General features: G+C 68.2%; 39 protein-coding genes. 11 read left to right on the forward strand and 28 right to left on the reverse strand.

Annotated features, from left to right (window positions below; translation table 11 throughout):
• Nucleotides 1-235: 235 nt before the first annotated feature.
• From murU to AC1DCJ_RS18305, 4 genes are all read right to left on the reverse strand, one after another.
• The gene (murU, locus tag AC1DCJ_RS18290; protein ID WP_478071612.1) at nucleotides 236-949 is read right to left on the reverse strand and encodes an N-acetylmuramate alpha-1-phosphate uridylyltransferase MurU; all 714 of its coding nucleotides are present in this window, start codon (nucleotides 947-949) and stop codon (nucleotides 236-238) included.
• Nucleotides 946-1,971 (reverse strand): aminoglycoside phosphotransferase family protein, encoded by a 1,026-nt coding sequence (locus AC1DCJ_RS18295; protein ID WP_478071613.1) that lies wholly within the window; start codon nucleotides 1,969-1,971, stop codon nucleotides 946-948. The genes murU and AC1DCJ_RS18295 overlap by 4 nt, the downstream gene beginning before the upstream one ends.
• A 59-nt stretch (nucleotides 1,972-2,030) precedes the next feature.
• Entirely contained in the window at nucleotides 2,031-2,306 is a 276-nt protein-coding gene (locus AC1DCJ_RS18300; protein WP_038689937.1) for a GlsB/YeaQ/YmgE family stress response membrane protein, read from the reverse strand.
• Between the two features lie 70 nt (nucleotides 2,307-2,376).
• Entirely contained in the window at nucleotides 2,377-3,870 is a 1,494-nt protein-coding gene (locus tag AC1DCJ_RS18305; protein WP_478071614.1) for a M20 family metallopeptidase, read from the reverse strand.
• A gap of 199 nt (nucleotides 3,871-4,069) precedes the next feature.
• Here AC1DCJ_RS18305 and AC1DCJ_RS18310 point away from each other — a divergent pair, with 199 nt between their 5' ends.
• From AC1DCJ_RS18310 to AC1DCJ_RS18325, 4 genes are all read left to right on the forward strand, one after another.
• Nucleotides 4,070-4,399, forward strand: a complete 330-nt coding sequence (locus AC1DCJ_RS18310; RefSeq protein ID WP_236546177.1) for a ComEA family DNA-binding protein — start codon at nucleotides 4,070-4,072, stop codon at nucleotides 4,397-4,399.
• Between the two features lie 436 nt (nucleotides 4,400-4,835).
• Nucleotides 4,836-5,903, forward strand: coding sequence for a L,D-transpeptidase (locus tag AC1DCJ_RS18315; protein WP_448135410.1), 1,068 nt, complete (start codon nucleotides 4,836-4,838; stop codon nucleotides 5,901-5,903).
• Between the two features lie 26 nt (nucleotides 5,904-5,929).
• Nucleotides 5,930-6,643, forward strand: coding sequence for a murein L,D-transpeptidase catalytic domain family protein (locus tag AC1DCJ_RS18320; RefSeq protein WP_313424096.1), 714 nt, complete (start codon nucleotides 5,930-5,932; stop codon nucleotides 6,641-6,643).
• A 14-nt stretch (nucleotides 6,644-6,657) separates the two neighbouring features.
• Complete coding sequence (locus tag AC1DCJ_RS18325) at nucleotides 6,658-7,257, forward strand: HutD/Ves family protein (protein WP_478071615.1); 600 nt, start codon at nucleotides 6,658-6,660, stop codon at nucleotides 7,255-7,257.
• Nucleotides 7,258-8,078: 821 nt separating this feature from the next.
• Here the strand turns inward: AC1DCJ_RS18325 and AC1DCJ_RS18330 are convergent.
• The 18 genes from AC1DCJ_RS18330 to AC1DCJ_RS18415 form a co-directional block, all read right to left on the reverse strand.
• Nucleotides 8,079-9,686 carry a sulfite reductase subunit alpha gene (locus tag AC1DCJ_RS18330; RefSeq protein WP_478071616.1) on the reverse strand — a complete coding sequence of 536 codons (1,608 nt, stop codon included), beginning with the start codon at nucleotides 9,684-9,686 and terminating at the stop codon, nucleotides 8,079-8,081.
• Nucleotides 9,683-10,663, reverse strand: a complete 981-nt coding sequence (locus AC1DCJ_RS18335; protein ID WP_478071630.1) for an FAD:protein FMN transferase — start codon at nucleotides 10,661-10,663, stop codon at nucleotides 9,683-9,685. Before AC1DCJ_RS18335 ends, AC1DCJ_RS18330 begins: the two co-directional genes overlap by 4 nt.
• Before the next feature lie 112 nt (nucleotides 10,664-10,775).
• Nucleotides 10,776-11,582, reverse strand: a complete 807-nt coding sequence (locus AC1DCJ_RS18340) for a DUF4198 domain-containing protein (RefSeq protein ID WP_141057324.1) — start codon at nucleotides 11,580-11,582, stop codon at nucleotides 10,776-10,778.
• Nucleotides 11,583-11,706: 124 nt separating this feature from the next.
• Nucleotides 11,707-12,225, reverse strand: a complete 519-nt coding sequence (locus AC1DCJ_RS18345) for a DUF2271 domain-containing protein (RefSeq protein ID WP_313246410.1) — start codon at nucleotides 12,223-12,225, stop codon at nucleotides 11,707-11,709.
• Between the two features lie 21 nt (nucleotides 12,226-12,246).
• Nucleotides 12,247-12,882, reverse strand: a complete 636-nt coding sequence (locus tag AC1DCJ_RS18350) for a PepSY-associated TM helix domain-containing protein (RefSeq protein WP_102100640.1) — start codon at nucleotides 12,880-12,882, stop codon at nucleotides 12,247-12,249.
• Between the two features lie 565 nt (nucleotides 12,883-13,447).
• Entirely contained in the window at nucleotides 13,448-15,880 is a 2,433-nt protein-coding gene (locus AC1DCJ_RS18355) for a TonB-dependent receptor domain-containing protein (protein WP_478071617.1), read from the reverse strand.
• Between the two features lie 151 nt (nucleotides 15,881-16,031).
• Nucleotides 16,032-16,463 carry a hypothetical protein gene (locus tag AC1DCJ_RS18360; RefSeq protein WP_478071618.1) on the reverse strand — a complete coding sequence of 144 codons (432 nt, stop codon included), beginning with the start codon at nucleotides 16,461-16,463 and terminating at the stop codon, nucleotides 16,032-16,034.
• A 141-nt stretch (nucleotides 16,464-16,604) separates the two neighbouring features.
• Nucleotides 16,605-17,291, reverse strand: a complete 687-nt coding sequence (locus tag AC1DCJ_RS18365; protein ID WP_313246405.1) for a Fe2+-dependent dioxygenase — start codon at nucleotides 17,289-17,291, stop codon at nucleotides 16,605-16,607.
• Between the two features lie 49 nt (nucleotides 17,292-17,340).
• A complete protein-coding gene (locus AC1DCJ_RS18370) occupies nucleotides 17,341-19,662 on the reverse strand; it encodes a catecholate siderophore receptor Fiu (RefSeq protein WP_478071619.1) in 2,322 nt (773 codons plus the stop codon).
• 167 nt (nucleotides 19,663-19,829) lie between these two features.
• Entirely contained in the window at nucleotides 19,830-20,222 is a 393-nt protein-coding gene (locus AC1DCJ_RS18375) for a hypothetical protein (protein ID WP_478071620.1), read from the reverse strand.
• Nucleotides 20,223-20,301: 79 nt separating this feature from the next.
• Nucleotides 20,302-20,634 carry a non-heme iron oxygenase ferredoxin subunit gene (locus AC1DCJ_RS18380; protein WP_141057317.1) on the reverse strand — a complete coding sequence of 111 codons (333 nt, stop codon included), beginning with the start codon at nucleotides 20,632-20,634 and terminating at the stop codon, nucleotides 20,302-20,304.
• The gene (locus AC1DCJ_RS18385) at nucleotides 20,631-21,167 is read right to left on the reverse strand and encodes a GNAT family N-acetyltransferase (protein WP_478071621.1); all 537 of its coding nucleotides are present in this window, start codon (nucleotides 21,165-21,167) and stop codon (nucleotides 20,631-20,633) included. The genes AC1DCJ_RS18380 and AC1DCJ_RS18385 overlap by 4 nt, the downstream gene beginning before the upstream one ends.
• A 63-nt stretch (nucleotides 21,168-21,230) precedes the next feature.
• A complete protein-coding gene (locus AC1DCJ_RS18390; protein ID WP_478071622.1) occupies nucleotides 21,231-21,992 on the reverse strand; it encodes an energy transducer TonB in 762 nt (253 codons plus the stop codon).
• A 167-nt stretch (nucleotides 21,993-22,159) separates the two neighbouring features.
• A complete protein-coding gene (locus tag AC1DCJ_RS18395) occupies nucleotides 22,160-23,416 on the reverse strand; it encodes a cysteine desulfurase (protein WP_137188815.1) in 1,257 nt (418 codons plus the stop codon).
• Nucleotides 23,413-24,675, reverse strand: a complete 1,263-nt coding sequence (sufD, locus tag AC1DCJ_RS18400; RefSeq protein WP_478071623.1) for a Fe-S cluster assembly protein SufD — start codon at nucleotides 24,673-24,675, stop codon at nucleotides 23,413-23,415. Before sufD ends, AC1DCJ_RS18395 begins: the two co-directional genes overlap by 4 nt.
• Nucleotides 24,675-25,439, reverse strand: coding sequence for a Fe-S cluster assembly ATPase SufC (gene sufC / locus AC1DCJ_RS18405; protein WP_159495992.1), 765 nt, complete (start codon nucleotides 25,437-25,439; stop codon nucleotides 24,675-24,677). Before sufC ends, sufD begins: the two co-directional genes overlap by 1 nt.
• A gap of 66 nt (nucleotides 25,440-25,505) precedes the next feature.
• Nucleotides 25,506-26,981: a Fe-S cluster assembly protein SufB gene (sufB, locus tag AC1DCJ_RS18410; RefSeq protein ID WP_478071624.1), complete on the reverse strand. Its 1,476-nt coding sequence runs from the start codon at nucleotides 26,979-26,981 to the stop codon at nucleotides 25,506-25,508.
• Nucleotides 26,982-26,997: 16 nt separating this feature from the next.
• A complete protein-coding gene (locus tag AC1DCJ_RS18415; RefSeq protein WP_038689897.1) occupies nucleotides 26,998-27,450 on the reverse strand; it encodes an SUF system Fe-S cluster assembly regulator in 453 nt (150 codons plus the stop codon).
• Nucleotides 27,451-27,625: 175 nt separating this feature from the next.
• Between AC1DCJ_RS18415 and AC1DCJ_RS18420 the strand changes: the two genes are divergently transcribed.
• A complete protein-coding gene (locus AC1DCJ_RS18420; RefSeq protein ID WP_038689895.1) occupies nucleotides 27,626-28,093 on the forward strand; it encodes an SET domain-containing protein in 468 nt (155 codons plus the stop codon).
• Between the two features lie 123 nt (nucleotides 28,094-28,216).
• Nucleotides 28,217-28,759 carry a type 1 glutamine amidotransferase domain-containing protein gene (locus AC1DCJ_RS18425; protein ID WP_478071625.1) on the forward strand — a complete coding sequence of 181 codons (543 nt, stop codon included), beginning with the start codon at nucleotides 28,217-28,219 and terminating at the stop codon, nucleotides 28,757-28,759.
• A 252-nt stretch (nucleotides 28,760-29,011) separates the two neighbouring features.
• Here the strand turns inward: AC1DCJ_RS18425 and AC1DCJ_RS18430 are convergent, their stop codons facing one another.
• The 4 genes from AC1DCJ_RS18430 to AC1DCJ_RS18445 form a co-directional block, all read right to left on the reverse strand.
• Nucleotides 29,012-29,608 (reverse strand): DUF1439 domain-containing protein, encoded by a 597-nt coding sequence (locus tag AC1DCJ_RS18430; RefSeq protein ID WP_137188820.1) that lies wholly within the window; start codon nucleotides 29,606-29,608, stop codon nucleotides 29,012-29,014.
• A gap of 100 nt (nucleotides 29,609-29,708) precedes the next feature.
• Nucleotides 29,709-30,260, reverse strand: coding sequence for a hypothetical protein (locus AC1DCJ_RS18435; protein WP_478071626.1), 552 nt, complete (start codon nucleotides 30,258-30,260; stop codon nucleotides 29,709-29,711).
• Nucleotides 30,261-30,310: 50 nt separating this feature from the next.
• A complete protein-coding gene (locus tag AC1DCJ_RS18440; protein WP_137188822.1) occupies nucleotides 30,311-30,619 on the reverse strand; it encodes a DUF3861 family protein in 309 nt (102 codons plus the stop codon).
• 291 nt (nucleotides 30,620-30,910) lie between these two features.
• On the reverse strand, nucleotides 30,911-31,309 hold the full coding sequence (locus tag AC1DCJ_RS18445) for an HU family DNA-binding protein (protein WP_038689886.1): 399 nt from the start codon (nucleotides 31,307-31,309) through the stop codon (nucleotides 30,911-30,913).
• 376 nt (nucleotides 31,310-31,685) lie between these two features.
• Here AC1DCJ_RS18445 and AC1DCJ_RS18450 point away from each other — a divergent pair, with 376 nt between their 5' ends.
• Nucleotides 31,686-32,117, forward strand: coding sequence for an OsmC family protein (locus AC1DCJ_RS18450; RefSeq protein ID WP_038689884.1), 432 nt, complete (start codon nucleotides 31,686-31,688; stop codon nucleotides 32,115-32,117).
• Between the two features lie 83 nt (nucleotides 32,118-32,200).
• Here the strand turns inward: AC1DCJ_RS18450 and AC1DCJ_RS18455 are convergent, their stop codons facing one another.
• The gene (locus AC1DCJ_RS18455; protein ID WP_478071627.1) at nucleotides 32,201-33,076 is read right to left on the reverse strand and encodes a PhzF family phenazine biosynthesis protein; all 876 of its coding nucleotides are present in this window, start codon (nucleotides 33,074-33,076) and stop codon (nucleotides 32,201-32,203) included.
• Between the two features lie 179 nt (nucleotides 33,077-33,255).
• On the opposite strand from AC1DCJ_RS18455, the gene AC1DCJ_RS18460 reads away from it, so the two are divergent.
• From AC1DCJ_RS18460 to murD, 3 genes are all read left to right on the forward strand, one after another.
• On the forward strand, nucleotides 33,256-35,859 hold the full coding sequence (locus AC1DCJ_RS18460; protein WP_137188825.1) for a bifunctional aspartate kinase/diaminopimelate decarboxylase: 2,604 nt from the start codon (nucleotides 33,256-33,258) through the stop codon (nucleotides 35,857-35,859).
• Nucleotides 35,860-35,929: 70 nt separating this feature from the next.
• The gene (gene murL, locus AC1DCJ_RS18465) at nucleotides 35,930-37,282 is read left to right on the forward strand and encodes a UDP-N-acetyl-alpha-D-muramoyl-L-alanyl-L-glutamate epimerase (RefSeq protein WP_478071628.1); all 1,353 of its coding nucleotides are present in this window, start codon (nucleotides 35,930-35,932) and stop codon (nucleotides 37,280-37,282) included.
• The gene (murD, locus tag AC1DCJ_RS18470) at nucleotides 37,263-38,672 is read left to right on the forward strand and encodes a UDP-N-acetylmuramoyl-L-alanine--D-glutamate ligase (protein WP_478071629.1); all 1,410 of its coding nucleotides are present in this window, start codon (nucleotides 37,263-37,265) and stop codon (nucleotides 38,670-38,672) included. The genes murL and murD overlap by 20 nt, the downstream gene beginning before the upstream one ends.
• Before the next feature lie 205 nt (nucleotides 38,673-38,877).
• Here murD and AC1DCJ_RS18475 read toward each other — a convergent pair whose 3' ends face one another.
• Nucleotides 38,878-39,477 (reverse strand): SMI1/KNR4 family protein, encoded by a 600-nt coding sequence (locus AC1DCJ_RS18475; protein ID WP_137188828.1) that lies wholly within the window; start codon nucleotides 39,475-39,477, stop codon nucleotides 38,878-38,880.
• A gap of 178 nt (nucleotides 39,478-39,655) precedes the next feature.
• On the opposite strand from AC1DCJ_RS18475, the gene AC1DCJ_RS18480 reads away from it, so the two are divergent.
• Nucleotides 39,656-40,456 carry a dienelactone hydrolase family protein gene (locus tag AC1DCJ_RS18480; protein ID WP_314403729.1) on the forward strand — a complete coding sequence of 267 codons (801 nt, stop codon included), beginning with the start codon at nucleotides 39,656-39,658 and terminating at the stop codon, nucleotides 40,454-40,456.
• The last annotated feature ends 489 nt before the right edge of the window (nucleotides 40,457-40,945 follow it).

The following is a 40,945-nucleotide window of genomic DNA, read 5'->3' on the forward strand; positions in this document are numbered from 1 at the left end:
ATCGACTGCCGATATGCCCGCACCGTTCTTTGGTGGCATGACATTGGATCAACGGCGGCTTCGGCTGCAGGTCATGCGTTCGCCGCGCCGTTCCCGGTCATCGGCGGTCGTTTGGGAACCGACCCTACCGGCCGGTCGTTCGCCGCATTGTCGTGCCAGGATTGCATCTCTTCGCGGTATTGGCCGTGCCGGGACCGCATCCAGGTGACATGGACGGCGCCTGGTGCTCGCGGCGCTACCCGTGCGGGGATTGCAACTGGGCGTCCAGCTGCGCCAGACGCTCCGGCGTGCCGACGTCGGTCCAGCGCCCGCGGTGGTGCTGCCCGCTCACGCGGCCCTCGGCCATGGCATGGCGCAGCAGCGGGGCCAGGCCGAACTGCGGCGGTTGGGCCGCCGCGCCGGCGGTGGCGCCGATCACCGCGCGCCAGCGGTCAAGGATGGCCGGGCGGTACACGCCGATGCCGGCGTAGGTCAGGCGTGCGGCGTCGCCATCGTCATCAACGCGGCCATCGGGATGCAGGATGAAATCGCCGCGCGGATGCTGGACCGGGTTGTCGACCAGCACCAAGTGCGCATCGCCCGCCGGTGTTTGCGGCAGCGTGCTGAAATCCAGGTCGGTCCAGACATCGCCGTTGACCACCAGGAACGGCGCATCGCCGAGCAGCGGCAAGGCGTTGAGGATGCCGCCGCCGGTTTCCAGCGGCATCGGGCCTTCCTCGATGAGGTGCAGGCGCAGGCCCCAGCGCGTGCCGTCGCCCAAGGCGGGGGCGAACTGCCCGCCCAGCCACGAGGTGTTGACCACCACCTCACGGACGCCCGCAGCGGCCAGCTTTTCCAGATGCCAGGCAATCAGCGGCTTGCCGCCGGCCAGCAGCAGCGGCTTGGGCGTGTGCAGGGTCAGCGGGCGCATGCGCTCGCCTTTACCGGCCGAGAAGATCAGTGCCTTCATGGGCGCGCCAACACCGGGCTGGCCAGCTGCGCCATCGCCGGTTTGATGCGCCGCTGCAGCAGGTCGTCCAGCGCGGCCAGTTCGGGATGGCGCGGCAGCACTTCGTCCAGGTAGGCGATGAAGCGCGGCGCGTCGTCGAAATAGTGGCCCTTGCCATCGCGGTCGCGCAGGCGCACGAACAGGCCAAGGATCTTCAGATGGCGCTGCACGCCCATCCAGTCGGCGTCGCGCAGGAACTGCGGCCACGGCCGCACCGGCAGGCCCGCGGCCAGCGCCTGGGCGTGGTAGCGCGCCAGCCACGCATCCACCTTGGCCAGCGGCCAGCTCAGGAACGCATCCTTGAACAGGCTCACCGGGTCGTAGGCGATCGGCCCGCGCACCAGGTCCTGGAAGTCCAGCACGGCCGGGCCGCCGTCGACCGGCATCAGGTTGCGCGGCATGAAGTCGCGGTGGGTGAGCACCTGCGGCTGGTTCAGCGCGTTGTCCATCAGCCGCCGGTGCACCAGCTGCAGCTGCTCCAGCTCGCCACAGTCCAGCTGCAGGCCCAGGTGGCGCTGCAGGAACCATTCGTCAAACAGCCCGGCGTCGCGCTGCAGCAGCGCCTCACCGAAGCTGCCCATGCCCTCGGGCACGGGAATCTGTTGCAGGCGGATCAGCTGCGCGAACGCGGCATCGAACCATGCATCGGCATTGCGGTCGTCGATGTGCCGGGCCAGCGTGGGCCCGCCCAGGTCTTCCAGCAGCAGGAAGCCCTGCTCGACATCGCGCTCGAGCACCTGCGGTACGCGCACGCCATTGGGTTCCAGCAGGTCGTGCATGCGCAGCCACGGGCGCACGTCCTCCAGCCCGGGCGGGGAGTCCATCACGATGTGGCTGCCGCGCGTGCTGGTGGCACGCCAGTAGCTGCGGAACCCGGCGTCGACCGAGGCGCGGTCGAGCGCCAGCTGCGGGTCGTTCAGCGCGGTGCTGGCCCACTGGCGGCGCAGTTCGGCACGCAGGGGATCGGAAGCAGGATCGTTCATGGACAGGTACGTCGAAGCGGCACCGGGTGGCGCCAGGGGAAGGGGAAACGTGCGCGGGCTCAGCGCTTGTCGCCGCCGCTGACCAGCCGCAGCACGGCGAGCACGGCCACCGCACCAAGGACCGCGCCGAGGAAGCCGGCCGGCTCACCGGCGGCATACCAGCCCATGTACTGGCCGAACCAGCCGGCCAGCAGTGCGCCGACGATGCCCAGCACGATGGTCAGCAGGCAGCCCATGCGGTTGTTGCCGGGCATGAAGAAGCGCCCGAGCAGGCCGACCACGAAGCCGACCAGGATGATGTAGAGCCAGCTGGTGCTGCCAAACAGTCCGTTCATGCCATCTGCGCCGTCGAAGGATGGACGCAGCCTAGCAAGGCCAGGCTGCGTCCGTCACGGCATCACGCAATCAGCAGCAGCCGTGGCCGCCGTGGCGGGTGCCGCTGTCGGCGGCCACCGGCGAACCGCTGGTCTCGCCGCGCAGGCTGGCCGCGTAGTGCTCGCTGATCACCTTGGACACGCACGCGGTGACCTTCTTGCCCATCGGAATGTGCAGGAACTCGTTGGGGCCATGCGCGTTGGAATGCGGGCCGAGCACGCCGGTGATCATGAACTGCGCGCCGGGGAACTTCTCACCCAGCATGCCCATGAACGGGATCGAGCCGCCTTCGCCCATGTACATCGCCGGCTTGCCGAAGAAAGTCTGGCTGGCATCGTCGATGGCTTGGGTCAGCCACGGCGCCATGGCCGGGGCGTTCCAGCCGCTGGAGGCCTTTTCCAGGTCCAGCTTTACTTCCGCACCGTTCGGCGGGTCGCGCAGCAGCGCTTCCTTGAGCAGCTCGCCGCAGGCCTTGCCGTCGGCGGTGGGCGGCAGGCGCAGCGACAGCTTCACCGCGGTATGCGGGCGCAGCACGTTGCCGGCCGACGCCAGCGGCGGCATGCCGTCCACGCCGGTCACCGACAACGCCGGGCGCCAGGTGCGGTTGAGCACCAGCTCGGTGAGGTCTTCGTTCATCGGCTTGAGGCCGTCGACCATCGGGAATTTCTCGAAGATCGCGGTGTCCACCACATCGGCGGCGCGCTTGGCCTGTTCCAGGCGCTCGGCCGGGATCTCGACATTCATGCCGTCGATTAGGATGCGGCCGGTGTTCTCGTCCTCGATGCGCGACAGCAGCTGGCGCAGCAGGCGGAAGCTGGACGGGATCACACCGGAGGCATCGCCGGAATGCACGCCTTCGTTGAGCACCTTCACCGAGAAGTTGCCGCCGGTCAGGCCGCGCAGCGAGGTGGTGCACCACAGCTGGTCGTAGTTGGCGCAGCCCGAATCCAGGCACACCACCAGCGACGGCTTGCCGATGCGGTCGGCCAGGTGGTCCACGTAGGCCGGCAGGTCGTAGCTGCCCGATTCTTCGCAGGCTTCGATCAGCACCACGCAGCGCGCATGCGGCAGGCCCTGTTCCTGCAGCGCCAGCACGGCGGCCAGCGAACCGAACATGGCGTAACCGTCGTCGGCGCCGCCGCGGCCGTACAGCTTGTCGCCGCGCAGCACCGGAATCCACGGGCCCAGGTCGTCGTCCCAGCCGGTCATTTCCGGCTGCTTGTCCAGGTGGCCGTACAGCAGGATGGTGTCGTCGCCGGTCTCGGCGCCGGAGGCGGGGATTTCCAGCAGCAGCAGCGGCGTGCGGCCTTCCAGGCGCACCACCTCCACCGTCAGGCCCGGGAGATTCTGGGCACGGGCCCAGGTTTCCATCAGGGTTACGGCCTGCTCCATGTACCCATTGGCCACCCAATCTGCGTCGAACATCGGCGATTTGTTGGGAATACGGATGTAATCGACCAATTGCGGGATGATTTCGCTGTCCCACTTCTCACTGACGAATTGGCCGAGTTTGGTGCTGTCCATCTGACACTCCGGATGCATTGGCAAGTCCTCACATTCTACGCCCGGAGCAGGGGTAGGGATTTCCCTACACAACGTCAGGTATTTGGCTGGCTGTGTGAAGCCGCTGTGGACGATAGGCTGTGTGTATGTGGCGAGGCACGCTGGAGCTTCCGACGGGATAGCCGGCAGGCACCGGTTCCGAGCCACAAGGAGTAGCAAGGTGGGGCCTTGGTTTTCGTGTAAGGCGCTGGTGCTGGGACTGTTGCTGATGGGGGCTGCGCAAGCATCCGACCGGATCGACATCAATACAGCAGATGCGTCGACGCTGCAGCAGGGACTGACGAACGTGGGGCCACACAAGGCCGAGGCGATCGTCGCGTACCGGCGACAACACGGCCACTTCCTTCGCGTCGAGGATTTGACGCGGGTGAAGGGGATAGGGACAGCAACGGTCGAACGGAATCGACAACGGATGACGACGGGGATCATGAAGAGTCCCGCCGCGGAACCGCCCAGGAGGGCGTTGCCGGCATCCGTACCGAGGCGCTGACCAGACAGGACAGGTCGGGGACGGGCAGGGAGCCTGTCACTGGTTGCCGCGCAGGACGCGCGGTGACACCGACATACGCAGGGACGCGGTGCGCAGGGATGCGGGCGCGGAAGGAATGGCGCGGATCCACCAGGACGGTGGCATCCAGACCCGGGAAGGGCTGTGATGGCGGAACAGAATACGGCCGAGTGCAGGGAGCATGGCCGGCACCCATACTGGGCAGGATGCACAGGGGGAAGGCGGGATGCCGACAAGGATGTGACGATTGCCCGGTACTGCGCAGGGATGCGTGGCCGGGCAATTTCTTTTTGGACGGCGTGGTGTGCTCGCGCCGCTGGCGCCACACCCTGCGCGGCGGCCGCGCCCGACCCTGCGAACACCTGTTTCATGCAGCGCGTTGGTGTAGCGTCGTCGCATCACTGGATGGAATGACCCCATGGCACCACGCCGCGCGTTGCTTACCCTGGCCTTGGCCACCCTGTTCGCCAGCGGACTCTGCTCGGCCGCGGTCGCTGCACCGCCGGCCGGCGCCGCCGCCGAAAAATCCATCGCCGCACCGCGCGGGCCCACCGATCTCAAGCCGGGCGAATTTCTCTGGCATCCGGAAATCTCGCCGGCCGGGCCGATCGTGCTGGTGGTGAGCCTGGACGAGCAGCGCGCCTATGTGTACCGCAACGGCATCGCCATCGGCCTGAGCACGATCAGCTCGGGCAAGACCGGGCATGAAACCCCGACCGGGGTGTTCACCATTCTGCAGAAGGACAAGGACCACAAGTCCAACCTCTACAACAGTGCGCCGATGCCCTACATGCAGCGGCTGACCTGGGACGGCATCGCCCTGCACGGTGGCAACCTGCCCGGGCACCCGGCCTCGCACGGCTGCGTGCGCCTGCCGCAGGCGTTCGCACAGAAGCTGTTCGGTGAAACCAAGCGCGGCGACACCGTGGTGGTGGCCGACGCCAAGAGCGCGCCGATGACGCTGGCCTACCCGGCGGTGCTGGCCCCGGTGAACAGCACCGGCAAGCCGTTGGTGGAAACCACCGATGCGCCGGCGCATTACTGGAACGACGCGGCCGCGCCGAGTGGCCAGGTGGGCATCCTGGTCAGCCTGCACGACCAGCGCCTGTACGTGCTGCGCGATGGCGTGCTGATTGGCGAGTCGCGGCTGGAGGCCAAGGCGCTGCCGGCGTTCGAGGGCACCACCCTGTTCGTGATGCAGCAGGGCTACTCGGACGTGCCCAGCCCGCTGGACGCACACCAGCGCCTGCACAAGTGGACCGCCTACCCGTTGCTGGGGCAGAGCGCCGGCAACGCCAGCCCGGACCTGCTGGCCACGCCCAGCCTGCCGATGGCGCTGCCGCCGGAATTTGCCGAGCAGCTGTACAAGGCGCTCGTGCCGGGCACCACGCTGTTGGTGACCAGCCTGCCGGCGGTACGCCCGGTGGCCGATGAACAGAACCTGCAGCCGGTGTTGGAATCGGACGCGGGTGGGTCCACCTTGTAGGGATTGGCCCTGCTGGTATGTCGTCCATGCGCGTGACCCGGATAACTCGAACTGCCCTGTGCGGGCTGGCGCTGGCCGGGTCGGCCGTGGGCGCATGCGCCGCTGCCGCGCCGGCCCCGTTGCCGCCGGCACAGCTGGCCGACATGCTGGCGCGCGCGGCGCCGGGCGCCGACCGCAAGGTGCTGCAGCTGGCGGCCAAGGCGATGACCTGCGCACTGCGGCGGCCGGAACTGGGCATCGACCCGACCCGGCTGAGCGTGATCGACTACTCGCGCCCGTCCACCGAGCAGCGCATGTGGGTGTTCGACCTGACCCGGCAGAAACTGCTGTTCGAGGAATGGGTGGCGCACGGCCGCAACAGCGGCGGCAACCAGACCGAACATTTTTCCAATCGCGATGGCAGCTTCATGTCCAGCCTGGGTGCGTTCACTGCCAAGGAAACGTACATGGGCGGCAATGGGTATTCATTGCGCCTGGAAGGGCTGGAGCCGGGCTTCAACGACAAAGCGCGCGACCGCGCCATCGTCATCCACGGCGCCCCGTACGTGAACCCGACGATGGCCCGGTTGCAGGGCCGGCTCGGCCGCAGTCTCGGCTGCCCGGCAGTACGGCTGACCGTGGCCAAGCCGCTCATCAACAGCCTGCGTGACGGCGCGATGGTGTTCGCCTACTACCCCGACAAGGACTGGCTGGCGCGCTCGCAGCTGCTGGGTCCGGACTGCGGCGGCCGCGCTGGCTGAGGCACAATGCGGGCATGTCGACCGACCCTGTCCTGAGCGCGGCCACGCGCGTGATTCCAAGTTTCGAGTACCGCCGCGAGCGCTGGCGCAATGGGCTGGGCTGGACGCGGGAAATCCTGCGCGTGCCCGACACCGATGACTGGCAGGTGCGCCTGTCGATCGCCGAGATCGAGCAGGACGCGGCGTTTTCTTCGTTCCCCGGTATCGAGCGCGAGCTGGTGTTGCTGCGCGGCGAAGGCCTGCGCCTGCGCTTCGCCGACGGGGCCGTGCAGACGCTGCTGCCGCCGCACGACCGGGTGCGTTTTGCCGGCGAAGCGGAGATCCACGGCGAGTTGGTGGACGGGCTCACCCACGACTTCAACCTGATGTGGCGCCGCGACGCGCTGGAGGCCGAACTGCTGCACCGACCGCTGGTGGGCAGCATGTTCTTCTTCACCGAACCGGCCACGGCATGGGCGATCCATTTGCTGGCCGGGCAGGCGCAGTTCGACGGCGACACCGACCTGCCGCCAATGGAAGCCGGCGACACCGCCTGGCTGGCGGCTGGCCCGCGCACGCGATACGCGTTGCGTGGCGGCGGTGAACTGCTCGCGATCCGACTGAGCCCGCGGTAGGGCCGCATCCCGATCGACCGCCGATAGCGTGTGCAGGGTTCGGTGGTGGCATGACCTGTGTCGAAGGCGGCCCCGTTGCGGGTCATGCGTTCGCCGCGGCGATCACCGTCATCGGCAGTCGTTTGGGAACCGACCCTACCGGAGGTCGTGCAAACGGTCATCGGCCGTCGAATGTGAGCCGGCGGTGGCGCGGAAGGTCATCGGCGGCTGCTTGGAGGCCGGTAGCGGCGCGAGAGGTCATCGGCCGTTCATTGGGGGCGGTGGCGGAGTGATGTCCCTTGGTAGGGTCGCATCCCGATCGACTGCCGATAGCGTGTGTAGCGTTCGGTGGTGGCATGACCTGTGTCGAAGGCGGCCCCGGTGCGGGTCATGCGTTCGCCGCGGCGATCACCGTTATGGGCAGTCGTTTGGGAACCGACCCTACCGGTGGTCCTGCAAACGGTCATCGGCCGTTGATTGTGAGCCGGCGATGGTGCGGAAGGTCATCGGCGGTCGTTTGGAGGCCGGTGGCGGCGCGAGAGGTCATCGGCCGTTTATTGGGGCCGGTAGCGGCGTGATCTGCCCTGGTAGGGTCGCATCCCGATCGACTGCCGATAGCGTGTGCAGCGTTCGGTGATGGCATGACCTGTGTCGAAGGTGGCCCCGTTGCGGGTCATGCGTTCGCCGCGGCGATCACCGTTATGGGCAGTCGTTTGGGAACCGACCCTACCGGTGGTTGTGCCAACGGTCATCGGCGGTTGATTGGGAGCCGGTGGTTGTGCGAAAGGTCATCGGCGGTCGTTTGGCAACCAACGTCACCGGCGCGCGGCGCGTCCGTGCACTCAATACACGTCGCGCCGGTAGCGGCCGGCCACGATGAGCGCTTCCTTGCCTTCGCGGCCCAACGCGCGTTCGATCACCGCGTCCACGGCCGGGGCCATGCCCTGCAGGCTGCCGCAGACCAGGATCGTGGCGCCTTCGCGTGACCACTCCCACAGCCGGTCGATGTGGGCCTGCAGGCGATCCTGCACGTAGCGGTGCTCGCCGCCGTCGCGGCTGAACACCGTATCCAGGTGTTCGATCCAACCGGCCTGCTGCCAGGCGGTCAGTTCGTCGCCAAAGTAGAAGTCGTGCGCCTGCGTGCGCTCGCCGAACAGCAGCCAGGTGCGCCGCGCGCCGGCGTCGATGCGGGCACGCAGGTGCGCGCGCAGGCCGGCGATGCCGGTGCCGTTGCCGATCAGGATCAGCGGGGCGTCCGGCGCAGGGGCATGGAAATTCGGGTTGCTGCGGAAGCGCAGGTCGATGCGGCCGCCGAGCGCGGCGTGGTCGCACAACCAGCCGCTGCCCAGGCCGGGCGTGCCGTCCGGAAGCAGTTGCCGGCGCAGCAGCAGCTGCACGTGACCTTCGCCGGGCATGCTGGCGATGGAGTATTCGCGGTGTGGCAGCGGGCGCAATGACGCGACCAACGCCGCCGCATCGTTGCCCGGTGTTTCATCGGCATCGGGCAGATGCGCGCGCGACAGGTGCGTGTGCAGGGTGTCGCCGTCGATCTGCTGCGTGCCGTCCAGCGCGGTGGCCGCCAGCCACGCATCCACCGCGGCGGGCGCATGCCGCGGGCCGATTTCCACCACGTCGCCGGCCTGCCACGCGGGCAGGACGCCGTCGGCGGGCACCAGCGATACGCGCCAGGTGCCGGCACCGGGGCTGCCCGGGTTTTCCAGCGTGCGGCTGCGCAGCTGCCAGTGCAGGTAATCGGCCGGGGTCCAGTCGGGCAGGTCGGTGGTGGTACCGCCGAGCTGGCCCAGCAGCTGCTGCCAGTGGCGCAGCGCAGCCGGGTCGGCGTTGTCCACTTCCACGGTGTCGAACAACGGGTGCGCACCGTGCTGGCGCAACCACGCATCCAGCTGGTGGCCGAACGCGCAGAAGTGCCCGTAGCTGCGGTCGCCCAGTGCCAGCACGCCGTACTGCAGCTGCGGCAGTGCCAGCGCCTGTGGCATCACCGTGCGCAGGAACGGCAGCGCGTGGTCGGGCGCATCGCCCTCGCCGGTGGTGCTGGCGATGAACAGGACCTGCGTGGCCTGCTGCAGCGTGCTGGCGTCCACCTGGTGCAAGCCGCGCAGCCGCACCGGTATGCCCGCCGCGCGCAGCGCGTCGGCGCTGCGTTCGCACAGTTGCTGGGCAAAGCCGGTCTGGCTGGCCCAGACCAGCAGCAGCGGTGGCTGCCCGCCTGCCACCGCGGCATCGTCGCGCGGCCGGCCACGCCACCAGATCAGGGCGCAGAGCACGGCATAGCCGAACACGCTGGCGGCGGCGATGCGCCAGTGCGATGCCAGAGGTGCGCCCTGCCACCACGGTTCCTGCAGATGCAGGCGCAGCAGCAGCCACGCCAGCACCGCCAGCAGGGCGATCACCAGCACGTTGCCGATCGTGGCGCGCGACGGACGGCTCATGCGCGCGGCGCCTGTGGTGCATCCAGCAGCTGCGCGAAGGCCGGGCTCAGGTGTTCTTCAATGCCGTGCGCGCCGCGGCTGACAAAGCGCGCGGCCAGCGCGTGTTCGCGGGCGAAGGCCAGGCCCTGCGCAACGCCCATCACGGTCAGCGCGGTCGCCCAGCCGTCGGCGTGCATCGCATCGCGTGCGGCCACGGTGACGGCCGCAGCCGCACGCGTGACCGGCGCGCCGGTGCGCGGGTCCAGGGTGTGGCTGAACTGCGCGCCGTCCTGTTCGAAGTGGTGCCAGCGGTCGCCGGAGGTGGCCACGGCCAGGTCATCCAGTGCGAGCACCCGCGGTGACAGCGTGCTGCTGGCCTCTTCTTCGGGACCGGCTTCGACCAGTACGCGCCATGGCTGGCCATCGGGCTTGCGGCCGTAGCCGTGCAGTTCACCGCCCACTTCCACCAGCGCGGCGTGCACGCCCTGCTGGCGCAGCCAGGCGCTGACCTGGTCCACGCCGAAGCCTTTGGCGATGGCGGACAGGTCCAGTTCCACGCCACCGGGTTGCTGCAGGGTCTGGTCGGCCCAGTGCAGGCGCTGCCAACCGCAGCGGGCGCGGGTGGCGGCCAGCGTGGCGGGGTCGGGAATGCGTTGTGCGTGCGCGTGCGCACCAAACCCCCACAGCGCGACCAGCGGCCCCACGGTGGGGTCGAAGGCACCCGCGCTGCGGCGGGCGATGTCCACGGCGGCGTCCATCACGCGTGCGAACAGGTCGGGCACGCGCTGTGCGCTGCCGGGCACGGCACGGTTGAAACGGGCGATATCACTGTTGGCTTCCCAGGTGCTCATCTGCGCCACGATGGCGTCGAGCTGGGCCTGGATGCCGGCATGCAGGGGGTGCAGATCGCGCGCGCGCGCGACCACCAGCTTTACCTGCCAGGTGGTGCCCATGGTGTGGCCACCGAGGCTGGCGATGTCGAGGGGTACGTCATTCATGGGCTGGGGCAGGGTGGGCATGCGGCCCGCGCCATCATCGATCCTGGTCAAGGGCCCCCTCCACCGGGGAGGGGGCGTGCCGCCGGTGCGGCCTGAAGCGGAACTGCGCGGGTTACTGCGGCAGCACTTCGAGGGTAGCCACGTAGCTCAGGCGGCGGGTCTTGGCCTGCTTGAGCGAGGTCTTCTTGTCTTCGCTGCCGGTTTCCAGCCAGTACATGCCGGCCTCGGGCCAGGTGACGCTGAACTCGCCCTTCTTGTCGGTGGTGACCTTGATCTCTTCCTGGGCGTTGCGGTAGCGCGTGCCGCCGCGGGTGATCTCGAAGGCCAGGCCGGCGCGCGGCTTGCCGTCGACCAGCACGCGGAAGCGGGCGGCTTCACCGGCAACCAGATCGTTGGGATGACCCAGTGCGACCATTTCGATGCCCTGCTTGGTCGGCTTCAGCGCGGTGTCGTTGGGGGTGCCGTTGGTGACGAAGGTTTCCACCCGGCCGACCGACTGCGCTACCTGCAGCTTCTTGGCCTTCTTCGGCACTTCCGTGGCGAAGGTGGCCGGGGTGCCGCGCCAGCGCTTGGGCTTGCCGTCTTCTTCCCAACTGGCCGACAGGCCGTTGTTGACGGTGGCCAGGCGGTAGGTGCCCTGCTGGGTGAGCTCGACATCGAACACGCTGCGGAACTTGCCGGTGGCCGCGTTCTGCGGCTGCACGACGGTGCCGTCCGGGGCGGTGATGATCAGGTTGTCCAGGCGCAGCGGCACGTGGTTGAAGTAGAACAGGTCGTTGGACACGGCCGCATCGACGGTGATCCACGGCTTCTCGCCGGCGACGACGGTCTGCGAGGGCTGCAGCCAGGCTTTGTGGGCCAGGGCGGAGAACGGAAGTGCGGCGGCCAGGGCGGCGGCTAGGACGAGCGAGCGCTTCATCAACAACTCCATGTAAGGGGGCAGGTGCGAGGGACATCCCCGGTGAACGGGGAACGGTCCGACCGCCGATGCTACGCGGCGGTGCGGGGGTGTGGTGTGCCCGCCGGCGAAGACGGGCGGAGGGTCACGGTTTGGCGGTGAGGGTGACCAGGCCGAGTTCGGTGGCGCCCTGCGCCTTGCCGTTCTGGGCGGCGGTGACCGGCCAGGTGAAGGGGATTTTGAGCAGTTCGCGGCCACCGACTTCGCGCACGGCTTCGACCACGAGGGTGTAATTGCCGGGGGCCAGGGCCTTCAGGGCGGGCTGCTTGTCGTTGAACGACAGGGCCTGCTTGCCGGCGGGGCGGGTGGGGCCGGTGACGCCGTCGACGGGCACGTCCAGGGTGCGGCCGCTCTTGCGCCACCACTGGCGCAGGTCGGGCAGCCACTTGGTGCCATGGCCTTCGCTGTTGCCGGTCTGCTGGTACCAGACAGAGAGGTTGGCGGCGACTTTCTGGTCGGCGCCTTCCAGCCACACCGCGACGTAGGGGCGGTGATACTCGGCGACGGTGAGCTTGGGCACTTCGACGTTGATGTCGAGGGTGGCGGCGTAGGCGGGGCTGGTGGCGAGCAGGCCGCTCAGGGCGATGGTCAGGGTGACGCGCATGGTGCGGCTCCGTGGGGGCGATCAGTGGATGAGGATGAGGGCGATGAGCAGGGGGATCATCAGGCCGAGGCCGACCAGGGGCCAGGTCATGCGTCGCTGCCGGGCATGGAGGTGGAGCAGGAAGAGGCCGGTGATGCAGAAGACCAGGCAGGCGGCAGCGAACACGTCGAGGAACCAGCCCCAGGCGGGACCGGCGTTGCGGCCTTTGTGGAGGTCGTTGAAGTAGGAGACCCAGCCGCGGGTGGTGGCTTCGTATTCGACGGCGCCACTGTCGCGGTCGATGCTGAGCCAGGCGTCACCGCCGGGGCTGGGCATGGAGAGGTAGATTTCGCCGTCGGACCATTCGGCGGGGCGGCGGCCGATGGCGATATGCAGTTGGGCATCGAGCCAGCGGGCGGTGGCACGGGGCAGGGGCGCGTTGCCGTCGGCGCGGTCGCCGAGCGTGGCGAGCAGGTCGGCGGGCAGGTCCAGCTGGCGGTTGACGACCTGCGGGGTGGCTTCGATCCGGGCGGCGTGGTTGAGGGTGATGCCGGTGGCGGCAAACAGGAGCATGCCGATGAGGCAGACGGCCGAGCTGATCCAGTGCCACTGGTGCAGGGTGCGCAGCCAGAAGCCACGACTTTGTTGCTGCTGCACGCTGGAGGTTGGAGTGGGCACTGGGGATGGGCTTTGATCGAATGGCGAATTACACCATTGATGAGAATGGTTCGCAATTTGTGGGGTGGTTTGGGCCAAAGCTCAGAAGCAGAGCGGCACCGTGATCTGTGGAGGCGTGACGGCGGGTATGGGTTCACGGGACACGCCGCAAGTACGTCCTTGTAGGCTCCGCCACCGCATCCATGCGGTGGAGGGTCCCGCGAACCCATACCCGCCGTCCCGTGGACAGAATGTCGGTGCGCAGAGGAAGAGCGGGCTGTTGGCCGTTTTCTGGAGAGGGGTGCCGAGCATGGCTCGGCAAAAACCAAGCCGCGATCCGGTAGAGCCGAGCGTTGCTCGGCTGCTGTTGCTGTTGCTCTTGCTCTTGCTCTTGCTCTTGCTCCCCCGCCCTTGACTGCGCCGGGGCCCCCGACCACCTGTCTGGGGGCGGTGGGGGTGGGGTTATGGGGCCCTGAGCCGCATGGATGCGGCGACGGAGCTTACATGGATGTACTTGCAGCGTGCCCCATAACCCCACCCCCACCGACCCACCTCAGAAACCCATCAGCCCCGAAGCACTAAACAATCAGAACTTCGCGTTCAACGAAACCCAGTAGCTGCGGCGCTGGTCCTTGGTCGCGTAGTCGTCCACGCAGTTGTATTCGCTGTCGCTGATCAACACGCACGACTGCGACACGAAGTCCTTGTCGAACAGGTTGTTGACCCGCGCATTGAGCGTCAGCCAGCGGTTGATGTTCCAGCTGCCGCCCAGGTGGAAGATCGTGTAGTCCTCGTAATAGCGCACCTGCGACGTGCTCACCCCGCCCACGTTGCCCACCAGCGTGTCGCGGTAGCGGTCGTAGCGGCCCTCGCCGATCAGCGACAGACTGACCGCATCGTTGAGCTGCCAGTTCAGGCTGGCATTGGCCATGTGCCGGGCCGGCGTGGTCGTGCCGCCCACCGGCTTGCCCTTGTCCACGCCGCTCGTCTGCTCGGACGTGGTGTAGGTGTAGTTACCGCGCAGCTGCAGGCTGTCCAGCAGGTCCACGTACGCCGCCGCCTCGACACCGCGCGTTTCGGCCTTGTCGATGTTCACGCTCTGGCTGAAGGTGCTGTAGCCCAGCGCCGCCCAGCCCGGGCCCACGTCCACGCAGTACCCGCTGCCGGCCGGGGCCACTTCGCAGTTCGGGAACGTGCCGCCGCTGGCGATCTTGTCGTCGAACTTGTTGAGGAACCCGGTGACGTTGAAGCCCCAATCGCTGCCTTCGTAGTACGCCGCCACCTCATAGTTGGTGCTCGTTTCCGGCTGCAGGTTCGGCGAACCCACCAGCGGCAGCACGCCCTGGCCACCGAACCCGGTCACGCCCGGGAACAGCTGGTCCGGGCGCGGGGTCTTGTAGCCCGTGCTCACCCCGCCCTTGATCGTCCACGCATCGCTGGCGTTCCACACCAGATACCCGCGCGGGCTGACGTGGCTGCCGAAGATGTTGTGGTCGTCGTAGCGCACGCCCACCGTGGCGGTCAGCGTGTCGGTCAGCGACCAGTTGTCCTCGGCGAACACCGACCACATCCGGTGCTGCTGCTTGACGTTGTCACGGTAGCCGGCGCCGTCCATGCCGAACACGCCGTCCACCATGTCGGTGTCGTTGTACTGGCCACCCACGGTCAGCTTGTGCGCGCCGAAGGTCATGTCCAGCATCGTGTCCAGCACGTAGCCTTCCAGCTCCATCGTGCGCAGCGGGCGCGGCAGGAACGCCTGCAGGCGGGCCTGCTCGCTGGCGTTCAGGGCGGTCAGCGCATTGCCTCGGCCCGCGGCGCAGTTGGCCGCCGCGCCGGTGCGTGCGCACACGTCGTTCCACAGCGTCTGCAGGTCCGCGCGTTCGTCCAGGGTCAGCGGCAGGGAGCGGCCCAGGTTGTTGCTGGTGGTGTGCGTCAGCGTGGTCTGCCAGGTGCCGAAGCTGTAGCGGCCCTGGTGGCTCAGCGCCAGCTGGTCGCGCTCATAGCGCTGGTAGGCGGTGTAGCCCACGCGCGGCTGCACCACGCGGCGGGTGACCGTGCCGTTGCCGTTCGGATTGGGAACGGTGGCGTTGCCCACGCGCCACAGGCTGGCGGCGCTGTCCAGGGTGCCGGTCTGGCCTTCGCTGTTGTCGTACTTCTGGCGCGAGACGTCGTAGTCCAGGCTCAGGTCGTGGTCGTCGTTGATCGTCCAGTTCAAGCGCAGGCCGGTGTTCCAGTTGGTGTTGGCCACCGCCTTGCCGCCACCGCCGAAGCCGATGCTGCGCTCCCACAGCGTGCCGTCCGGCAGCGGCAGGTCATCCCACTCCGGGTTTGATGCCTTGGCGTCGTAGTAGCTGCCGCGCACCGCCAGGGCCAGGCGGTCCTTGAGCAACGGCCCGGTCAGATACACATCGGTGGTGCGCGCATCGCCGAACTGGTCGTCCTGCTGCACGGTGAAGCCCTGGGTGACCGAGCCGTGCCAGCTGTCCTGGTTGCGCCGGGTGATGATGTTGATCACCCCGCCCATCGCATCGGAGCCATACAGGGTGGACATCGGGCCGCGCACCACTTCGATGCGCTCGATCGCATCCAGCGGCGGCAGGTAGGCGAACTGGCCGCCGCCGAAGTTGTTCGGGTACAGCTGGCCCACGTTGCTCTGGCGGCGGCCGTCGATCAGCACCAGGGTGTATTCGGACGGCATGCCGCGCATGGAGATGGTGGCGCGGCCGTTCTTGTCGGTGGTTTCCATGCCCACGTCGATGCCTTCCACGTCGCGCAGCGCATCCACCAGGCTGGTGTAAGGGCGCTTGCTCAGTTCCTCGCGGCTGACCACGCTGATGCTGGCCGGGGCGTCGGTGATCTTCTGCTCGAAGCCGGCGGCGGTGACCACCACCTTGTCCAGGGTGGTCGGCGAGCCGGCGGCGGCACCGTTGGCGAAGGCCGGGGCACTGAGCGCGCCGAGCAGGGCAATGCTCAGCGAGCAACGGGAAAGGGACGTACAACGACGCTGGCGCTGGGCCATGGCAATAACCTCGAAGGAAAGCAGACGGACGCGCGCGGGCGCGGCCAGCAGGCCACGCCACGCACCACAGATCAGGAAGGGGCCCGCAGGGCGGGCAGACAGACGGTGATCGGCATCGACGGCGCGATGGCGCCGCAGGCGATGCGCGGGATCAGCCCTGCGGTGGCGCCTGGCCGCGCTGTACGCGCAGCCCCGGGGCCGACGGCAACGGCGTGGCCGGTGCCGAATCAACAGACGGCGATACCTGCGGCGGCAAGGCGATCATGGTGGCCATCAGCGCGCCCAGTGCATCCACCGGTTCGGGCAACGGCGGCAGCGGCGTGCTTGACGCCCTGGCGCTGGCCACGCGGCGCAGCTTGGCCGGTGCGTCTTCCTGCGCGGCGGTTTCGCCGCCGCCAGCCGGGCGTTCTTCCACCGGCATCTGCAGCACCATGGCGCTGCTGCCCGGCACAGCGTGCTCCAGCACCGGCAGCCCGGTGAGCAGCATCGCCACCAAAGCCAGCAAGGCCAGCACGCTCGCCAACGCCGGGCGCTGCCCGCGCATGGCGGGGGCGAAGCTGCGGTGGCGGTGCGGGTGGCGCAAGTGGGGGGTGTCCGGTCTACGGCGGCCCGGAGTTTCGGGACGCAACGCGCCGGGATTGTAGTGAGATACGTTCCCGGGTGCAAATGGGAATGATTTGCGATTGAGGGTGATGCACCGTCTGCAGGACAGGCGACGGTGCGATCAGACCTCGCTCCAGCGGCGCAGCAGGTTGTGATACACGCCGGTGAGCTGCAGCACGGCGGCCGCGTCGGCACCGCCGGTGCGCAGCGTCTCGATGGCGCTGTCCATCTCCAGCAGCATGCGCCGCGCACTGTCGTCGCGGACCATGCTCTGTACCCAGAAGAACGAGGCAAGCCGGGCACCGCGTGTCACCGCGTTGACCCGGTGCAGGCTGCTGGACGGGTAGACCACCAGGTCGCCGGCAGGCAGTTTCACCTCGTGCTCGCCGTAGGTGTCGCTGACCACCAGTTCGCCGCCGTCATAGGCCTCCGGCGGGCTCAGGAACAAGGTGCAGGACACATCCGAGCGCAGGTGGGCACGCTGCTCGCCGTGGCCGGTGATCATCACCGCCCCGTCGACATGCAGGCCGTATTCGCCGCCGCCCTGATAGCGATTGAAGCGCGGGGGCAGGATCCGCAGCGGCAGCGCCGCGGCAAAGAACAGCGGATGCCGCTCCAGCGCCGCCAGCACCACCCGTCCCAGTTCGGCCTTCAGCGGCGAGGCATCGGGCAGTTGCTGGTTGCGTTTGACCTGCGCGCCCTGTGCCCCGACCGTTTCGCGGCCATCGGCCCAGTCCGCCGCCGCAAGCGCGCGCTGCAGATGGGCCAGTTCATCGGCGGACAGTACGTCGGGAACATGCAGCAGCATGGCGGGATCCTCTACGCGGCGCGGGAAACCTCCCCGCGCCGCCCACGCATCAGAAGCGGTAGTCGGCGCTGAGCAGGAACGAGCGCGGTGCGCCCGGGGTGTAACGGTACCCGCTCTTGTTGATCGCAGCCACGTACTGCTTGTCGAACAGGTTGTAGGCGTTCAAGCGCACCACCAGGTGCGGGTTGATGGTGTACGAGGCCACCGCATCGTAGACCGTGTAGGACTTGGTGAATGCCGGGGTGCCCACCGCGCCATCGGTACCGCGGTGCATCTGGCCGGCATACCGGGCGCCACCGCCCAGGGTCAGGCCGAACGGGAAGGTGTAGCTGGTCCAGCTGGTGAAGGTATCGCCCGGCGTATAGGTCAGGTTGCGGGTGCCATCGGCGGCAACGTTGGCGCCTTCCTCCACGTCGGTATCGAGGTGGCTGTAGCCGGCGCTCACCGACCAGTTGTCGGTGATGCGGCCCACCGTGGACACCTCGATGCCCTGCACCGACTTCTTGCCGGTCTGGGTGGGGTTGCCGGCGTCATCGAGCACCTGGGTGTTGATCTCGTTGCTGACCTCGGTCTTGAACAGCGCCACGTTCAAGGCCAGTGCGTCGTCCAGGAAGCTCCACTTGGTGCCCACCTCGAACGTCGTTGCCTTCTGCGGATCCAGGCTGGGATTGTCGGCGCTGCTGGCCGAGGCGCTCAGCTGGAAATTGCTGCCACCGGGAGGCTGCTGCGAGATGGCGTAGTTGGCATACAGGCTGACCAGGTCATCGACCTTGTACACCGCGCCGACTTTCCAGTTGAGCAGGGTGTCCGACTGCGCCAGCGACGGATTGCGGATCACCGTGCCGACCGGATTGCTGCCGCAGGCGGGGCCGCGCCCACCGCAGACCGACGCGCTCTGGTAGTCGGTCTTGTAGTGGTCTGCACGCAGGCCGGCGGTGAGCAGGAAGCTCTCGCCGATGGTGAGCGTGTCGAACAGGTACGCCGACGACGTCGTGGTCTTGCCATGGCTGTCGGCGCCGTTGTGGGCCCAGGTCAGGCCGGTGGCGTTCCAGTCCGGTGCGTACAGGTTGGCCGCGGACCACACGCTGCCGCCGGTGGCGGCCTGCCCGAAACTCTTCAGTTCTTCGCGGGTGAACTCCAGGCCGGTGCTCAGGTTGTGCGCGACCGCACCGGTGGCGAAGTCGGCGCGCAGGTTGAGCTGGTCGGTAAGGATGGTGTTCTGCTGGTCCTTGAAGGTCGGCAGGCTGAGCGCGAGGGTGTAGCTGCCCAGGTCGGCGGCAGAGGTGTAACGGATGTTGCCGGTCGCCGCGCCATTGGCACCGCGGGTGCCGGTGCCCATGAACGCGGTCAGCATGTAGTCCTGGTCGGTGCGGCCCCAGCGTGCGGTGTTGGTCAGGCGGACGTTGTCGTTGACGTCGTGCTCGATGCGGAACGTGGCCATCTTCGCGGTGACATCGTCGTGGTCGGCACGGGTACCGTAGAAGTTCTCCGGGTCCACCGGGTGGCCGGCCAGCTGCTCCAGCGTGGGCTGCGGCGTCCAGCCCGGCAGGCCGAGGGTGGGCACGCCGCCGTCGGGCACGTTGTCCTGTTCCACGTAAAGCAGGTTCAGGTAGTAGCGCGTGGCGGTGCCCAGGCCGAACGCGAGCGACGGGGCGATGCCCCAGCGGCTGTTGTTGACGTGGTCGCGGCCGGGCTGGTCGTTGTCCTGCCACATGGCGTTGAGCCGCAGCGCACTGGTAGCGCCCAGGGTCTGGTTCCAGTCGGCGGTGGTGCGCGCCTGGCTGTCGGTACCCGCCGACACGGTGCCGGACACCGCGTCATGCAGGGTGGCCTGCTTGCTCACCATGTTGATCGCGCCGGTGGGGGCGGAACGGCCGTTGTCGGTACCGGCCGGTCCCTTGGCCACTTCCACCTGTTCGGTATTGAACACATCGCGCGAGATCGAGCCGATGTCGCGCACGCCATCCACGAAGATGCTGCTGGAGGTGTCGAAGCCGCGCATGAAAATGCTGTCGCCGGTATTGGTGTTGCCGTTCTCGCCCACGTAGAACGTCCCCACACCCGGACTGTTGCGCAGTGCATCGGTCAGCGTGGTGGCACCCTGCTGATTGAACAGGTCGGCGGTGATCACCTGGATGGTCTGCGGCGTGTCCTGCAGCGACTGGGTGAACTTGGGCGAGGCGACCTTGTCGGCCTTGTAGCCGCGCACCCCGAGCACGTGCACCTGGTCCAGGGTCTGCGGCGTGGCGGTGCTGGACTGGGCAAGGGCTGTGACGGGCAACGTGGCCAGGCCCAGGCCGGTGACCAGCCCGGCGGTGGCCAGGCAGGCGGCGCTGCGCGAAGAGGGAGAGTGCTTGCGGCTCTTGATCATGGAGGACGGTCCAGAAGGGCGAAGGTAGGGCAGCAGGGGCATGCAGCGATCTGGCGGGCCGATCGGCGGTGCAGGCAGGGCAGGGCAGGGCAGGGCAAACAGGCGCGGCCGCTGGCTGCGCGACGCGCAGGCAGGGCAGGGCCACCACGCGGTGCGTGGCGGCGGGATCAGGCGTGGGGAGGGGCGTGGCCGGGGTTGAGCCGCAGCGACGGTTCCATCCGCTGCCAGCGCAGCGCATCTGCCGGCCACAGCGGCACCACCGCCACCCAGGCGGTACGGCGCAGGCGCAGGGTTACACCCGCAGCGCTGGTGTCAGGATCGGCACCGCCTTCGGTGGTGGCGGCCTGTTCACTGGCCGGGGGTTCCGGGCAGGGGGCCGGTGCCTGCGGCAGCGTGGCGGCGGCATCGACCGGCGCCAGGGCCAGCACGGACAGCGCCACGGCCGGGGGTGCCAGCGGGACGCTGGCGCGTGCGCCACTCAGCCAGCCGGCGGCCAGCAGCACCACGCAGAGCGTGGTCCACAGGGCAGCAACACCGAGGGCGGAACGGGTGGCGGACACGGTTTACCAGGCAGGCGCGGCCAGGCGGCCGCGGCGCACATGGTAATGCTAGTAATTCCCATTTTCAAAACGCCGCTGTTCAGTCGCGGTCGTCGCGGGCCCAGACCCCGTCGTGTTCGCGCTTGACCGGGAACCTGGCCACCGGCGAATAGGCCGGGGCGCACAGAGCGCGGCCATCGCGGATGTCGAAACGGGCGCCATGCAGCACGCATTCGATGCTGGCCTCGGCGGTGTCAAAGGTGCCCGAGGACAGCTCGAACTCGTCGTGGGTGCACTGGTCTTCCAGGGCGTACAGCTCGCCGTCCAGGTTGAACACCACGATCGGGGTGCCGGTGACCTCGTCGAAGGTGCTTTTCATCTCGCCCGGCAGCAGGTCGGCGCTGGCGCAGACGAAGGTCCAGGTGTCGCTCACGCCGGGACCACCAGCGGCTTTTCCAGAATTTCAAAGCGCAGGTCGTCGCGCTTGGGGATGCCGAAGCGCTCATCGCCATACGGGAACGGCTTTTTGATTCCGGTGCGCGCGTAGCCACGGCGCTCGTAGAAGGCGATCAGCTCCTCGCGCACGTCGATCACGGTCATCTGCATCACCGACACGCCCCATTCGCGGGCGGCGTGGGCCTCGGCGGCGTCCATCATCTGCTTGCCGATGCCGCCACCCTGCTGGGCGGGGTCGACCGAGAACATGCCGAAATAGCCCGTGCCGTTGTCGTCGGCCACGTGCGCGCAGGCGGCCAGCTGGCCCTCGCGTTCGGCCAGCAGGATGGTCGAACGCGGCTTGGCCAGGTCGGTCTGCAGGCCCTGCGCGTCGATACGGGCGCCGTCCAGCAGGTCGGCTTCGGTGGTCCAGCCGGCGCGGCTGGCGTCGCCGCGGTAGGCCGAAGTGACCAGGGTGATCAGGGCGGGGATGTCGGCGGCAGTGGCCGCGCGGAAGGTCAGGGTGCTCATGCCGCCCATTCTAGGCGGGGGGCGCGGCGCCGGGTAGGTACCGGCCGTTGGCTGGCACGCGATTCAGCGCATGAAAAACTCCACCGGGAACGACAGCTCCACCGGTGCCGGGCGATCCTCCGGCACCTTGGGCAACGGCGCGGCGCGGCGGAAGGTTTCCAGCGCGGCCTGGTCCAGCAGCGGGAAGCCGGAGGTCGCTTCCAGCGACAGCGCAAGCAGGCTGCCGTCGCGGCCCACGCTGACCCGCAGTTGGGCGACGCCTTCCTGGCGGCGCGCGCGGGCGGCGTTGGGGTAACGCCGGAAGCGCTCCAGGCGCGCCATTACCCGGCCCTCCCAGCTGTCGCGGCCGGGCGTGGCTTCGCTGGGGCCGGCGGGCAGCGGCGGGCTGGGCGGTGCGGCGGCAACCGAGGCCTCCTGCTGCTGGGGCGCGGGTGAGTCGGGGGTGGGCTGCGGTGGCGTGGGCGGCGGAATGACCCAGTTGGCGGTGGCGCGCGGCGGTGTCTGCGGCAGCGGGCGCGGCGGTTCCGGCGTCTGTTTGGCCACCGACGCGGCGGTGCTGGGCGTGGGCGCGACGATCTCTTCCAGCGGCACTTCCGGCGCACGCGGCGGCAGCAGGATCAGTTGGGTGCGCTCGGCCGGCGGTGGGGGCAGGTTGGCGGGCGAATAGGCCTGCGTCCAGAGCAGGGCAACGAAGACGCCGACATGGGCCAGTGCTGTGATGCCGGCCGCCAGGGCACGCGCATGGCGTTCGCCGAACGCCGGCAGGCGGGGCGACAACGGCGGCCCGAGGTGCGGCTGGCCCGTGCGAAGGAGGGGAGACGACATCGCCAAGTGCGCAAATGAGAAGTGTTCGCATTATCGCATTGTTGGGCCGCTGGCGGCGTGCCTTGGGCTACGGTGCGCGGAGCGAACGTTGGGCCCACCTGGACCGCCTGAACGCAGAACGCCGCGATCTCTCGCGGCGTTCCGGGGTACCCAACGTTCGGCTGCTGTCAGCCCAGCAGCTTGCGCACCTTGTTCAACGCCACGATGAAGCGCTCGACCTCCTCGTGCGTGTTGTAGAACGCCAGCGATGCACGGCAAGTCGCCGCCACGCCGTAGTACTGCAGCAGCGGGTGCGCGCAATGCTGGCCCGAGCGCACGGCCACGCCTTCCAGGTCCAGCAGGGTGGCCAGGTCGTGCGAGTGGGCGCCTTCAATCAGGAACGACACCACCGCCGCCTTGTCCGGCGTGGTACCGAAGATGCGCAGGCCGTCGATCTTGCCCAGCTCTTCGTTGAAGTGCGCCAGCAGCTCGGTTTCGCGTGTTTCCACATGGTCCAGGCCGAGCGATTCAAGGTAGTCCACCGCCACGCCCAGGCCGATGAAACCGGCGATGTTCGGGGTGCCGGCTTCGAACTTGTGCGGGGCATCGTTGAACACGGTGCCCTCGAAGCTCACTTCCTTGATCATCTCGCCGCCACCGATGAACGGCGGCATCGCGTCGAGGTGCTCGCGGCGTGCCCACAGTGCGCCGGTGCCGGTGGGACCACACATCTTGTGCCCGGTGATGGCATAGAAGTCGCAGCCGATCGCGGCCACGTCCACCTTGCGGTGCGGCACGGCCTGCGAGCCGTCCACCACGGTGATGATGCCGCGCTTGCGCGCTTCCCGGCAGATCTCGCGCACCGGGTTGACCGTGCCCAGCACGTTGGACACGTGCGCCACGGCAAGCAGCTTGACCTCGGCGGTCATCGCACGGCGCAGCGCGTCCAGGTCGAGCGCGCCGTCAGGGGTGATCTCGGCCACGCGGATCGTGGCACCGGTGCGCTCGGCCACCAGCTGCCACGGCACGATGTTGGCATGGTGCTCCATGCGCGACACCAGGATCACATCGCCGGCCTTCAACCGCGGCAGGGCCCACGAATAGGCCACCAGGTTGAGCGCGAAGGTGGTGCCGCTGCACAGCACCAGTTCGCTGGCGCGCACGTTGAGGAAGCGCGCCAGCTTGGCGCGCGCGCCTTCGTAGGCATCGGTGGCCTCGGTGCCCAGCGCATGCACCGCGCGGCTCACGTTGGCGTTGTAGCGGCGGTAGAACTCATCCACCGCGCCAATGACCTGCACCGGCTTCTGGCCGGTGTTGGCATTGTCGAAGTACACCAGCGGCTTGCCGTGCACTTCGCGCATCAACAGCGGGAAATCCAGGCGGACGCGGTCCCAGTCCGGGGCCACCGCGGTATCGGGGGCCGGGCGCGCGGTGGAGAGGTTCATGCCACGCCTGCCTGGGCCAGGGCGATGTCGAGCTGGCGGCGCAGCTGTTCGGTCAGGCGGGCGTCCAGCGCGTTCAGCGGTTCATGGCAGAACGCCGCACTGAGCAGCTGCTGGGCCTGGTCGGCGGCCAACCCGCGCGAGCGCAGGTAGAACAGGGCGTTGGCATCGAGCTGGCCGACGGTGGCACCGTGGGCGGCCTTCACTTCGTCGGCGTCGATCACCAGCGTGGGCTGGGTATCGATCTCGGCATCGGCCGACAGCAGCAGGTTCTTGTTGGACAGGTTGGCATCGGTGCCATCGGCGCCGGCGCGGATGTGGATGCCACCATGGAACACCACGCGGCTGCGGTTGGCCGCCACGCCGCGCCAGACCATTTCCGAGGACGTGTCGCGCGCGATGTGCTCGATGCCCAGGCGGGTATCGATATGGCGGCGGCCATTGCCCAGCAACACGCCGTTGGCGGTGAGCTGGGCGTTGTCGCCTTCCAGACGCACGTTGAGCTCGTGGCGGCTCAATGCGGCGCCCAGTTCCAGGTCGATGCGGCGGTACTGCGCGTTACGCGCGAGCACGGCATCGGTGCGCAGCAGGGTGGTGGCGCGACCGCTGTCGGCCTGCACGCGGGCGTGCGAGAGCACGGCGTCCTGGGCAAGGTGCACATGCACCAGGGTGTTGCCCAGGTGCGCGGCATCGCCCACATGCAGGTGGTGTTCGACCACGCCGAGCGCAGCGCCGGCGCGCAGTTCGATCAGGTGGCGATGGTGCCAGGACAGGTCGGTCTCGCCGGCCACGCTGATGAAGACCAGCTGCAGCGGCAGTTCGACCTGTGCACCGTCTTCCACGCGCACCACCACGCCTTCATCGGCGAGGGCGGCGTTGAGGCGTGCGAACACTTCGTCGCTGCGCTCGAAACGGCGGCCGAGAAAGCGCAGGGCGTCGTCGCCGGCGGCCAGCGCCGAGGACAGGGTCTGCAGCTGGATGCCGGCCGGCAGCGGGGCCACATCGCTCAGTGCCTGCGACGGACGGCCGTTGACGAACACCAGGCGCGGCGACGGAATGTCGGCCAGCAGCGCGGCGTCGACGTCGGTGGCAGCCAAGGGCGCCGGGCTGAAGCTGCGGCGTTCCAGCTGGCGCAGCGAGGTGTACTTCCAGGCTTCGGTACGCGGGCCCGGCAGGCCGGCCTGCAGGGCGGCGTCCAGTTCGGCGCGGCGCGCGTCGCTGCCGCAGAAGCCGCTGGCAAGGGAATCGAGCAGGGCGCTCATCAGACCGCTGCCTCCGGCACCACGCGGTCCTTCAGGAAGTGGTAGCCGTGGGCTTCCAGTTCCAGGGCCAGTTCCGGGCCACCGGTCTGCACGATCTTGCCGTCGGCCAGCACATGCACCACGTCCGGCTTGATGTAGTCGAGCAGGCGCTGGTAGTGGGTGATGACAATGAACGAACGGTCCGGCGAGCGCAGCGCGTTGACGCCGTCGGCCACGCTCTTGAGCGCGTCGATATCCAGGCCCGAATCGGTTTCATCCAGGATCGCCAGCTTGGGTTCAAGCACGGCCAGTTGGAAGATCTCGTTGCGCTTCTTCTCGCCACCGGAGAAGCCTTCGTTGACACCCCGGTGCAGCAGTTCGTCCTTCAGGTGCAGCACGGCCAGCTTCTGGCGGACCAGCTTGAGGAACTGCATCGAATCCAGTTCTTCCTCGCCACGCGCCTTGCGCTGGGCGTTGAGCGCGGCGCGCAGGAAGTAGGTGTTGTTGACGCCGGGGATTTCCACCGGGTACTGGAAGGCCAGGAACAGACCGGCGGCGGCGCGCTCTTCCGGCGCCAGCTCGAGCAGGTCACGGCCTTCGAACTGCACGCTGCCCTCGCTCACGTCATAGCCGTCGCGGCCGGCCAGCACGTTGCCCAGGGTGGACTTGCCGGCGCCGTTGGGGCCCATGATGGCGTGCACCTGGCCGGGCTTCACGTCCAGCGAGAGGCCCTTGAGGATTTCCTTGTCGCCGATGCGGGCGTGGAGGTTGTCGATCTTCAGCATGATACGAATCCGGGGTAGCGCCACGCCATGCGTGGCTGAAAAATTCAAACGAAGGCGGCGGTGGGGTTAACCCACAGACCCTTCCAGCGACACTTCCAGCAGCTTCTTGGCTTCCACCGCGAACTCCATCGGCAGCTCGCGGAAGACCTGCTTGCAGAAGCCATCGACGATCATCGACACCGCGTTTTCCTGGTCGATGCCGCGCGCGCGGCAATAGAACAGCTGGTCGTCGGAAATCTTGGAGGTGGTTGCCTCGTGCTCCACCGTCGCGCCCGGGTTCTTGACCTCGATGTACGGGAAGGTGTGCGCGCCGGAGGTCTTGCCGATCAGCAGCGAGTCGCACTGGGTGTAGTTGCGCGCGCCGTCGGCGTTGCGGTCCACCTTGACCAGGCCACGGTAGGTGTTCTGGCCACGCCCGGCACTGATGCCCTTGCTGACGATCTTGCTCTTGGTGCGCTTGCCGATGTGGATCATCTTGGTGCCGGTGTCGGCCTGCTGGCGATGGTGGGTCAGCGCGACCGAGTGGAACTCGCCCACCGAGTCATCGCCCAGCAGCACGCAGGACGGGTACTTCCAGGTGATGGCCGAACCGGTTTCCACCTGGGTCCAGGTGACCTTGCTGCGCGCGCCACGGCATTCGGCACGCTTGGTGACGAAGTTGTAGATGCCGCCCACGCCGTTCTCGTCGCCCGGGTACCAGTTCTGCACCGTGGAATACTTGATCTCGGCATCTTCCAGCGCCACCAGCTCGACCACCGCGGCGTGCAGCTGGTTTTCATCGCGCATCGGCGCGGTGCAGCCTTCCAGGTAGGACACGTACGCCTTGTCCTCGCAGATGATCAGGGTGCGCTCGAACTGGCCGGTGTGGCCGGCGTTGATGCGGAAGTAGGTGCTCAGTTCCATCGGGCAACGCACGCCCTTGGGAATGAACACGAAGCTGCCGTCGGAGAACACCGCCGAATTCAACGCGGCGAAGTAGTTGTCGCCGACCGGCACCACGGTGCCCAGGTACTGTTTGACCAGTTCCGGGTGCTCCTTGATGGCTTCGGACATCGAGCAGAAGATCACGCCCTTCTCGGCCAGTTCCTTGCGGAAGGTGGTGCCCACCGAGACCGAATCGAACACCGCATCCACGGCCACGCCGGCCAGCTTGGCGCGCTCGTGCAGCGGCACGCCCAGCTTGTCGTAGGTGTCCAGCAGTTCCTTGGGCACGTCGTCCAGCGAGGCGTACTTCGGGCCCTTCGGCGCGGAGTAATAGCTCAGCGACTGCAGGTCGATCGGGGCGATCTGCAGCTTGGCCCAGTTCGGCACCGGCATGGTCAGGAAGTGGCGGTAGGCGTCCAGGCGCCACTGCGTCATCCATTCCGGCTCTTCCTTCTTGGCCGACAGGGCACGGATGGTGTCCTCGTCCAGGCCAGGCGGCAGCGAGTCCGATTCGATATCGGTGATGAAGCCGGCCGAATACTTGCGGCCGAGCTGCTCGTGGATCTCGCGGTTGGGGGTATCGCCGGTGGCGACGGTGTCGAGGATATCGGTGGCCATGGGGGCTGCCTGTGGATCAGGAGACGACATCGGCCGCGATCACGCGGCGCGAAGCATCAACAAGGGGAAGAGGGGGCAGGATCTGCGCCAGGCTGACCGCGCGCAGTGCTTCGGACACCACGTCGTTGATCAGCCGCCAGCTGCTGCGCGCGCCGCATTGCATCTCGCGCCCGCACTGGCTGTGCTCGTGGGCGCACTCGGTCAGGCCCAGCGGGCCCTCCATGGCTTCCACGATCTCGAACAGGGTGATCTGCTCGGCCGGTCGGGTCAGGCGGTAACCGCCGCGGACGCCGCGCAGCCCTTCGACCAGCCCGGCCTGGGCCAGCGGCTTGAGCAGCTTGCTGACGGTGGGCGGCTCAAGGCTGGCGAACTCGGCCAGTTCGGTCGCGCTGAGTACTTCGCCCGGGCGGGCGGCGAGCACGGTCAGCACGACGGTGGCGTAATCGGTGAGTTTGGTGACGCGGAGCATGGGGAGGGTGGAATCGTAAAGCGGACTGAAATTGTACGCTTTTCTCCGCGGGCATCCAACCCACCCCGTTCAGGCGCGATCCCGGGGGACGCTGCAGGGGCTGGGCGTCGCATGGCTTTGGCAATCACAAAGATTAAGCGAGAATCGGGGCTTACCTTCCGCAACGGCCAGCCACATGCCCAAGAAGATCCAAGCCCGCAAGTCCTCCATCCACGGCAATGGCGTGTTCGCGCTGGCGCCGATCAAGCAGGGCGAGCGGGTCATCCAGTACAAGGGGTTGCTGCGCAGCCACGCCGATGTGGATGCCGATGATACCGGGGATGTCGAGAGCGGGCACACGTTCCTGTTCACCCTGAACGACGATTACGTCATCGATGCCAACTACAAGGGCAACGACGCGCGCTGGTTGAACCACAGCTGCGACCCGAACTGTGAAGCGGTGATCGAGGAAGCCGAGGGCGACAACCGCCGCGAGGACAAGGTGTTCATCGAGGCGATCAAGGACATCAAGCCGGGCGACGAGCTGACCTACAACTACGGCATCACCCTGGCCGAGCGCCACACCGCGCGCCTGAAGAAGATCTGGGAATGCCGCTGCGGGTCGAAGAAGTGCACCGGGACGATGCTGCAGCCCAAGCGCTGATCCGGCGGCGTGCACGGGGTGCCGGTGGCTGCCGGCACTGCCCACGCGGCCTGCACATGCTGGTCACCGTTGCCCAATGCGCGGCGCGGCAGACTGAAGGCTCCTTTCTACCGGAGCCTTTCCATGGCACACGCACTCAACGGCAAGCAGGTGGCGATCCTGGCCACCGATGGTTTTGAACAGTCCGAATTGCAGGAACCCAAGCGCCTGCTGGAAGGGTGGGGCGCCACGGTCACGGTGATCGCACCGGGCGATGCCAGCCAGATCCGCGGCTGGAAGGGCAAGGACTGGGGCGAATCGGTGGCGGTGGATCAGGCGCTGACGGCGGCGAAACCGGATGCGTACCACGCGCTGGTGCTGCCGGGCGGGGTGATCAACCCCGACACGCTGCGCATCGACACGCAGGCCGTGGACTTCATCAAGGCATTTGGCGCAGCGGGCAAGCCCGTCGCGGCGATCTGCCATGGCCCGTGGCTGCTGCTGGAATCGGGGTTGGCCAAGGGCCACGCGGTCACCTCGTGGCCGTCGCTGAAAACCGACCTGACCAACGCGGGCGCGCAGTGGCGCGATGCCGAGGTGGTGGTGGACGGCAACCTCATCACCAGCCGCAAGCCGGATGACATTCCCGCATTCGCCGATGCGGTGGCCAAGGCATTGGCCGGTTGATCGAGGCGGGGACCGACGGGGTGCGTACCGACGTGATGCGCACCCACGTGATGGGTACCGACGTGATGCGTACCGACCAACGGTCGGTACCTACCGGCGCACCGATCATCCGGTAGGCACCGACCGTTGGTCGGTCAACGCCGCGACATGCATCCGCGGGTAGGCACCGACCGTTGGTCGGTGCACGTGCCCATCACCGCCGCGGCATGCATCCCTGGGTAGGCACCGACCGTTGGTCGGTGCGCGCCCGCATCATTTGCCCAGCATGCCCGCCGGGACCAGCTTGCCGAGATCCTGATTGAACGTCACCACCAGCTTGCCGTTCTCCACTTGGGCCGATTGCACCTGCAGCGCACCCAGCACGCTGGCCACGGTGGGATCGATCTTGTAGATCGGCTCGCGCCGCGCGTAGTCGGTCAGCCAGGCATTGAGCAGGCTGCGCGTCCGCGAATCCAGGCGGCCGCCGTTGTTGGCCGGGGTGAAGTCGTCCACGGTCGGCTGGTCGAGGTGGAAGCCTTGGGTTTGGGCGTCGTAGCGCAGCCCGCTGCTCAATTTCACCTTGCCCAGGGCAGCCGGAGCACTGCCGGCCGTAGCCATCGCGATATCAAACCCCAGGTCCAGGCGGTTGCCTTGGGGCAGGGCCAGCTGCGGGTGGCTCATGGTCATGGCGATCAGGCCGCCAAGCGCGTCCTGGGTGCGCGGGAAGCTGCCGTCCAGGTACTGCTGCACATCGCTGGCGCCCACCGACAACTGGCGGCCGGACACACTCGGCGCCGCCTGCGCACCGACCGCGGCGGCGATCAGCACGGTGCATGCGGCGAGGCGGGACAACAACGGGCGTGCGTTCATGGGGGCGGGCCGTGGCGAATGAGGAGACGCCAACGATAGCGCTTCCGGCTGAATCCAGCTTGGACGCCGCCCCTGCCGCGACGCAGTCGTTGCTGGGCGGTCAGTCCAGTACCGGGTGCACCGACGCGCCGTGGATTTCCCAGCCGCTGCCATCGGCGCGCGGCTGCAAACGGTACCAACCCTGGTAATTCAGTGGACCATTGGCCGTCATCGCGCGGATCCGTACCGGCACTTCGCGCAATCGCGAGGGCTGGGCCTGGTCACGGGCGATGGGCGTCTGGGTGTCCATGCGCAGGCTGAGTATCTGCGACTGTCCGGGCTGGCCGATCAACGTGCGCAGCAGGGCATCATCGGCGTGGCTCGCGGTGCGCCCACCACGCCAGGACGCGTCAGCGGCGGCAAGGTCGCCGCGCGCGAGTGCATTGAGGTAGTTGCGCACCACCCTGACTTCATCCTCGGCACCGGGTGCCACAGCGCTCAGCGGTGCCGGCGCGAGGGCGGCAAGGGCGGTGGCATCGGGACTGCCGGTTGCCTGGGCGGCAGCGGTTCCGGACGGGGCGGTCGCGGTAGCGCCTGGCGCGTCCGGTGCGGGGTGACGCTCGCAGGAACACCCACCCAGCAGCAGCGGCAACAGGATCACGGCACGACGCATGCGGCACTCTCCCCAAGTGAAGGGCAGAGTGTAGCGGTCGGCGGGCGCGCTCAGGGCGCCTGCTGGATCGCCTCAAGCGCCTGCAGCACCTCGCCCAGCTGCGGCTGCAGCCCCGTCAGCGGGTGGGTCGGGTCCTGGGCGTGGCGGCGCGCCAAGTCGTGCAGCAGCTGGGTAGCCACGATCGCGGCGGCACGCTCGTCGCCGCTCAGGCCGGTCTGGCGCCGCGCGATTTCCAGCAGGCGCATCCAGTCCTGCTGCGCGCGATGTTCCAGTTCGATCGTGCAGCGTCCGCTGCACTGCAACCCGTCCTTCTCGATCGGGGTGACGGTAATGCGGTAGCGCTGGGAGGGGCTGGTCATGACGGTACGCGTTAGGGGGACGAAACCACCATAGGCGTGCCCGTGGCCGGCGGCGACGGGCGCGGCCGCACGCAGTGTTCCACCATGTGCGTTCCACGCCTGCACAAGTACCCGGAGATGGCCGTGGGCGCAGCGTTTGCGCAGCCTGCGCGACGGTTTCCCCCAATTGGCAACGCTGTGTTTCGCTGCGTGCAGGGGGCAGGACGCGAGAGCGGTCGTGTCGACAGGCGGCTCAAAAAAGAACGGGACGGCCAAGGCCGTCCCGTTCGGGTGCTGCAGGAAACGCGCTGGTTACAGCGCAGCGTCCTTGAGCTTCTTGAGCGGACGCACCTTCAGCTTGGTGGAAGCCGGCTTGGCGGCAAACCACTGCTCTTCCTTGGTGAACGGATTGATCCCCTTGCGCTTCGGCTTGGCCGCAACGCTGACGGTGGTGATCTTCAGCAGGCCCGGCAGGGTGAAGCTGCCCGCGCCCTTCTTGTGCACCGAAGCGGCGACGGCGCCTTCCAGCGAGGCGAGCACGGCGCGCACGTCCTTGGCGACAACGCCGGACGTTTCAACGATGTGTGCAACCAGACCAGACTTGCTCAGTACGTCCTTGATCGGCTTGGGAGCGGCCGGCTTGGCGGCTGCCTTGGTAGCGACTTTCTTTACTGCCTTCTTCGGGGCAGCCTTCTTAGCGGTCTTTGCCATGGTTTCCTGTTCCGTGAACGGTTGGTTGTTTGGTCGCGCCGAACCCGGTCGGCAAGCGAAATGTAGGCCAACCAGGCGGCGCCGCCAATAGGCAATTGCATAAAAGTTCGCGATTTCCTGCCTGCCGGTTACTGCAGTGCATCAGCACATGCCCGAAAAACAGGGCGGACGGTCGGTCCTGCGGCGTCGGTCAGGATCCACTGGCCGCCTGCCGGTACCGCCCAAACCCCTTGAAAACAGCGGTTTTTCTGCCGCCGCGCGGTCTGGTCACGGGCCCCGGGCCAGCGCCCGCCGTCGGCACGGCCGCCGGACCGACGCCGTGCTAACGCCGCCTCGTCCATGCTGGACCTGCCATTCATCCGCAGGAGACACACCGATGGGTATTTCGCGTCATGCCACCGCGCACTGGGAAGGTGACCTCAAGACAGGCAAGGGACAATTGAGCACGCCGCAGAGCGGCCTGCTGGACAAGACCCGCTATGCCTTCAGCAGCCGCTTTGGCGATGAGAAGGGCACCAACCCGGAAGAACTGATCGCCGCCGCGCACGCCGGCTGCTTCACCATGGCGCTGTCGGCCAAGCTCACCGAGGCCGGGTTCGTGCCGACCTCGCTGGATACCGAAGCCAAGGTGGATCTTTCCATGGAAGGCGGCCCGCAGCTGTCGCAGATCACCTTGAAGGTGAAGGCCGTGGTGCCCAACATCGACGCCACCCAGTTCCGGGCGATCGCCGATGACGCCAAGCAGAATTGCCCGGTGTCCAAGGCACTGAGCGCAGTGCCGATCAGCATGGAAGCCGAGCTGGCGTAACGCCCAACGGCTGCTTCAGGGGTGCCGACCAATGGCCGGCACCCGCAGGGCGGCGGTCCCCGTGGGGCAGGCCGCAGCCGGTTCTACCAGTCCAGGGTGCCGCGGATCACGGTCTGCACCTGGCCGCCCGACCACACATCACCGTGCGCATCGATATGCAGGCTGAGCCGCGCATCGTGGCCCACTTCGCGACCCTGGCTCACCACGTAGCGGCGCCCGTTGCCGGGCAGCACATTGCGGGTGTCCAGCCACGCGGCGAGTACTGCGTTGGCGGCCCCGGAGGCGGCATCCTCGAAGCGGCGACCATTGCCGACGAACGCCCGCACTGCCAGGTCCCACGACTCGCCCGTGCTGCGCGCATAGGCGAACACACCCATGCTGTCGGTGCTTTCGGCCAGTGCGGCAATCGCGTCCCAGTCGGGCCGCAGCGCACGCAGGGTGGCCTCATCGCGCAGTTCCACCACCCACCAGCTGCGCCCACCAGCCATGCGCGCCGGCGGCAATGCGCCCAGCGCCCAGCCGGCCAATGCCGCCTGCAGGCGCGGGTCGCCCGGCTGCGCCACCTCGGCCACGCTGGCGCGCGGGGTGCGGATGGCGATGGTGCGCGCCGCGCCCGTGCCGTCCACTTGCAAGGGCAGCGTGCCGGCAATGCCGTCCTGGACCAGCACGCCGTCCACTGGCGCAGCCACGGCCTCCTCCAGCACCGCGTGCGCGGTGCCCACGCTGGGGTGGCCGGCGAACGGCACTTCCTTCTGCGGGCTGAACATGCGCAGGCGGTAGCTGCTGCCGAGCGCCTCCGGTGCGAACACGAAGGTGGTCTCCGGCAGCCGGGTCCAGCGCGCGATGGCCTGCATCGCCGCCTCATCCAGGCCTTCGGCGTCCAGCACCACCGCCAGGGGGTTGCCGGCGCCGGGGTAGGGGGAAAACACGTCCAACTGCAGGAAACGGCGGGAAGTCATGGCGTCAGGGTCTGCGAAACGGTCGGGCAGCTTACCAATCCGGGACGGCCCCGGGCCCGCTTTCGGGGCACCCAAGGTGCCCGCGCAGGCCCTGCCGGGGCCGGGCTTGGCATAGAATCGGGAGTTCGGCCGGTGTGCCGGGCGAATCCCCCCCTCACTACGAAACCCTCTTTACTTCCATGTCAGCTTCCCCCCTTGTCGATCGTTGGATCGTACTGAAGTTCGGCGGCACCTCCGTGTCGCGTCGTCACCGCTGGGACACGATCGGGAAGCTGGCGAAAAAACGTGCGGAAGAAACCGGCGCGCGCGTGCTGGTGGTGGTGTCGGCGCTGTCCGGGGTCACCAATGAACTGACCGCCATTGCCGACGGCGCCGCCGACAGCCGGGCCCGCGTGGATGCGCTTGTGGCCCGCCACCGCGAGTTCCTGGTCGAGCTGGGGCTGGACGCCACCGCGCTGGATGAACGCCTGGCCGGGTTGTCCGGGCTGCTCGATGACCCGCGCGCGGCCAGCCGCCCGCTGGACTGGCAGGCCGATGTGCTGGGCCAGGGCGAGCTGCTGTCCTCCACGGTGGGCGCGGCGTACCTGCATGCCAGCGGCCTGGACTTCGGCTGGATGGACGCGCGGCAGTGGCTGGATGCGCTGCCGCCGCAGCCCAACCAGAGCGACTGGTCGCAGCGGTTGTCGGTGAACTGCCAGTGGCGTGCCGATGCCGACTGGGCCGCGCGTTTCCGCGCCCAGCCCACGCGCATGCTGATCACCCAGGGCTTCATCTCGCGCCACGCCGATGGCGGCACCGCCATCCTCGGCCGCGGCGGCTCGGACACCTCGGCGGCGTACTTCGGTGCGCTGCTGGGCGCCAGCCGCGTGGAAATCTGGACCGACGTGCCGGGCATGTTCAGCGCCAATCCGCGCGACGTGCCCGATGCGCGCCTGCTGACCCGGCTGGACTATTACGAAGCACAGGAAATCGCCACCACCGGCGCCAAGGTGCTGCACCCGCGCTCGATCAAGCCGTGCCGCGACGCCGGTGTGCCGATGGCCATCCTGGACACTGAGCGCCCGGAACTGCCGGGCACCAGCATCGACGGCAACGCCGCGCTGGTGCCGGGGGTGAAGGCGATCAGCCGCCGCAACGGCATCGTGCTGGTGTCCATGGAAGGCATCGGCATGTGGCAGCAGGTGGGCTTCCTGGCCGACGTGTTCGGGCTGTTCAAGAAGCACGGGCTGTCGGTGGACCTGATCGGTTCGGCCGAAACCAACGTCACCGTGTCGCTGGACCCGTCCGAGAACCTGGTCAACACCGACGTGCTGGCCGCGCTGTCGGCCGACCTGTCGCAGATCTGCAAGGTGAAGATCATCGTGCCGTGCGCGGCGATCACCCTGGTCGGGCGCGGCATGCGGTCGCTGCTGCACAAGCTGTCGGACGTGTGGGCCACGTTCGGGCGCGAGCGCGTGCACATGATTTCGCAGTCGTCCAACGACCTCAACCTGACCTTCGTCATCGATGAAGCCGACGCCGACGGCCTGCTGCCGATCCTGCACGCCGAGCTGATCGACAGCGGCGCGATGCCGGTGGAAGAGGGCGAAGTGTTCGGCCCGCGCTGGCGCGAGATCGCCGGCACCGTGCGCCCGCGCGAAACCGCCTGGTGGCGGGGCCAGCGCGCGCACCTGCTGACACTCGCCCAGGCCGGTACGCCGCGCTACGTGTACAACCTGCCCACGGTGCGCGCCCGTGCGCGCGCGCTGACCGCGATCAAGGCCATCGACCAGCGTTACTACGCGATCAAGGCCAACTCGCACCCGGCCATCCTGGAGGTGCTGGAGCAGGAAGGCTTCGGCCTGGAGTGCGTGTCGCACGGCGAGCTCAAGCACGTGTTCAACACGCTGCCCACGCTGTCGCCCAAGCGCGTGCTGTTCACCCCCAGCTTCGCCCCGCGCAGCGAGTACGACGCGGCGTTCGCGCTGGGCGTCACCGTCACCGTGGACAACGTGGAAGCGCTGCAGCGCTGGCCGGACCTGTTCCGCAACCGCGAGCTGTGGCTGCGCGTGGACCTGGGCCGTGGCGAAGGCCACCACGCCAAGGTCCGCACTGGCGGCAAGGACTCCAAGTTCGGCCTGCCGATCGCCCGCGTGGACGAGTTCGTGCGCCTGGCCACCGAGCTGGGCACCCGCGTGGTGGGCCTGCATGCGCACCTGGGCAGTGGCGTGGAAACCGCGCAGCACTGGCGCCTGATGTGCGATGAGCTGGCCGGTTTCGCGCGGCGCATCGGCAGCGTGGAAACCATCGACATTGGCGGTGGCCTGCCCATTCCCTACAGCGCCGACGACGAACCGTTCGACCTGGACGCCTGGGCCGTCGGTCTGGCCGAGGTCAAGGCGGTGCACCCGGCGTTCCGGCTGGCGATCGAACCGGGCCGCTATCTGGTGGCCGAATCGGGTGTGCTGCTGGCCACGGCCACCCAGGTGATCGAAAAGGACGGCGTGCGCCGCGTGGGTCTGGATGCGGGCATGAACACGCTGATGCGCCCGGCCCTGTATGACGCCTGGCACGACATCGAGAACCTGAGCCGGCTCGGCGGCTATGCCGAGGCTGCGTTCGACGTGGTCGGCCCGATCTGCGAGTCCAGCGATGTGTTCGGCAAGCGCCGCAAGCTGCCGGTCTCGACCGCGCCGGACGATGTGATGCTGATCGCCGATGCCGGTGCCTACGGTTACGTCATGGCCAACACCTACAACCAGCGCGAGCTGCCGCGCGAGGACGTCATCGATGACGGTCCTTGACCGCCGCCTGCCGCCCACCCTTGAAGACGCGCCGTGCACACGCACGGCCGCCCTCTGAACCGGATACACCATGACTGCTTTCGATAAACACCAGGTTGCCGTTTTCCGCTTCGTCCGCTGCGAATTCGCCGCGGATACCGGCGTGGCGCAGCTGGTCTATGCCTTCGACGACGGCCCCGAGCTGACCGAGACGGTCACCATTCCCGGCGCACCGTTCGCGCTGGACGGCGCGCGTGCCGAGGCGGTGCAGCGCGCCCTGCGCCTGCTGCACCTGATTGCCGGCGTGAGCTACTACAAGGCCGGCGTGCCCGACCAGGTGCGCATCGACAGCTACAGCATCGACGCGGCGACCGCGGCGCTGGTGGAGGAGATCTACCTCAATGGCCTGGGCGAGTTCGCCTACCGCAACGGCCTGAACCTGCGCGGTCGTTTCCGCCTGCCGGTGGACGGCGAGGCGTTCAGCGCCCCGGCGATGGGGCTGCGCGAACACGCGCTGGTGGCCATCGGCGGCGGCAAGGATTCGCTGGTGAGCATCGAGGCCCTGCGCGGGCTGGGCATTGCCGAAACAGTCACCTGGATCGGCGGGTCGCAGCTGATCCGTGCGTGCGCCGAGCGTACCGGCCTGCCTACTTTGAACATCGGCCGCGCGCTGGCCCCGGAACTGTTTGAACTGAACCGCCAGGGCGCGTGGAACGGGCACATCCCGGTGACCGCGGTGAACTCGGCGATCATGGTGCTGGCCGCGCTGTTGCAGGGCGTGGACCAGGTGGTGTTCTCCAACGAGCGCTCGGCCAGCTATGGCAGCCAGATTCCCGGCACCGGCGAGGTGAACCACCAGTGGTCCAAGGGTTGGGCGTTCGAGCAGGCGTTCGGGGAATACCTTGAGCAGCACGTGGCTGCCGACCTGCACTATTACTCGCTGCTGCGCCCGCTCTCGGAACTGGCGGTGGCGCGGCAGTTCGCCAAGAGCGACTTCTACGACGCGCACTTCTCCAGCTGCAACCGCAACTTCCACATCCTGGGCGAGCGCCCGGTGAACCGCTGGTGCGGGGTCTGCCCGAAGTGCCACTTCGTGTTCCTGGCGCTGGCCCCGTTCATGCCCAAGACCCGCCTGGTGGCGATCTTCGGCCGCAACCTGCTGGACGATGCGGAGCAGGCCGGCGGCTTCGATGCGCTGCTGGAATTCCAGGACCACAAGCCGTTCGAATGCGTGGGCGAAGGCCGCGAATCGCGCGCGGCCATGGCCACCCTGGCGGCGCGCCCGGAGTGGGCCGAAGATGCGCTGGTGAAACGTTTCGTCAGTGAGATCCAGCCGCAGCTGGACAGTGCCGAGCTCGGCATCGCGCCGTTGCTGGTGCTAGAAGGCGAGCACCGCATCCCGGCGCGGATCTGGGAGCGCCTGCGTGCGAATTTCGCAGCTTGAGGGCAAGCGCGTTGCGTTGTGGGGCTGGGGACGGGAAGGGCGCGCTGCCTTCGGCGTGCTGCGTCAGCGGCTGCCGTCGCTGCCGCTGACCCTGTTCTGCCCCGACGCCGAGGCGGCTGCCGCACGCGCAGAAACCGCGGGTGCGTTGACCGTGCGTTCGGACGTGACCGGCGAGGCCTTGGCCGCGTTCGAGGTGGTGATCAAGTCGCCGGGCATCAGCCCGTATGGCGAGGCGGCACTGCACGCCACGGCCGCGGGCACGCAGTTCATCGGCGGCACCTCGCTGTGGTTTGCCGAACACGCCGCAGCCGATGGCACCGTGCATGACACGGTGTGCGTGACCGGTACCAAGGGCAAAAGCACCACCACCTCGCTGCTGGCGCACCTGCTGCGCGCGTCCGGCGCACGCACCGCGCTGGTGGGCAATATCGGCCTGCCGCTGCTGGAAGTGCTGGACCCGCAGCCGACGCCGCAGTATTGGGCGGTGGAGCTGTCCAGTTACCAGACCGGCGAGGTCGCGCGCAGTGGCGCGCACCCGCAGGTGGCGATCGTGCTCAACCTGTTCCCCGAACACCTGGACTGGCACGGCAGCGAAGCGCGCTACATCGCCGACAAGCTGCGCCTGGTCACCGAGGCGCAGCCGCGCGTTGCCGTTCTCAATGCCGCCGACCCGCACCTGGCCGCGTTGTCGCTGCCGCACAGCCAGGTGGTGTGGTTCAACCAGCCGCAGGGCTGGCACATGCGGGGCGAGGTGGTGTATCGCGGCGAACATGCGGTATTCGATACCGCCAACACGCCACTGCCTGGCCGGCACAACCGCGGCAACCTGTGCGCGGTGCTGGCGGCGCTGGAGGCCCTGGGGCTGGATGCAGCGGCGCTGGCACCGGCCGTGCAGCACTTCCGCCCGCTGCCCAACCGCCTGCAGACCCTGGGCACGCGCGATGGCCTGACCTTCGTCAACGATTCGATCAGCACCACCCCGCACGCCAGCCTGGCGGCGCTGGACTGTTTCGCCGGGCAGCGCATCGCGCTGCTGGTGGGCGGCCATGACCGCGGGCTGGACTGGCACGACTTCGTGCAGCACATGGCCCACGACGTGCCGCCGGTGGAGATCATCACCCTGGGCGCCAACGGCCCGCGCATCCATGCGTTGCTGCAACCGCTGGCCGATGCTGGCCGCTTCGGGCTGCATGCGGCCGCCGACCTGCCTGAAGCACTGCAACTGGCCCGCACCGCACTGGGCGAGCAGGGCGGGGTGGTATTGATGTCGCCCGGCGCGCCCAGCTACGGCGTGTACCGCGACTACGTCGCCCGCGGCCGCCATTTCGCCGAACTGGCCGGGTTCGACCCGGACGCCATCACCGCCATCGCCGGCATCGGCATCGCGTAGAGCCGACCGTTGGTCGGCTGCAGCACCGGACGGTGGGTCGGCCTCCGTCACCGTTGGTAGAGCCGACCGTTGGTCGGCTGCAGCGCCGGACGGTGGGTCGGCCTTCGTCACCGTTGGTAGAGCCGACCGTTGGTCGGCTGCGGTTCCCCGGGGAAAACGACCCTGCGCCCACGCGCGCACCCGATCCCCCCCGGGCCTCACCCCATCACCCGTCCTGCTCGGCCATGAACAGGTACTCGCCCTCGATCAACTGCTCCAGGTACGCATCAAAACCCGGCGCGATCACCGCATAGCTGTCCGGATCATGCAGGTAGCGCACCACCTGGCCCACGGTGCCGCCGGGCGCGGGATCGAAATCCAGGTACAGCACCGAGGTGCCCCCGTTGTTGCAGCAGTGCGAGAAGCACAGGCGCTGCCCCATGGGCAGGTCGGCATCGATGCCGGCGCCGAGGATATCGGGGTCTTCCTCCAGCCATTCCTCGTAGATCGAGCGAATGCTCTCGCCCCAGCTGTCCCACTGGGCGGTGTCTTCGAAGATCTGTTCGACCGACCGCAGGTAGTACGGGTAGTGGCCGACGTCCGAGCCAAGCATCAGCACGCAGACTTCGCCGGCAGGGTAGGTGCGGTAATGCGTGCCATCGATCCGGCCCAGCAGTTCCACCAGGCTGTCGGGCACCTGCGGCCAACGGGCACGCAGGCGCTGCAGGTCGGCGGCGCTGGCACCTTCGGTCCAGCCCCACATGGCGACGTCGTCGTCGGGCAGGCGGGGCACCAGACCGGTGAGGAAGCGATCGACAAGCGTCATGGAACAGCGTCCGTGCAGAAGCGGCCGACAAGGGTGACAGATTTTCGTAGAGCGGGGCTCTGCCCCGCTGCTTTGGATTGCGGACGGTGGGGAACGGCAGCGGGGCAGAGCCCCGCTCTACACGGGGTGTTCGCCTGGCCGTCCTACACTCGGGGTTCTTATCCGGAGGAGCAGGCGCATGGTCAGGCAATGGCGGTGGGGGGCGGCGGTGCTGTTGGGGATGGTGGCGCTGCCGGCGATGGCGGCAATGAAGACCCAGCCGGTGGAATGGCAGCTGGACGGCACCACCTTCAGTGGCGTGCTGGTCTACGACGATGGTGACAGCGACAAGCGCCCCGGGCTGGTGATGGTGCCGAACTGGAAGGGGGTCAACGACTCGGCGATCGCCAAGGCCAAGCAGCTGGCCGGCGACGACTACGTGGTGCTGGTGGCCGATGTGTACGGCAAGGGCGTGCGCCCGAAGACCGACGCCGAGGCGGGGCCGGTGGCGACCAAGCTGCGCAACGAGCGTCCTGTGCTGCGGGCGCGCGCGCTGAAGGCCATCGACGTGCTCAAGGCCCAGGCCGGCAAGGCGCCGCTGGATGCATCGCGGATCGGCGCGGTCGGCTTCTGCTTTGGCGGCACCACCGTGTTGGAAATGGCCCGGGCCGGCGCACCGCTGGCCGGCGTGGTCAGCCTGCACGGCGGACTGGGCTCACCGTTGCCGGCCAAGGCCGGTGGCCCCCATCCCTCGGTGCTGGTGCTCAATGGCGCCGACGACAAGGGCGTGAGCAAGGACGACATCGCCAGCTTCGAGCAGGAAATGAACGCGGCCAAGGTCGACTGGGAGTTCACCAACTACAGCGGCGCGGTGCATTGCTTCGCCGAAGCCGATGCCAACAGCCCGCCGGGCTGCCTGTACAACGAACGCGCCGCCAAACGCGCCTGGAAGGCGCTCGACGAATTCTTCGACGAGCGGTTCGAGACCCGCCGGCGGTAGAGCCGACCGTTGGTCGGCAAAGGCAAGCGGTAGAGCCGACCGTTGGTCGGCTGCACCGCGCGTGGCGTGGTGCATGTATCAGGGATCGAGGCGCCGGGAGGAAGGGCAGCCGACCAACGGTCGGCTCTACCCGTGAGGGACCACATTGCCCCGGGTGTCGATACGAACAATCCGGTAGAGCCGACCGTTGGTCGGCTGCATCGCGCATGGCGCGGTGCATGTATCAGGTATTGCGGCGCCGGGAGGAAGAGCAGCCGACCAACGGTCGGCTCTACCTGGGAGGGACCACATTGCCTCGGGTGCTGATACGAACACCCCGGTAGAGCCGACCGTTGGTCGGCTGCACCGCGGAGCGTGGTGCATGTCTCAGGTATCGCGGTGTCGGGAGGAAGAGCAGCCGACCAACGGTCGGCTCTACCCGTGAGGGGCCACATTGCCCCGGGTGCCGATACGAACAATCCGGTAGAGCCGACCGTTGGTCGGCTGCAC

Source organism: Stenotrophomonas sp. 10N36, assembly GCF_056395005.1.

Excerpts from the sequence above, each read along its gene's own strand:
- AC1DCJ_RS18320 (WP_313424096.1), top strand. The coding sequence starts at position 5,930 with ATGCGCGTGACCCGGATAACTCGAACTGCCCTGTGCGGGCTGGCGCTG.
- AC1DCJ_RS18335 (WP_478071630.1), bottom strand. The coding sequence starts at position 10,663 with ATGAATGACGTACCCCTCGACATCGCCAGCCTCGGTGGCCACACCATG.
- sufB (WP_478071624.1), bottom strand. The coding sequence starts at position 26,981 with ATGGCCACCGATATCCTCGACACCGTCGCCACCGGCGATACCCCCAAC.
- AC1DCJ_RS18330 (WP_478071616.1), bottom strand. The coding sequence starts at position 9,686 with ATGAGCCGTCCGTCGCGCGCCACGATCGGCAACGTGCTGGTGATCGCC.
- AC1DCJ_RS18345 (WP_313246410.1), bottom strand. The coding sequence starts at position 12,225 with ATGCGCGTCACCCTGACCATCGCCCTGAGCGGCCTGCTCGCCACCAGC.
- AC1DCJ_RS18460 (WP_137188825.1), top strand. The coding sequence starts at position 33,256 with ATGTCAGCTTCCCCCCTTGTCGATCGTTGGATCGTACTGAAGTTCGGC.
- AC1DCJ_RS18300 (WP_038689937.1), bottom strand. The coding sequence starts at position 2,306 with ATGAACGGACTGTTTGGCAGCACCAGCTGGCTCTACATCATCCTGGTC.
- AC1DCJ_RS18370 (WP_478071619.1), bottom strand. The coding sequence starts at position 19,662 with ATGATCAAGAGCCGCAAGCACTCTCCCTCTTCGCGCAGCGCCGCCTGC.
- AC1DCJ_RS18325 (WP_478071615.1), top strand. The coding sequence starts at position 6,658 with ATGTCGACCGACCCTGTCCTGAGCGCGGCCACGCGCGTGATTCCAAGT.
- AC1DCJ_RS18365 (WP_313246405.1), bottom strand. The coding sequence starts at position 17,291 with ATGCTGCTGCATGTTCCCGACGTACTGTCCGCCGATGAACTGGCCCAT.
- AC1DCJ_RS18355 (WP_478071617.1), bottom strand. The coding sequence starts at position 15,880 with ATGGCCCAGCGCCAGCGTCGTTGTACGTCCCTTTCCCGTTGCTCGCTG.
- AC1DCJ_RS18435 (WP_478071626.1), bottom strand. The coding sequence starts at position 30,260 with ATGCGTCGTGCCGTGATCCTGTTGCCGCTGCTGCTGGGTGGGTGTTCC.
- AC1DCJ_RS18395 (WP_137188815.1), bottom strand. The coding sequence starts at position 23,416 with ATGAACCTCTCCACCGCGCGCCCGGCCCCCGATACCGCGGTGGCCCCG.
- AC1DCJ_RS18450 (WP_038689884.1), top strand. The coding sequence starts at position 31,686 with ATGGGTATTTCGCGTCATGCCACCGCGCACTGGGAAGGTGACCTCAAG.
- AC1DCJ_RS18455 (WP_478071627.1), bottom strand. The coding sequence starts at position 33,076 with ATGACTTCCCGCCGTTTCCTGCAGTTGGACGTGTTTTCCCCCTACCCC.
- AC1DCJ_RS18420 (WP_038689895.1), top strand. The coding sequence starts at position 27,626 with ATGCCCAAGAAGATCCAAGCCCGCAAGTCCTCCATCCACGGCAATGGC.
- AC1DCJ_RS18340 (WP_141057324.1), bottom strand. The coding sequence starts at position 11,582 with ATGAAGCGCTCGCTCGTCCTAGCCGCCGCCCTGGCCGCCGCACTTCCG.
- AC1DCJ_RS18425 (WP_478071625.1), top strand. The coding sequence starts at position 28,217 with ATGGCACACGCACTCAACGGCAAGCAGGTGGCGATCCTGGCCACCGAT.
- AC1DCJ_RS18390 (WP_478071622.1), bottom strand. The coding sequence starts at position 21,992 with ATGTCGTCTCCCCTCCTTCGCACGGGCCAGCCGCACCTCGGGCCGCCG.
- AC1DCJ_RS18475 (WP_137188828.1), bottom strand. The coding sequence starts at position 39,477 with ATGACGCTTGTCGATCGCTTCCTCACCGGTCTGGTGCCCCGCCTGCCC.
- AC1DCJ_RS18385 (WP_478071621.1), bottom strand. The coding sequence starts at position 21,167 with ATGAGCACCCTGACCTTCCGCGCGGCCACTGCCGCCGACATCCCCGCC.
- AC1DCJ_RS18440 (WP_137188822.1), bottom strand. The coding sequence starts at position 30,619 with ATGACCAGCCCCTCCCAGCGCTACCGCATTACCGTCACCCCGATCGAG.
- AC1DCJ_RS18430 (WP_137188820.1), bottom strand. The coding sequence starts at position 29,608 with ATGAACGCACGCCCGTTGTTGTCCCGCCTCGCCGCATGCACCGTGCTG.
- AC1DCJ_RS18415 (WP_038689897.1), bottom strand. The coding sequence starts at position 27,450 with ATGCTCCGCGTCACCAAACTCACCGATTACGCCACCGTCGTGCTGACC.
- AC1DCJ_RS18295 (WP_478071613.1), bottom strand. The coding sequence starts at position 1,971 with ATGAACGATCCTGCTTCCGATCCCCTGCGTGCCGAACTGCGCCGCCAG.
- sufC (WP_159495992.1), bottom strand. The coding sequence starts at position 25,439 with ATGCTGAAGATCGACAACCTCCACGCCCGCATCGGCGACAAGGAAATC.
- AC1DCJ_RS18305 (WP_478071614.1), bottom strand. The coding sequence starts at position 3,870 with ATGGACAGCACCAAACTCGGCCAATTCGTCAGTGAGAAGTGGGACAGC.
- AC1DCJ_RS18315 (WP_448135410.1), top strand. The coding sequence starts at position 4,836 with ATGGCACCACGCCGCGCGTTGCTTACCCTGGCCTTGGCCACCCTGTTC.
- murL (WP_478071628.1), top strand. The coding sequence starts at position 35,930 with ATGACTGCTTTCGATAAACACCAGGTTGCCGTTTTCCGCTTCGTCCGC.
- AC1DCJ_RS18480 (WP_314403729.1), top strand. The coding sequence starts at position 39,656 with ATGGTCAGGCAATGGCGGTGGGGGGCGGCGGTGCTGTTGGGGATGGTG.
- sufD (WP_478071623.1), bottom strand. The coding sequence starts at position 24,675 with ATGAGCGCCCTGCTCGATTCCCTTGCCAGCGGCTTCTGCGGCAGCGAC.
- murU (WP_478071612.1), bottom strand. The coding sequence starts at position 949 with ATGAAGGCACTGATCTTCTCGGCCGGTAAAGGCGAGCGCATGCGCCCG.
- AC1DCJ_RS18445 (WP_038689886.1), bottom strand. The coding sequence starts at position 31,309 with ATGGCAAAGACCGCTAAGAAGGCTGCCCCGAAGAAGGCAGTAAAGAAA.